Source organism: Acinetobacter sp. ANC 4173, assembly GCF_004331255.1.
Classification (GTDB): domain Bacteria; phylum Pseudomonadota; class Gammaproteobacteria; order Pseudomonadales; family Moraxellaceae; genus Acinetobacter.
In genome coordinates, this window is the sequence record NZ_SJOF01000002.1 from 57,672 (window position 1) to 115,342 (window position 57,671).

General features: G+C 41.4%; 55 protein-coding genes and 1 riboswitch (1 of these 56 only partly in view). Of the genes, 28 read left to right on the forward strand and 27 right to left on the reverse strand.

Translation table 11 applies throughout. The features are described from left to right. Positions 1 to 166: 166 nt before the first annotated feature. The gene (locus E0H94_RS02690; protein WP_131325018.1) at positions 167 to 1,090 is read left to right on the forward strand and encodes an AraC family transcriptional regulator; all 924 of its coding nucleotides are present in this window, start codon (positions 167 to 169) and stop codon (positions 1,088 to 1,090) included. A gap of 17 nt (positions 1,091 to 1,107) precedes the next feature. Here the strand turns inward: E0H94_RS02690 and lpxB are convergent, their stop codons facing one another. Then, positions 1,108 to 2,277 carry a lipid-A-disaccharide synthase gene (lpxB, locus tag E0H94_RS02695; protein WP_131325019.1) on the reverse strand — a complete coding sequence of 390 codons (1,170 nt, stop codon included), beginning with the start codon at positions 2,275 to 2,277 and terminating at the stop codon, positions 1,108 to 1,110. 221 nt (positions 2,278 to 2,498) lie between these two features. On the opposite strand from lpxB, the gene E0H94_RS02700 reads away from it, so the two are divergent. The 6 genes from E0H94_RS02700 to E0H94_RS02730 all read left to right on the forward strand — a co-directional run bounded on the left by E0H94_RS02700 (position 2,499) and on the right by E0H94_RS02730 (position 9,633). Continuing rightward, positions 2,499 to 4,598 carry a TonB-dependent siderophore receptor gene (locus E0H94_RS02700; RefSeq protein WP_131325020.1) on the forward strand — a complete coding sequence of 700 codons (2,100 nt, stop codon included), beginning with the start codon at positions 2,499 to 2,501 and terminating at the stop codon, positions 4,596 to 4,598. 61 nt (positions 4,599 to 4,659) lie between these two features. Continuing rightward, on the forward strand, positions 4,660 to 4,953 hold the full coding sequence (locus E0H94_RS18605) for a hypothetical protein (RefSeq protein WP_131325021.1): 294 nt from the start codon (positions 4,660 to 4,662) through the stop codon (positions 4,951 to 4,953). A 4-nt stretch (positions 4,954 to 4,957) separates the two neighbouring features. Next, positions 4,958 to 6,514, forward strand: a complete 1,557-nt coding sequence (locus tag E0H94_RS02710) for a PepSY-associated TM helix domain-containing protein (RefSeq protein WP_131325022.1) — start codon at positions 4,958 to 4,960, stop codon at positions 6,512 to 6,514. Positions 6,515 to 6,939: 425 nt separating this feature from the next. Further along, positions 6,940 to 7,830, forward strand: a complete 891-nt coding sequence (locus E0H94_RS02720) for a sulfite exporter TauE/SafE family protein (protein WP_131325023.1) — start codon at positions 6,940 to 6,942, stop codon at positions 7,828 to 7,830. A gap of 125 nt (positions 7,831 to 7,955) precedes the next feature. Then, entirely contained in the window at positions 7,956 to 9,047 is a 1,092-nt protein-coding gene (locus E0H94_RS02725) for a 3-deoxy-7-phosphoheptulonate synthase (protein WP_131325024.1), read from the forward strand. A 61-nt stretch (positions 9,048 to 9,108) separates the two neighbouring features. After that, the gene (locus tag E0H94_RS02730) at positions 9,109 to 9,633 is read left to right on the forward strand and encodes a protein tyrosine phosphatase family protein (protein ID WP_131325025.1); all 525 of its coding nucleotides are present in this window, start codon (positions 9,109 to 9,111) and stop codon (positions 9,631 to 9,633) included. Here E0H94_RS02730 and ispF read toward each other — a convergent pair. Next, positions 9,621 to 10,112, reverse strand: coding sequence for a 2-C-methyl-D-erythritol 2,4-cyclodiphosphate synthase (gene ispF / locus E0H94_RS02735; RefSeq protein ID WP_116760701.1), 492 nt, complete (start codon positions 10,110 to 10,112; stop codon positions 9,621 to 9,623). The two genes, E0H94_RS02730 and ispF, sit on opposite strands and share 13 nt — an antisense overlap. Before the next feature lie 101 nt (positions 10,113 to 10,213). On the opposite strand from ispF, the gene E0H94_RS02740 reads away from it, so the two are divergent. Then, complete coding sequence (locus E0H94_RS02740; RefSeq protein WP_131325026.1) at positions 10,214 to 10,864, forward strand: hypothetical protein; 651 nt, start codon at positions 10,214 to 10,216, stop codon at positions 10,862 to 10,864. Positions 10,865 to 10,926: 62 nt separating this feature from the next. Here E0H94_RS02740 and E0H94_RS02745 read toward each other — a convergent pair whose 3' ends face one another. The 7 genes from E0H94_RS02745 to E0H94_RS02775 all read right to left on the reverse strand — a co-directional run bounded on the left by E0H94_RS02745 (position 10,927) and on the right by E0H94_RS02775 (position 18,842). Continuing rightward, entirely contained in the window at positions 10,927 to 12,171 is a 1,245-nt protein-coding gene (locus tag E0H94_RS02745; protein ID WP_131325027.1) for a D-amino acid dehydrogenase, read from the reverse strand. Between the two features lie 141 nt (positions 12,172 to 12,312). Next, positions 12,313 to 12,402, reverse strand: a riboswitch (glycine riboswitch). Positions 12,403 to 12,610: 208 nt separating this feature from the next. Beyond that, positions 12,611 to 13,747, reverse strand: coding sequence for a rod shape-determining protein RodA (gene rodA / locus E0H94_RS02750; protein WP_131325028.1), 1,137 nt, complete (start codon positions 13,745 to 13,747; stop codon positions 12,611 to 12,613). Between the two features lie 126 nt (positions 13,748 to 13,873). Beyond that, on the reverse strand, positions 13,874 to 14,590 hold the full coding sequence (gene ispD, locus E0H94_RS02755; protein WP_131325029.1) for a 2-C-methyl-D-erythritol 4-phosphate cytidylyltransferase: 717 nt from the start codon (positions 14,588 to 14,590) through the stop codon (positions 13,874 to 13,876). Then, entirely contained in the window at positions 14,556 to 14,957 is a 402-nt protein-coding gene (ftsB, locus tag E0H94_RS02760) for a cell division protein FtsB (protein ID WP_131325030.1), read from the reverse strand. The genes ispD and ftsB overlap by 35 nt, the downstream gene beginning before the upstream one ends. Before the next feature lie 17 nt (positions 14,958 to 14,974). Further along, positions 14,975 to 16,264, reverse strand: coding sequence for a phosphopyruvate hydratase (gene eno / locus E0H94_RS02765; protein ID WP_131325031.1), 1,290 nt, complete (start codon positions 16,262 to 16,264; stop codon positions 14,975 to 14,977). Positions 16,265 to 16,308: 44 nt separating this feature from the next. Then, positions 16,309 to 17,166, reverse strand: coding sequence for a 3-deoxy-8-phosphooctulonate synthase (gene kdsA, locus E0H94_RS02770; protein ID WP_131325032.1), 858 nt, complete (start codon positions 17,164 to 17,166; stop codon positions 16,309 to 16,311). A gap of 38 nt (positions 17,167 to 17,204) precedes the next feature. After that, positions 17,205 to 18,842 (reverse strand): CTP synthase, encoded by a 1,638-nt coding sequence (locus tag E0H94_RS02775; protein ID WP_131325033.1) that lies wholly within the window; start codon positions 18,840 to 18,842, stop codon positions 17,205 to 17,207. Positions 18,843 to 19,069: 227 nt separating this feature from the next. On the opposite strand from E0H94_RS02775, the gene E0H94_RS02780 reads away from it, so the two are divergent. Beyond that, the gene (locus tag E0H94_RS02780; RefSeq protein ID WP_131325034.1) at positions 19,070 to 19,477 is read left to right on the forward strand and encodes an internalin; all 408 of its coding nucleotides are present in this window, start codon (positions 19,070 to 19,072) and stop codon (positions 19,475 to 19,477) included. Between the two features lie 71 nt (positions 19,478 to 19,548). On the opposite strand, the gene E0H94_RS02785 is transcribed toward E0H94_RS02780, so the two are convergent. Genes E0H94_RS02785 through E0H94_RS02800 form a run of 4 tightly spaced genes read right to left on the reverse strand, consistent with a single transcriptional unit; the run spans position 19,549 to position 23,901 of the window. After that, positions 19,549 to 20,643, reverse strand: coding sequence for a YheT family hydrolase (locus E0H94_RS02785; protein ID WP_131325035.1), 1,095 nt, complete (start codon positions 20,641 to 20,643; stop codon positions 19,549 to 19,551). A gap of 12 nt (positions 20,644 to 20,655) precedes the next feature. Next, entirely contained in the window at positions 20,656 to 21,378 is a 723-nt protein-coding gene (locus E0H94_RS02790) for an SGNH/GDSL hydrolase family protein (RefSeq protein WP_131325036.1), read from the reverse strand. Between the two features lie 36 nt (positions 21,379 to 21,414). After that, positions 21,415 to 21,822 carry a nuclear transport factor 2 family protein gene (locus tag E0H94_RS02795; protein ID WP_116760726.1) on the reverse strand — a complete coding sequence of 136 codons (408 nt, stop codon included), beginning with the start codon at positions 21,820 to 21,822 and terminating at the stop codon, positions 21,415 to 21,417. 51 nt (positions 21,823 to 21,873) lie between these two features. Next, the gene (locus E0H94_RS02800) at positions 21,874 to 23,901 is read right to left on the reverse strand and encodes an NADPH-dependent 2,4-dienoyl-CoA reductase (protein ID WP_131325037.1); all 2,028 of its coding nucleotides are present in this window, start codon (positions 23,899 to 23,901) and stop codon (positions 21,874 to 21,876) included. A 134-nt stretch (positions 23,902 to 24,035) separates the two neighbouring features. Between E0H94_RS02800 and E0H94_RS02805 the strand changes: the two genes are divergently transcribed. Both E0H94_RS02805 and E0H94_RS02810 read left to right on the forward strand, forming a co-directional pair. Beyond that, positions 24,036 to 24,578 carry a PadR family transcriptional regulator gene (locus E0H94_RS02805; RefSeq protein WP_131325038.1) on the forward strand — a complete coding sequence of 181 codons (543 nt, stop codon included), beginning with the start codon at positions 24,036 to 24,038 and terminating at the stop codon, positions 24,576 to 24,578. A 17-nt stretch (positions 24,579 to 24,595) separates the two neighbouring features. Continuing rightward, complete coding sequence (locus E0H94_RS02810; protein ID WP_131325039.1) at positions 24,596 to 25,507, forward strand: alpha/beta fold hydrolase; 912 nt, start codon at positions 24,596 to 24,598, stop codon at positions 25,505 to 25,507. Positions 25,508 to 25,518: 11 nt separating this feature from the next. On the opposite strand, the gene E0H94_RS02815 is transcribed toward E0H94_RS02810, so the two are convergent. After that, complete coding sequence (locus tag E0H94_RS02815; protein WP_131325040.1) at positions 25,519 to 26,433, reverse strand: LysR family transcriptional regulator; 915 nt, start codon at positions 26,431 to 26,433, stop codon at positions 25,519 to 25,521. Between the two features lie 115 nt (positions 26,434 to 26,548). Between E0H94_RS02815 and E0H94_RS02820 the strand changes: the two genes are divergently transcribed. The 13 genes from E0H94_RS02820 to E0H94_RS02880 all read left to right on the forward strand — a co-directional run bounded on the left by E0H94_RS02820 (position 26,549) and on the right by E0H94_RS02880 (position 39,738). After that, positions 26,549 to 27,658, forward strand: coding sequence for a muconate/chloromuconate family cycloisomerase (locus E0H94_RS02820; RefSeq protein ID WP_131325041.1), 1,110 nt, complete (start codon positions 26,549 to 26,551; stop codon positions 27,656 to 27,658). Positions 27,659 to 27,673: 15 nt separating this feature from the next. After that, positions 27,674 to 27,964: a muconolactone Delta-isomerase gene (gene catC / locus E0H94_RS02825; RefSeq protein WP_131325042.1), complete on the forward strand. Its 291-nt coding sequence runs from the start codon at positions 27,674 to 27,676 to the stop codon at positions 27,962 to 27,964. Between the two features lie 134 nt (positions 27,965 to 28,098). Next, complete coding sequence (gene catA / locus E0H94_RS02830; protein ID WP_131325043.1) at positions 28,099 to 29,019, forward strand: catechol 1,2-dioxygenase; 921 nt, start codon at positions 28,099 to 28,101, stop codon at positions 29,017 to 29,019. A gap of 83 nt (positions 29,020 to 29,102) precedes the next feature. Further along, on the forward strand, positions 29,103 to 30,488 hold the full coding sequence (gene benA / locus E0H94_RS02835; RefSeq protein ID WP_131325044.1) for a benzoate 1,2-dioxygenase large subunit: 1,386 nt from the start codon (positions 29,103 to 29,105) through the stop codon (positions 30,486 to 30,488). Next, positions 30,485 to 30,994, forward strand: a complete 510-nt coding sequence (gene benB / locus E0H94_RS02840; RefSeq protein ID WP_131265308.1) for a benzoate 1,2-dioxygenase small subunit — start codon at positions 30,485 to 30,487, stop codon at positions 30,992 to 30,994. Before benA ends, benB begins: the two co-directional genes overlap by 4 nt. A 76-nt stretch (positions 30,995 to 31,070) precedes the next feature. Continuing rightward, a complete protein-coding gene (gene benC, locus E0H94_RS02845) occupies positions 31,071 to 32,087 on the forward strand; it encodes a benzoate 1,2-dioxygenase electron transfer component BenC (RefSeq protein WP_131325045.1) in 1,017 nt (338 codons plus the stop codon). 280 nt (positions 32,088 to 32,367) lie between these two features. Next, positions 32,368 to 33,153: a benzoate diol dehydrogenase BenD gene (gene benD / locus E0H94_RS02850; RefSeq protein WP_131325046.1), complete on the forward strand. Its 786-nt coding sequence runs from the start codon at positions 32,368 to 32,370 to the stop codon at positions 33,151 to 33,153. A 53-nt stretch (positions 33,154 to 33,206) separates the two neighbouring features. After that, entirely contained in the window at positions 33,207 to 34,427 is a 1,221-nt protein-coding gene (gene benE, locus E0H94_RS02855) for a benzoate/H(+) symporter BenE (RefSeq protein ID WP_131325047.1), read from the forward strand. Positions 34,428 to 34,456: 29 nt separating this feature from the next. Continuing rightward, positions 34,457 to 35,137, forward strand: coding sequence for a 3-oxoacid CoA-transferase subunit A (locus E0H94_RS02860; protein WP_104442200.1), 681 nt, complete (start codon positions 34,457 to 34,459; stop codon positions 35,135 to 35,137). A 13-nt stretch (positions 35,138 to 35,150) separates the two neighbouring features. Further along, on the forward strand, positions 35,151 to 35,801 hold the full coding sequence (locus E0H94_RS02865) for a 3-oxoacid CoA-transferase subunit B (RefSeq protein ID WP_131325048.1): 651 nt from the start codon (positions 35,151 to 35,153) through the stop codon (positions 35,799 to 35,801). Positions 35,802 to 36,254: 453 nt separating this feature from the next. Then, positions 36,255 to 37,460: a 3-oxoadipyl-CoA thiolase gene (pcaF, locus tag E0H94_RS02870; RefSeq protein WP_131325049.1), complete on the forward strand. Its 1,206-nt coding sequence runs from the start codon at positions 36,255 to 36,257 to the stop codon at positions 37,458 to 37,460. 82 nt (positions 37,461 to 37,542) lie between these two features. Beyond that, the gene (gene pcaD, locus E0H94_RS02875) at positions 37,543 to 38,334 is read left to right on the forward strand and encodes a 3-oxoadipate enol-lactonase (protein ID WP_131325050.1); all 792 of its coding nucleotides are present in this window, start codon (positions 37,543 to 37,545) and stop codon (positions 38,332 to 38,334) included. 384 nt (positions 38,335 to 38,718) lie between these two features. Beyond that, a complete protein-coding gene (locus E0H94_RS02880; protein ID WP_131325051.1) occupies positions 38,719 to 39,738 on the forward strand; it encodes a helix-turn-helix domain-containing protein in 1,020 nt (339 codons plus the stop codon). A gap of 82 nt (positions 39,739 to 39,820) precedes the next feature. Here E0H94_RS02880 and E0H94_RS02885 read toward each other — a convergent pair whose 3' ends face one another. The 5 genes from E0H94_RS02885 to E0H94_RS02905 all read right to left on the reverse strand — a co-directional run bounded on the left by E0H94_RS02885 (position 39,821) and on the right by E0H94_RS02905 (position 44,710). Continuing rightward, the gene (locus E0H94_RS02885; RefSeq protein WP_227548543.1) at positions 39,821 to 40,708 is read right to left on the reverse strand and encodes a transporter; all 888 of its coding nucleotides are present in this window, start codon (positions 40,706 to 40,708) and stop codon (positions 39,821 to 39,823) included. Positions 40,709 to 40,817: 109 nt separating this feature from the next. Then, positions 40,818 to 41,348: a flavin reductase family protein gene (locus tag E0H94_RS02890; RefSeq protein ID WP_131325352.1), complete on the reverse strand. Its 531-nt coding sequence runs from the start codon at positions 41,346 to 41,348 to the stop codon at positions 40,818 to 40,820. Positions 41,349 to 41,378: 30 nt separating this feature from the next. Further along, a complete protein-coding gene (locus E0H94_RS02895; RefSeq protein ID WP_205679284.1) occupies positions 41,379 to 42,617 on the reverse strand; it encodes a styrene monooxygenase/indole monooxygenase family protein in 1,239 nt (412 codons plus the stop codon). A 45-nt stretch (positions 42,618 to 42,662) separates the two neighbouring features. Continuing rightward, positions 42,663 to 43,448, reverse strand: coding sequence for an SDR family oxidoreductase (locus tag E0H94_RS02900; RefSeq protein WP_131325054.1), 786 nt, complete (start codon positions 43,446 to 43,448; stop codon positions 42,663 to 42,665). Between the two features lie 2 nt (positions 43,449 to 43,450). Then, positions 43,451 to 44,710, reverse strand: coding sequence for a dienelactone hydrolase family protein (locus tag E0H94_RS02905; protein WP_131325055.1), 1,260 nt, complete (start codon positions 44,708 to 44,710; stop codon positions 43,451 to 43,453). 472 nt (positions 44,711 to 45,182) lie between these two features. Between E0H94_RS02905 and E0H94_RS02910 the strand changes: the two genes are divergently transcribed. Next, positions 45,183 to 46,523 (forward strand): MFS transporter, encoded by a 1,341-nt coding sequence (locus tag E0H94_RS02910; protein WP_131325056.1) that lies wholly within the window; start codon positions 45,183 to 45,185, stop codon positions 46,521 to 46,523. Positions 46,524 to 46,593: 70 nt separating this feature from the next. Here the strand turns inward: E0H94_RS02910 and E0H94_RS02915 are convergent, their stop codons facing one another. The 3 genes from E0H94_RS02915 to E0H94_RS02925 form a co-directional block, all read right to left on the reverse strand. Further along, the gene (locus E0H94_RS02915) at positions 46,594 to 47,583 is read right to left on the reverse strand and encodes an AraC family transcriptional regulator (protein WP_131325057.1); all 990 of its coding nucleotides are present in this window, start codon (positions 47,581 to 47,583) and stop codon (positions 46,594 to 46,596) included. Between the two features lie 298 nt (positions 47,584 to 47,881). Beyond that, positions 47,882 to 48,283, reverse strand: coding sequence for a hydroxyisourate hydrolase (gene uraH / locus E0H94_RS02920; protein WP_131325058.1), 402 nt, complete (start codon positions 48,281 to 48,283; stop codon positions 47,882 to 47,884). Positions 48,284 to 48,293: 10 nt separating this feature from the next. Beyond that, positions 48,294 to 48,782 (reverse strand): GlcG/HbpS family heme-binding protein, encoded by a 489-nt coding sequence (locus E0H94_RS02925; protein ID WP_171462039.1) that lies wholly within the window; start codon positions 48,780 to 48,782, stop codon positions 48,294 to 48,296. 106 nt (positions 48,783 to 48,888) lie between these two features. Here E0H94_RS02925 and E0H94_RS02930 point away from each other — a divergent pair, with 106 nt between their 5' ends. Together E0H94_RS02930 and E0H94_RS02935 are read left to right on the forward strand one after the other, a co-directional pair. Beyond that, positions 48,889 to 49,560 (forward strand): heavy metal response regulator transcription factor, encoded by a 672-nt coding sequence (locus E0H94_RS02930; protein WP_131325060.1) that lies wholly within the window; start codon positions 48,889 to 48,891, stop codon positions 49,558 to 49,560. Further along, positions 49,557 to 50,939, forward strand: a complete 1,383-nt coding sequence (locus E0H94_RS02935; protein ID WP_131325061.1) for a heavy metal sensor histidine kinase — start codon at positions 49,557 to 49,559, stop codon at positions 50,937 to 50,939. The genes E0H94_RS02930 and E0H94_RS02935 overlap by 4 nt, the downstream gene beginning before the upstream one ends. 13 nt (positions 50,940 to 50,952) lie before the next feature. On the opposite strand, the gene E0H94_RS02940 is transcribed toward E0H94_RS02935, so the two are convergent. The 5 genes from E0H94_RS02940 to E0H94_RS02960 all read right to left on the reverse strand — a co-directional run bounded on the left by E0H94_RS02940 (position 50,953) and on the right by E0H94_RS02960 (position 56,458). After that, positions 50,953 to 51,666: an ABC transporter ATP-binding protein gene (locus E0H94_RS02940; RefSeq protein ID WP_131325062.1), complete on the reverse strand. Its 714-nt coding sequence runs from the start codon at positions 51,664 to 51,666 to the stop codon at positions 50,953 to 50,955. Beyond that, positions 51,659 to 52,882 carry an ABC transporter permease gene (locus E0H94_RS02945; RefSeq protein ID WP_131325063.1) on the reverse strand — a complete coding sequence of 408 codons (1,224 nt, stop codon included), beginning with the start codon at positions 52,880 to 52,882 and terminating at the stop codon, positions 51,659 to 51,661. Before E0H94_RS02945 ends, E0H94_RS02940 begins: the two co-directional genes overlap by 8 nt. Then, positions 52,879 to 54,105 carry an efflux RND transporter periplasmic adaptor subunit gene (locus tag E0H94_RS02950; RefSeq protein WP_131325353.1) on the reverse strand — a complete coding sequence of 409 codons (1,227 nt, stop codon included), beginning with the start codon at positions 54,103 to 54,105 and terminating at the stop codon, positions 52,879 to 52,881. The genes E0H94_RS02945 and E0H94_RS02950 overlap by 4 nt, the downstream gene beginning before the upstream one ends. Positions 54,106 to 54,689: 584 nt before the next feature. Then, positions 54,690 to 55,019: a hypothetical protein gene (locus E0H94_RS18980; RefSeq protein WP_413773001.1), complete on the reverse strand. Its 330-nt coding sequence runs from the start codon at positions 55,017 to 55,019 to the stop codon at positions 54,690 to 54,692. Positions 55,020 to 55,429: 410 nt separating this feature from the next. Continuing rightward, entirely contained in the window at positions 55,430 to 56,458 is a 1,029-nt protein-coding gene (locus tag E0H94_RS02960) for a LysR family transcriptional regulator (RefSeq protein WP_131325064.1), read from the reverse strand. A 199-nt stretch (positions 56,459 to 56,657) separates the two neighbouring features. On the opposite strand from E0H94_RS02960, the gene E0H94_RS02965 reads away from it, so the two are divergent. Beyond that, on the forward strand, positions 56,658 to 57,671 hold the 5' portion of the coding sequence (locus E0H94_RS02965; protein WP_131325065.1) for an efflux RND transporter periplasmic adaptor subunit. 201 nt of this gene lie beyond the right edge of the window; 1,014 of the gene's 1,215 nt are visible here — the first part of the coding sequence; it begins with the start codon at positions 56,658 to 56,660; the stop codon falls past the right edge of the window.

Here is a 57,671-nt window from a genome sequence, read left to right on the forward strand (position 1 = left end):
CTTGTTATGTATATATTTTCTTAATTCGTCCTCAAGCTACAGTAGTAACCGTCCATAAAAACTATGTAATCGTCTTTGGCTCAACTTGATAAACAATGACCTATAAACACATATGACAAACTGCTCATCGTTGTATATTTCCGCAGATAAGAAAGAATGAAAAGACATGGATGCTCTAAGTAAAATTTTTGATGATATTCATCTGAACAAATCGGAATACCTTTATTTGAAAGCGCAAGGAGACTGGTGTTTTCAATATCAAGATCAAAGTTCCATGGTCGCTTATGTTATGGTTGCAGGTCATGCCATCATCCAATTAGATGCAAGCACACAAGTTCAAGCCCATGCTGGCGATTTAATTTTAATCCCTTCTGGTCGCAGTCATACTGCCTTTAATACGCCAAGCCCTTTGGTTGATACCTTAAATATTACCCATCGTTTCGATGAAACAGGTGAAAAAAGTATTACGTTTGGCTCAGGCGGAGGAAAACAAACTATCATCTTGGCAATCCGCTGCCATATGGACAGTATTATGGCGCGACCACTGCTCAATGCCTTACCCCACTCTATTCATCTACATCAAATGAACGGACAAACGATTCCTGAATGGCTACAGATTGGCTTGCAGTTTTTAGCGGTAGAAACACTACAAATTCAACCAGGTCGTGACAAGATTTTAGATCATTTGGTGAGTATTTTTTTTATAGAATGCGTTCGCGATTACATTTTACAACTGAGTGATCGCAACAACTGGTTAGCGGCACTCTCTCATCCAGAATTATCCAATGCCTTAGCGGCCATACATGGACAACCGCAACGCGCTTGGACGGTAGAAACACTGGCAGAACAATGCTGTATGTCCCGTTCCAAATTTGCCCAATTATTTAGTCAAATTGTGGGTGAAACGCCTCTCGCGTATTTGCAGCAACATCGGCTACGCATCGCCTCCCAATACCTAAGACAAGGACAATATACGATTCAGCAAATTGCCCACTTGGTGGGCTATGCTTCCGAAACAGCATTCAGTCAAACCTTTAAAAAGCAGTTTGATCTCACACCCACGCAATACCGCCAACAATTTATGAAATAGCGCCCACATGCAAACATTTAGATCAAGCTTAAAATCGCTTTTACAGGGTCTTCACTATTGCCCGAAAGAAGCTGTTTATGCATGGTAATGTGCTGCATAACTTGAATTTGCGCGACTTCAATATTCATGAGTTTTTCGATTTCATGTGCCAAATTTTCTGGTGTTGCATTATTCTGAATCAATTCCTGAATTACTTTTTTACCTGCAATAATGTTAGGCAAAGAATAATAAGGAATCTTAATCAGCAATTTAGCAATAAAATAAGTTAAAGAATTAAGCTTATAAAAAGTCACCATCGGACGGTGTAACAGCATCGCTTCCAAAGTTGCGGTGCCTGAAGCCAGAGCCACGATATTGGCAGCGTTCATCACCTGACGACCAATTTTAGATTCTGTGTCTGTATTTTCCAATAAATGCACTTTAGCGCGGAAAGCATCAGAATAATGTTGCAGTAAATGTTCAATTTGTTGTTTACGTGCATCATTAATCGCTGGAATCAGAAATTCGTAGTCTGGATACTTTTGGCTCAGAATTTCCCCGGCTTTGAGGACCAATGGACCTAAGCGTTCGACTTCACCACGGCGACTGCCTGGCAATAATGCAATATGCTTTTGATTGATTGCTAAACCGAGTTCTTGCTTTGCTTCAATCAAATCATTTTTTAAAGGTAATTCACTCGCTAAAGGATGACCGACAAAGGCAGCGGGCACATCGAACTTTTTAAAGAATGCTTTTTCGAATGGGAATAAGCACAGTACCAAATCAATGTTGGCCTTAATTCCATGTGCACGCCCTTGTCGCCATGCCCAAACCGAAGGACTGACATATTGCACGGTTTTAATTGGCAATTGCTTTTGCTTCAAACTTTTCGATAAGCGCAAATTAAAATCAGGTGCATCAATGCCAATAAAGATATCGACAGGATTTTTTGACCATTTTTCGACAAGCCCATCCCGCACGGCAAATAATTTTTTAATATCTTTTAAGACTTCAACAATCCCCATGACCGATAAAATATCCATCGGGTAGTCACTTTGAAAGCCTTCCGCAATCATTTGAGGACCGCCAATTCCTTCAAACTCAGCATCAATTCCTTGCTCACGAAAACTGCGGATTAATTTAGCACCCAAGGTGTCTCCAGAAACTTCACCTACAACAATACCAATTTTTAGTTTTTTGTTGTTCAAGACTTTATGCTCTGTTCAAAGTTAAACATCTGAATATTCTAGCATAGCTATAACTTTTGAAAAATTTCAACAATATGCCAAAACAACACGACCTGCCTATTTATAAATCTAATTTAGCCATAAGATATTTTTTTTAATCAATATTTACAATAGTTACACAATTGAACATCACCAATAGTAACAATAGAATTAATGATAATTATTTGCATTAATGTTAATCCATGTCGAAATCTCCTATGCTGTTTAAATATTCCCTACTTGCTTTAACTATTGCTCACATCAACCTCAGTTATGCTGAAGATAATGTCGCAACACTCTCCACAATTCAGTTACAAGCAAATTCATCGGGAAATCAAAGCTCTGAACAAAGCAAAGCATATACAGTTAAAAAAAGTAGCAGTGCAACCAAACTGAATATTGATGCACAGGAAACACCTCAGACTGTAAATGTAGTGACACGTCAGCAAATGGATGACTTTAACCTGACTTCAACGCGAGATATTTTAAACAATACTCCTGGCGTAACAGTAACTGGTCTGGAAACCAATCGTACAACTTATACAGCACGTGGTTTTGACATTTCAAATATATTGGTTGATGGCATTGGTATTCCGCAGGTAGATAGCTACAACTACAACAATAGTGATGCCGACAGCTATTTCTATGACCGTATTGAAGTGGTAAAAGGTGCAGATGCCCTCACCAATGCATTAGGAGACCCAGGTGCGACGATTAACTACATTCGTAAACGTCCAACCAAAGAATTCCAAGCCAATGCAGGAATTAGCTATGGTTCTTGGGATACACAGCGTTATGAAGCTGATATTTCAGGAGCACTGACACAAGATGGTCGCCTGCGTGGGCGTTTGGTTGGCTATGAAAAAACAGGGAATTCATACCTAGACCGTTATTCGGAAGAAAAGAATGGCTTTCAAGGGATTCTTGAGGCAGACCTTACTGATTCTACGGTGGCTTCAGCAGGCTATTCTAAAACACGTCAGTATGCCAATGGTTCTCAATGGGGTGCATTACCCTTAGTCAATTCTGAAGGTGAAGCTTTAAGTTATTCACGTAGCTATAACTATGCACCATCGTGGACGTACTACGACTGGGAAATTGACAACTATTTTGCCAATATCGAACAACAACTTGCTGGTGATTGGAAATTAAAACTCGGTTACAACCTGAAAGAATCTGAAGTTCGTGACAAGATGCTCTATTTAAGTGGCTCCCCTTCTGCCACGGACAATACTTCAGGCATTTATCTTTACCCTGAAATTTATAATCAGACATTCAAAGAAACTACGGCGAATGCTGATATTCAAGGGACTTTCCCACTGTTTGGTCAGCGCCACGAAGCCAATATTGGCTATAACTGGTCAAAATATACTGCGCAAAGTGTTTATTCTTATGGCAGCAGTTTAGGTACCTACACGACAGATCAAGCAAGTTGGTCACCTGTAGAACCAACATGGGGCGAGTTCTACACCGCTACGCCAGAAGAACGGGTGATGAAATCGGTTTACACCGCTACCCGCTTACATCTAAATGATGATTTAAAACTGCTTCTAGGAGCAAACTACACTGAAATTGACACGCTTGAATACAAGGAAGATAAAGTTTCACCTTATGCGGGTTTAACCTATAACTTCACACCTGAATATACTGGTTATATGAGCTATACCTCGATCTTTAGACCACAAACCGTAATCGATCTAGCCACTCAAAAAACTGCTGTTCCTGTAGAGGGCGAAAGCTATGAAATCGGGGTTAAAAGTTCATGGCTAAATGGAGCGCTCACAGGTAACCTTGCTGTATTTAGAACCGATGAAGATAATTTTGCCTTAAATCCACTGTGGGATGCAGCATATAACAAGTATTCTTCAGACATTGGTACAGTTCGTTCCCAAGGTGTAGAAGTTGGTTTATCGGGTAAAGTCACCGACAATCTAGATCTAGTCTTCGGTTTCTCTACTTTCAGCCTGAAAAACATGGAATCGGGTGAAAAAGCACGTGCCAATATTCCAACTCAAACCATCAATGCTTTAGCTTCTTATACTGTTCCGCAAATTCCTAAACTTAAACTGGGTGCAAGCGTAAAATGGCAAGATGATATTCAAGACACTTCTTATTCATCTGTTACGCAGGATGCTTATGCCTTATTCAATCTTATGGCAAGCTATGAAGTAAATAAAAATCTATTAGTGCAAGTGAATGGTAATAACCTAACCAATGAAAAATACCTCACGGGTCTTTATGGCGGTCAAGGTTATTATGGGGCTTCTGCAAATTACACAGTTGCTTTAAAATTTAAGTATTAATGACCCCGCCAAGCCTGAAGCATCAGGCTTGGTTTTTTTCATTTCCACAGCGATTGATTTTATGAGTAAAGCACAATCCCTTTCTCTGACCTACCGTATTCAAGTGCTGTATCGTTTTGTTATAGCCTTCATACTCGGTTTTATTTGTAGTGCTTTACTCAGTTTAGCCTTAACCCATCTGTTCCATCTGAGTTTACCCAAAGCAGAATCAATCTTTTTAGCGGCGTTCATCAGTCTTCTTTTTTATGTTGTTTTTGTGATGACCTGTTTCTGCATTCAATCACTGAAGAAGCTCACGCTAATGAGTACAGCATCATGTGCTGTTCTTTTTTTATTATTTTTTGCAATAGGCTAAATTCATGCAGAAAGGTATTCGACAATCAATGGCATGGTTACATTCTTGGACAGGTCTGCTGCTAGGATGGGTCATATTCGCCATATTTCTGATGGGCACGGCGTCGTATTATCGTCATGAAATTAACTTATGGATGCAGCCACAACTGGCAGAATATGAAATTCAACAGCAAACCGCCATTCTCTCTGCAACAGACTATTTGCAAACGCATGCACCCGATGCAAAATCATGGTTTATTGGTATCGCAACAGCCGAATCACCCGTCAATAACATTTATTGGCAAAAAGCAGATGGCAGCTATGAAAGTAAAACTTTAGATGCCAACACAGGAAAAGAACTAAGCCTTTCAGCCACTGAAGGTGGCGACTTTTTCTATCACTTCCATTATCAACTTTTTGGGCTACCCGTTGATATCGGACGACTTGCAGTTTCTATCGCTGCCTTTATTATGTTGATCGCCTTAATCTCGGGCATTATGACCCATAAAAAGATTTTCACAGATTTTTTTACTCTACGTACTTTTAAATCTCAACGTTCTTGGCTCGATTTTCATAATGTATCCTCTGTGATTGCACTACCCTTTTTCTTGATGATTACTTTTACAGGTTTGGCAATTTTCTTTTATCTGTATCTTCCATGGGGAATGAAAGCACTGTACCCAGAGAATCCATACCAGTATTTTACCGAAATTCGCACCAATGTCGTGACGCAAAACACCTTAATAACACCTCAGGCCAATTTGCCAATGTCCGAATTAATGCAAAAGGTGGAACAGCATTGGGGCAAACAAGCATTGCGCTCAATCTCGGTACAAAATCCAAATACCAATCAGGCTTTGTACACGTTTACACAACTCCAAGATCATAGTATTACGGGCAATCAACCGCAAATTACCTTACGTGGGCACGATGCTTTTACTACAGCCGCAACACGCAATAATAGTGCTGTTGCTAATTTAAGTTTTGGGATCTACGGCTTACACATGGCGACCTTTGCTCAGCCCTTATTACGTCTAGCTTTCTTTTTTTCAGGGCTGCTTGGGTGTTGCATGATTGCGTCGGGGCTTTTGTTATGGAGTTTAAAACGACAACTGCAAAATAAAACTCAGCAGTTCCACTTGGGTCATTATCTTGTTGACCGACTAAATGTCGCAACTTTTGTGGGTTTACCCCTCGCCATGATGGGGTATTTCTATACCAATCGTTTGGTCAATATCACCACTGATATGCCCAACTATGAAATCTATAGCTTCTTTACCCTCTGGGGCTTAAGTCTTGCGGCAGCACTTTTCACCCCGAAACAATGGCTGTGGCGTTCTCAACTAGTGTGCTTAATTGTTTTGGCGGCATGTTTATCCATGTTCGACCTATTTTATTTGGTTCAGCATCAGTATATCCATAATCTTGTTAGCTATTGGACTTTCTTCCGGGTAGATCTATTTTTTATTTTACTGGCTGTTTTGGCCTATTTTATTCTTAAAAATATTCATCCAATCCAAACAACGGCTAAGCAAAAAATCATCAAAAAGCTTTCTTCGGCACAACAAGGAAATGCATCTTGATGATTATATTTAGTTTGATATTTATCCTTTTAGGACTTTGGATCTTACACTTACTCAGCAGCAAGCAAATTGCAAAAACCAAGCAATCTTCGTTGCATATTTTGACGCAATTTCCATTCATTAGTCGATGTGTGGCATATCTTCTATTTTTTAGTGCTGCTGTCGTTTTAATTGATCATTACGGAATATCAATTGGTTTTATCAGCTGGTGGATCTTTGCCAGCCCAGTAGCCTTTATTTTAATATTGTATATCAATGATTTAAAAAAGAAGCCTGCGAAGAACTAAATTTGCTATCAGCATAATTTCATACAACACTAAAGATGGCTTTAGCGTTTTTTTGCATAAGCAAATCACTTATCAAGACAAACACTTATCTCAAAAAGTCATAACATATGCATGGTTTATCATATTTGGCTTCTATACATGTTTGGTTCTCTTGAATATATTCTTGCAGGTGTTTTGGTTGGGTTTTGTGTAGGTATTACCGGTGTAGGTGGTGGTTCTTTAATGACCCCTATCCTCATTAGCCTGTTTAAAATTGAGCCACACATCGCCATCGGAACCGACTTATTGTATGCATCGATTTCGAAATTCTGTGGCTCGATGGTTCATGCCAAGAAAATGAATATTGTCTGGCCCATCGTGATTTGGCTTGCTGTCGGCAGCCTTCCAGCATCTTTTGCAACGCATTGGGTACTCGACAATTATTTAAGTCAGTCCACACATTATAAAGCTGTGCTGACCATGGTTTTAGGTTTTATGTTGACCTTAACTGGGGTATCGATCATCTTCCGTGGGCATATTGAACGTTTCTTCAATAAATTCCGTAAAGATGTGCAATTAGACATGACCGAAGACTTGGAAAAAGTAAATTTTCAAGCCAAAGATAAACGGGCTTACATCATTCTCATGGGTGTAATACTTGGTATATTTGTGACCTTATCCTCTGTGGGTGCAGGTGCATTTGGTATTATGGCACTGGTTATTATGTTCCCCAATTTACCGATGATTCGTATCATTGGTTCAGATGTGGTACATGCTGTCCTACTTACCCTTGTGGCTGGTCTTGGTCACATGAGCTCAGGTAATGTCGATTTTGCACTTTTAGGCTGGTTATTGGTTGGCTCAATTCCTGCGATTATTATCGGCACACTGATCAGTTCTCGATTGCCAGAAAAAATTATTCGTAAAATTTTAGGTATTACGCTTTTTGCGTTAGGTGTGAATTTTATAATTCATCCTGTAAAAGCAAAACCTGTTCAAAAACCAACCACTGCAATGGTTTATACTGTGGAAAAATCACACAGCGTTTAAACTATCTATTGAGATAATCTGTTTTTTTCACGGTTTTATTAGTCTTTTGTATAGCAAAAGGCTAATTAAATCGTGTTATATTCAATCAACTAAAAAACTCTTGTATGATCGATCTAGTGACAGCAATGAATACACAACAGCCAACCCCTATTACTCAATCAGACATTGACGACTTAAATGTGAAAAGCATTCAGCCTTTAGTAACTCCAGCAGAACTAAAAAAAGAATTGCCATTAACAGGAAATGCATATCAAACCGTACTTAAAGGTCGCGACACCATTCGCAATATTTTAGATGGTAAAGATAAGCGTCTTTTTGTCGTAATTGGTCCTTGTTCTATTCATGATACAGTTGCTGCACATGATTATGCAGATCGTTTAAAAGTACTCAGTGAACAAGTTAAAGATACTCTCTATATCGTGATGCGCGTTTATTTCGAAAAACCGCGTACCACTGTAGGTTGGAAAGGCTTAATTAACGATCCAGACATGAATGACTCTTTCAATATTGAGAAAGGTTTACGTATTGGTCGTCAATTGTTGTTGGAATTGAATCAAAAAGGTTTACCTTGTGCCACTGAAGCACTTGATCCAAACTCACCACAGTATTATCAAGATTTAATTTCTTGGTCTGCGATTGGTGCACGTACTACTGAAAGCCAAACCCACCGTGAAATGTCTTCTGGGCTTTCATCTCCTGTTGGTTTCAAAAATGGTACAGATGGTGGTTTAACTGTTGCAACTAATGCGATGCAATCAGTTAAACATGGTCATAGCTTCCTAGGTTTAAATGAACTTGGTCAAGTTTCTGTGATTCGCACCAGCGGCAACCCATATGCACATGTGGTATTACGTGGCGGTAATGGCAAACCGAACTATGATGCAGGTTCTGTAGCAGAAGCTGAAAATGCATTAGCGAAAGCCAAGGTCAGCACCAAAATTATGATTGATACCAGTCATGCCAACTCAAATAAAGACCCATTCTTGCAACCGCTTGTTCTAAAAAATATTACTGAACAAATTTTGGATGGGAACAAATCGATTGTCGGCATTATGGTTGAAAGTCACTTAAAAGGTGGTCGTCAAGATATCCCTGAAAACTTATGTGATTTAGAATACGGTAAGTCAGTTACAGATGGCTGTATTGACTGGGATACAACAGAAAAAGCATTGCTAGAAATGCACAATGCTTTGAAAGATGTACTACCAAATCGCTAAGCATCCAAGCGCCATCCCCAAGGATGGCGTTTTGTTTTACTGCCAATGAAAAGTCACCGTTATGAATCAACTTGAAAACGCCTTAAGTCACATTGACCATTTCCAGTTTGTCCATGAACATTTATTTAGTTCTGGGCAACCGACAATTGAACAGTTAAAACACATCAAAGAATATGGCGTCACAACTGTTATTAATCTTGCTTTAAATGATGCAGAAAACCATCTTCTGAATGAAGACCGTATTTGCTTAGAGCTAGGACTCAATTACGTTCATATTCCTATTCTTTGGGACACACCTTCTGATGAACAATGCCTCTTAGTTTTAGACATGTTGCATCATCTGATTCAAGAGCAGATGGTTTGGGTGCATTGCGCCCACAACCTTCGTGTGAGTAGCCTAATCTATCTTTACCGCCAATATTATATGGATATGGATATCGCTAGCGCTCAAGATTTATTACATGCAGTCTGGGAACCAAATGAAACGTGGACAGGACTGATTCATGCTGTAGCCCTACAACTCCAAGGTCGTAAAGCTACTCAAGATCTACAGCAGTCACTGATGGGTGCAGGTCATTTTGCTTGATGGCTAATCAAAACTGTAGCAGTTGCCAAAATACCTTCCTGACGACCAGTAAACCCAAGTTTTTCTGTGGTTGTTGCTTTAATACTAATTTGAGTAACATCCACATCTAACACATCTGCGACAGACTGACGCATCTCTAAATTATACTTCGCTAACTTTGGACGCTCACAGGCTACCGTCATATCTGCATTATTCAAAACATAGCCACGATCTAAAATGAGCTGATAAACATGTTTTAACAGCACTCGACTGTCTGCGCCTTTAAATTCAGGGTCTGTATCTGGAAAATGTTGTCCAATATCGCCTAGTGCAAGTGCACCCAATAATGCATCACAGAGTGCATGCAGTACCACATCACCATCGGAATGTGCTTTTAAACCGTGTGTATGCGGGATTTTAACGCCAGCCAAAGTAACAAATTCGCCTTCCTCAAAAGCGTGTACATCCATTCCTTGACCAATTCGAATATGTGCGACCATTCAGTTACGCTCCTTCAGAAATAAATGTTTGAAATCTTGTATTCAGTGTTTCGACTTCGTTATAGTTACACCAGCACAGTGTTGTGAAAGTATAAGTCATCATGTTGTTGAATACAGACATTAAATTCCTTAAAACTATAGCATCTTTCATTGGTATTGGTTGTATGTACACCAGCCTGACTTACGCTCAGGAAATAGATTGTAGTAAAACTGATACTGCTGCAATAAAAACGATGTGTTCGAGCAGTTTCGAACAGCAACGACAGAAACTCAAAAACCAATATCTCACTGCATTTTTAATCAGTGATGCACCCTTACGATTACTCGATGATACCCATAGCGTATGGCTTAACCGTATACAACAATGCAAAACAGAATCATGTTTTATGCAGCAATTTGAGCTTCGCACTGATGATTTGAATTTTTATACCTCATTGAATCAGAGTTTGACGCAACATTATTTAAAATTTGAAAAGGGTAAACTTGCACAACAACCCATTCACCTACAAGTTCATCAGCTCGGCAAAGACAGTATTAAAATTGAAGGGATTGCCTACCGTAATCCAAACAATAAAAAGGAAACTCAAACAATTCTTTTCTTGGCTTACACCACACCAGAGAAAAAGCAAAATATTGTCGATAATGAACATGACTGTAAATATCAATTTGATTATTACAAAGCCATTTTAACCGTTAAAACCCAGCAAAAAGGCTGTGAGCGATTTACTGGTGTTTATCGCCTTTATGATTAAAGACAGTTTAAAAATAAAAAAAGCACAGATATGCGTCTGTGCTTTTAATACAACATTACCTATTAGGCTGGATAAGCCGATGCAATTTCTTGACTGATCATCACCGCTGTCGCAGCAGATAAAGTCCAACCTAAATGTCCATGCCCTGTGTTGTAAAATACGCGATCACGTCGTCCACGTCGAACTATCGGCATCATGTCTGGCATCATTGGACGTAAGCCCGCCCAAGGGACGACACTCTGAGTGGAAATATCAAAATTTTTATTCGCCCAATCGACCAAAGGCTGAATCCGATCGAAACGAATATCACGGTTATACCCATTAAACTCTGCGGTACCTGCAATTCTTAAGCGGCTAGCCCCTAAACGTGATGTGACAATCTTGGCACTTTCATCCAGCAAACTCACCCATGGTGCATGTTGTACACTCTGCTCATCATCCAAGTTAATGGTAATTGAATAGCCTTTTACAGGATAAACATTCACTTTATCACCCAGTAAATGTGCCAATTGATAGCTACCTACACCACCACAGACCACCACAGCATCGGCGTCAAAATATTCAGATGTATGCTCTACCGAATGCATATTTTCAGTGCTGGCTTTACAAATGACTATCACGCCTTTTTCATGATGTTGCACATTGGTGACGTCTAAACCAAAACGATATTTCACCCCATATTTTTCTGTTACCTTAGCAAGACCATTGGTAAACTTATGAATATCTCCTGTAGCATCACCTGGACAGTAAAAACCGCCATAATAGTCACCTATTAAACTCGGCTCAATTTGCTTAATTTCTTCAGATGTTACGGCATAACGCTCTAGCCCACCTGTGCAAAGCAATTCATTGACACGGGTTGCGACTTGATAATCCGTTTGGTTGTGGTAAAAATGTAGAATACCTCTTTTTTCTAAATCAAACTGAATCTGTTCCTGTTCCGCAATATCAAATAAGCGTTTACGCGCCATGAGTGCTAATTTCACCGTATCACGGGTATTTTCTTCATAATGTTTAATATTGCCCAAAAATTCGACTAGCCATGCATATTTATGCAGATCAAACGATGGATTGAGCAACAATGGTGCATCTTTACGGGACATCCATTTAATGCCTTTCAATACAGTGGATTTTTGATTCCAGACTTCTGCATTGCATGCTGAAAGCTGACCACCATTGGCAAAAGAGGTTTCCATTGCAGGATAAAGATGTCTATCGATGACTGTCACATCATAGCCCAATTGCGATAATTCATAGGCTGAAGTTACCCCAGTAATTCCAGAGCCAATAACAATAATATGTGGCATAAAGCACTCCTACGAAATGCATGCATTCCTTGTGTTATGCCCCATCTGTCATTGGTACCTGAGAGCTTCGATTATATACAATATATAACCATCCCCTTCGGTGAGTACTTTTTTATCTTTATGCACTTCTCTCCAGATTTTGAAATTATTACAGTCCTTTTGCCTGAAAGTTTCCGGGGTCGTTGCTCCTTCGGCGAGCACATAACTGTGCTTCTCTCCTGCAATAATTGCTTCTTATAATATGAGCAATATATATACCATTTGCGAGTGCTAAATATACAAATTTAGTAATTATTTATAAGAAGTATTTAATTTTTTTTTATTCCAATAAAATTCATATACTTGAAAAAACAATATGTGATTCTGTTTTATCTAAATGATGTAATAAAATGAATTTCAATCTATCTATAAAAAAAGCCCCAAGTGGGGCTTACGCATTTTAACGGTGCGTATGAATGGACATCACAATTCCCATACCAGCAAGCAGTGCAATCACCGCCGTACCACCATAACTCATTAGAGGCAATGGATCTCCCGTCACAGGAAGAATCCCACTAATCATGCCCGAGTTGAGAAATACAAAGAAAAAGAACGTTAAACCAATGGCACTTGCCAGCAAACGACCATAGTTATGAAAGGAATTCAGTCCAATCATCATGCAACGGAAAATAATTGCCGCATATAGTGCAAACAAAAAAATGACGCCAAAGAATCCAAACTCTTCCGAATAGGTCGATAAAATAAAGTCTGTATGGTGTTCGGGTAAATAGCCCAAATGCGACTGCGTTCCCCCCAAATAGCCCTTACCCATTAAGCCACCAGAACCAATCGCAATCTTAGACTGGATAATATTCCAACCCGCGCCTAAGGCATCGGATTCTGGATCAAACAGGGTTAATACACGCTTCTTTTGATAAGCCTGCAATACATACATCCATAACACAGGCGCAGCAACAGCAAATGCCATAAAGGCTCCCAAAATGAGCCTCCAAGACATCCCACTCAAAAAGAGTACGAAAATTCCGGGGATAATTAAGCCAATAGATAAATCGGGTTGTAAAGCCACCAATACAAAAGGCACAAACATGATGACCAATGCACCCAAAATATGTACGAGTTTGGGTGGAAAAGGTTTTCTTGAGAAGTACCATGCCATCATAAGTGGCATAGCAAACTTCATAAACTCACTGGGTTGTACACTGCCAATACCCGGTACAGTCAACCAACGTTTAGCCCCTAAGCGGGTATCGCCTATGACAAGCACCAAAACCAACAATACAATTGAAATCAGATAGAAATATGGGCTGGTTGCCTGATAAACCTTCGGCGGAATTTGGGCACAAATAAACAATAGAATAAAGCCGACACCAAAACTGGTGGCCTGACGCAGTACCATCCCCATATCTTCAGCTGTGGCACTATAAACCGCCATTAAACCAATAATAGAATTTACGACCAATAATCCTAATAACCAAGGATCAAGATGTAAACGGTGCCATTTGGAGGAATCGTCTTTAATACTTCGACCATCCCGTAAGGATTGGCGTAAGAAACGATACTGTTGAGAAGGTATCATCTGATGAGGCAATACAGCTAAAAGTGAGCAGAGTATAAATTTAAACTGCGGTAGAGTGAATGCTTAATTCAACGTTCAGGATAATTATTTCGTAAACAATCACAGCTACCGCATAAAATGTTTAAATTAGTTTTGCGATTGGGTAATCAAACGTGCCAACTGTAAGTCATCTGGATAGGTAATTTTAATATTATCCGAGCGCCCATGAACCACATGAACAGGATGTCCCGCGTATTCCAAGGCACTCGCTTCATCGGTAATGACTTGTTGGTCTCGCAAAGCCAGCTCAATTGCTTGTTTTAATACACCCAATTTTGCCATCTGCGGCGTTTGAGCTTGCCATAATAGATCACGGCTCACGGTCTTACTGATGACCGCTTCAGTTTCGACCCGCTTTAAAGTATCGCGGACTGGAATGGCAAGAATAGCTGCTTGATCTGTTTCAATCGCTTTATGAACCAATGTATTTAACACAGGCAAAGTGACACAAGGACGCGCTGCATCATGCACCAATACCCAGTCATCTTTATCAGCAATTTGCGTGAGATAAGTTAAGGCATTTAATACAGAGTCAACTCGCTCGTTACCACCCGCACAAAAATGTGATTTTTCTGGAGCAGCCAAAGCCAAGCTTGGAATCACATTATCATCTTGCGCAACCGCAAGCACATAACCTGCTAAATCCAAGCCGTTTAATCGCTCTACCGTATGTTCCAATACAGTTTTATCATCAAGCAATTGATATTGTTTTAATTCAGATTGAGAAAAACGACGTCCAGAACCCGCAGCAGGAATCACCACCCAAAGCTTATTGTGCATTGGCTGGCTCTGGTGGGATGGCATTGTCGTCTTCATTGGTACGTAAATCTGTTTTCGCGTTTGGATCAATATAAATAGGTTTATATTGAGTACTGATGGTACTCATTTGAACAAAAGTTTCGCGTGGTTTAATTAACCCTAAATCTAAACGTGCATGTTCTTCTATGGCTTCAACACCATTTTTTAAATCATAAACTTCTGCTGCAAGAACACGATTACGCTCTTTTAGCTCATCATTAATTTCTGTCTGTTGTTGGATTTTTTGGGTCAGTTGCTGATGATCATGATAACCACCCTCACCGAACCAAAATAAATACTGAAACCCTGCGATCAGTACGATCGCAAGGCCCAATAGTAATTTACTCGCAAAAGAGTCAAATACATTTAACATAGATAGCATTCAATCGCTTAGTTCAAACCTTTGAACTCAGCTTTACCGCGATAGATCGCATTAGTCAACTCTTCAATACGAAGCAATTGGTTATATTTTGCAACACGGTCAGAACGACAAAGTGAACCCGTCTTGATTTGGCCCGCTGCTGTACCCACTGCAAGATCCGCAATTGTAGAATCTTCAGTTTCACCAGAACGGTGTGAAATCACAGTAGAGTAACCATTTTCTTTCGCAAGATAGATTGCATCTAAAGTTTCAGTCAACGTACCGATTTGGTTGTATTTGATTAAGATAGAATTACCTACTTTCTCATTAATACCACGTTGAAGGATTTTCGGGTTTGTAACGAACAAGTCATCACCCACCAACTGGATTTTGTCACCAAGGATAGAGGTCAAGTAAGACCAACCTTCCCAATCCGACTCATCTAAACCATCTTCAATTGAGATAATTGGATATTGGTTTACAAGACCTGCTAAATAGTCAGAGAACTGGTTGCTTGTGAATGCTTTATTGCCTTCACCTGCAAGGATATATTGACCATTTTTGTAGAATTCTGAAGATGCACAGTCAAGCGCAAGCATAATATCAGAACCAGCTTTGTAACCAGTTTGACCAATTGCTTCAAGAATAACAGTGATTGCTTCTTCGTTTGAACGCAAGTTCGGAGCAAAACCACCTTCATCACCTACAGCAGTATTTAAACCTTTTTTGTTTAAAACTGATTTTAGAGAATGGAAGATTTCAGCACCTGCACGTAATGCTTCAGAGAATGAAGTGAAGCCTACAGGCTCAATCATAAACTCTTGAATATCTACATTGTTGTCTGCATGCGAACCACCGTTGATGATGTTCATCATTGGTACAGGCATGCTTAAAGTCGTTTGGCCACGTAAGTCTGCGATGTATTGAAAAAGAGGAATTTTCTTTTCAGTAGCAGCAGCACGTGCAGCAGCTAAAGAAACAGCTAGAGTTGCGTTAGCACCTAGTTTTTCTTTATTTTCAGTGCCATCAAGTGCAATCATCGTATTATCGATGTCTTTTTGCTCAAATACTGATTTACCCACTAAAGCGTCACGGATTAAAGTGTTTACGTTGTTTACAGCAGTTTTAACGCCTTTACCTAAATAACGCGCTTTATCGCCGTCACGAAGTTCTAAAGCTTCACGAGAGCCAGTTGAAGCACCAGATGGTGCACATGCACGACCTACAACACCAGATTCTAGGATAACGTCTGCTTCGATGGTTGGGTTACCACGAGAGTCCAAAATTTCACGTGCACGAATGTCAACGATTTGGCTCATGAATAATTCCTCAGTTGATTAATAACGAGATGCTTTAGAAGGCATCAATGAGTATCTAATTTTGCGAAACCTTTTACCAAGGTATCTAATTCTTTCAGCTGCGCTAAGAACGGCTCAAGTTGAGACATACGCAAGGCACATGGACCATCACATTTGGCTTTTTCAGGATCTGGATGTGCTTCCAAGAACAAACCAGCCAAGCCTGTTGCCATACCTGCACGAGCAAGTGTTGTGATTTGTGCACGGCGACCGCCCGCTGAATCTGTACGACCACCAGGCGTTTGCAATGCATGCGTCACATCAAAGAACACAGGCACATTCATTTCTTTCATGATGTCGAAGCCCAACATGTCTACAACCAAATTGTTGTAACCAAATGCCGAACCACGTTCACAAATAATGAGCTTGTCATTTCCAGCTTCTAAACACTTATGCAAAATATGGCGCATTTCGTGCGGAGCAAGGAACTGTGCTTTCTTGATGTTAATAATGGCATCTGTTTTAGCCATTGCTTCAACCAAGTCAGTTTGACGACTTAAAAAAGCTGGCAACTGAATGATGTCTGCAACTTCAGCCACTGGTGCAGCTTGATACGGCTCATGCACATCAGTAATGATTGGTACATTAAAGTGCTTTTTAATGTCCGCCAACCATTCAATTCCTTTTTCCAAACCAGGACCACGGAATGAATTTAAGCTCGAACGATTCGCTTTATCGAAACTTGCCTTAAACACATAGGGAATGTCTAAGCGCTTGCAAATATCAACATAAGTTTCTGCAATTTCAAAAGCTAAATCTTTTGACTCTAATACGTTCATGCCGCCGAATAGTACAAATGGCAAGTGGTTTGCCATTTGTATATCGCCTAAACGTACAATTTCTTGTGGTTTTAATTGTGACATTTAAACTTTCCTAGTTTAGTCCTAGACATACCTTATTCTTAAGCTTTTTGATGTTTTGCTTTCGCTGCACCAATAAAACCTGCAAATAATGGATGGCCATCACGTGGTGAACTTGTAAATTCCGGGTGGAATTGTACAGCAATAAACCAAGGATGTTGAGGAATTTCAACTGTTTCTACTAAGTGCTGTACAGGTGAATAGCCCGAAATTTTCATCCCTGCCTCTTCAAGTGCTGGAATGAAACGATTGTTCATTTCATAACGATGACGATGACGCTCTACAATTTCAGCTTTGCCATACACTTCACGTGTTTTGGTGCCTTCAACCAATTCAGACTTTTGCGCACCTAAACGCATGGTGCCACCAAGGTCAGACTCAAGGCTACGCTGTTGTACTTCACCACGTTCATCTAACCATTCAGTAATCAAACCAATCAATGGTGATTTAGTTGAACGGTTGAATTCAGTAGAAGTCGCATCTGCAATACCCGCAACGTTACGAGCAAATTCAATTACAGCCAACTGCATACCCAAACAAATACCAAGGAATGGCACATTGTTTTCACGTGCATACTGAATCGCTTTCATTTTGCCTTCAGTACCGCGCTCACCAAAACCACCCGGCACAAGAATCGCATCTGCATCTTTTAATGCTGTCGCAACATCTTGGCTTTCAAGATCTTCCGCATTGACATAATCAATTTGAACTTTAACGCGATTTTGAATACCAGCGTGCAATAACGCTTCGTTTACAGATTTATACGCATCTGGAAGTTCAACATACTTACCTACCATTGCAACACGTACTGTGTATTCAGGGTTTAACAATGCTTCTACCACATTGTCCCAATCTGAAAGATCAGCTTCAGGTAAATCATTAAAACCAAAACGCTCACAGATTAAATCATCAACGTCTTGCTCATAGAATGTACGAGGAATTTGGTAAATTGTTTTCGCATCTTTACATACCACAACCGCACGCGCTTCCACGTTGGTGAATAATGCAATTTTGCGTGTCGTATCCGCATCAACATCGTATTCAGTACGGCAGATTAAGATATCTGGTTGAATACCAATAGATAGCAACTCTTTCACAGAGTGTTGAGTCGGTTTGGTTTTTAACTCGGCCGCTGACTTGATATATGGCAACAACGTTAAATGCATCAGCATGGTACGTTTGTGACCTAATTCAACCATCAACTGACGTACAGATTCCATGAATGGGAGAGATTCAATGTCACCGACTGTTCCACCAATTTCTACGATGGCAACGTCATAACCTTCGCCAGCGCGAAGAACACGTTCTTTAATATTGTCTGTAATGTGTGGAATTACTTGAACAGTACCACCTAAGTAATCACCACGACGCTCTTTATTGAGTACGTCTTGATAAACACGACCAGAAGTAAAGTTGTTGAGTTTGGTCATTTTCGCACGACGTAAGAAACGTTCGTAATAACCCAAATCCAAGTCAGTCTCAGCACCATCCTCTGTGACAAAAACTTCACCATGCTGGAATGGGCTCATCGTCCCTGGATCGACATTAATGTATGGATCCATTTTGACCATGGTGACTTTTAAACCACGGGCTTCTAAAAGTGCAGCAACTGAAGCAGCTGAAATACCTTTACCTAGTGATGAAACTACACCACCAGTAACGAAAATAAAATGGGTCATTAAGTTTCTCGTACAATGGAGCCTAAATCGGCCTACAATGTTGTGCGATTTTACTTTACTATGTACCTAGAAAGCAAAGTCAATTAGCAGCAATTCATAGATCAATAAACAATTGGCTATTCTATCAGCATTTCCGATAAAAATTTAGTAGGGAATCTCAGGATTTTTCATCTGTAATTTTACTGCTATACTATGCGCACTCTATTTATGCTTTATTTTGTGCGATTATGAATAAGAAATTTTTAATTTGTGGTGCCCTTGCATTGGGTCTATTACTTACCGCATGTGTTAAAAAAGAAGAACCTAAAGATGAGCAAACTGAAACAACCCAAGCTGCATCTGAACCGACTGAACAAGTACAGTTCCAACCTTTAGAAGCATCTAAACCTGAAGCTGAGGTTGTTATTCCAACTCAAGTTGAAGTTGTGCGTGAGCAAACCGCAAATACTACGACTGAAATTCGTCGTGAAGAAGCACCAAAACCAGCTACAACTCAAGCAGTTGAAGCACCTAAAGCTGAAGACAAACCTGCTCAAGTCGTACAACAGCCGAAACCAAATACAACTGCTCAGTCTGAAGATGATGCTGTCGCTGCTGCAATTGCCGCTGCAACCCCTGCATTAGACAATAAATAATTTAAGATCTATTTTAAAAAACCAGTTCAAATGAACTGGTTTTTTATGGTCTATAACAAGACTTTAAAACATTAATCTGCATGTAACTTTAGATAATCTGCGATTAATTTTGCAGCCCATGATCGGGTTTGAGTAACCCCCTCATAAAAACCACAATGACTGCCCTTTTTGGTCGTCACAACAATAATATTTTCCATTCTTTCAATAACTGATTTATAAGGATAAAAGTTCTTGATATGACAAACGGGGTCATCCTCAGAATTTAAAACCATCAATGGAACTTTAATATTCTCAAATACATGAATAGGGTTAATGGCTTGGGTATAACTGGCATAGTCGCGATAACCTGCTAATTCAAAATAACTTTTCTCAAATTCTGCCAGTGTTTTGACCGCCAAGACCTGTGACAATGAAGTCACAGGTTTCCAAGTCGGCAAATAAGGATGAATAAAAGTCTTGAATAGTTTTTTGGTCATGACTTTACTATAAAACGGATGAATGTTCACAAAGCCCAGTTCAGTGTTATAGCCAGGGCATAATGCGAAAGCGGCTTTAAACGGTGTGTCTTCACCTTGCTCGCCCAAATAACGAACCAATAAACCCGTACCCGCGGATGAACCTACGGCATATAAAGATGAAGCTGAAAACTGTTGCTGAATATAGGTGACTTGCTCACGTAAATCTGAAGTAAAACCAAATAAGCTCATTTTCGGTACAGGTAAAGGTAAACCTGCATGCCCACGGCGCAAACACAAAGCAATACGCCAACCCGTATATTGATGCAGATCTCGAACCAACTCCCTCATACTGGTTAAATTACCCGTAATCGTATGCAGAAGAATGATCGTCGGAGTTTCTGGGGGTAATGCCAGACCATACCAAGCTACCGCAGTCACGCCGCCATCTTGCATGGTCAACTGATCCATTCGATCATACTCAAGTTGAATGGTTCGCTTCTTAATCACATCAAAATATAATAAATGTGCATGTGTGTTTGATAACCACGGGGTTGGACGATATTTCTGTTGAAGTTGAGGTAACTTTTCTAGCACCTTTTTACTTTGCCCTTGTGAGCTATAGTACAGTTTTGGTTGTTCAGCACCGATAACCGAATCAATCCATTCCGAACCTAGAACTTTAATTTTATTTAAAGTAGATATTCTCATATTGATTTACCATTATTGATGATGAGTAAAAGATTGCTGTACTAATGTGGCGATCTGCTGACCCCAAATGGCATAAATTTCTTTACTTGGATGAAAACCATCGCTTGCCATCGGCAAATTCATTGTTTGAAAGGCATGAATGTCAAAATGTAGAAACTTAAACTGACTGTTCTGCGCTAAATATTGCTGTAATCGCTGATTCATTGCAGTTGCATATTGCCCCAATAACCATGCCAATGGATTCGGCAAGGCTGGAAAATGCTGCATCGGTGGGACACCTGTGACAATAATCAATTTCGGCTGAAACCGATTCTGTACTTCTTCAAATAAATGCTGTTGTTGCTTCAACCAAGATTTGACTGAAGTTAATTTGGTAACATCATTCACACCGACTGATGTCACCACTACATCGTACTGCTGTGGTGCTAAATGTTGTGTTGCTCGAATGACTTGCTCCGTCGTATCGCCAGTCTTTGCATGTAGTTTCCAGAGAATCTGATATTCATCTTGTAATGCTTGAAGAATCGCGCCAGACAAAGCCTCACTTTGTGATTCTACTCCAACTCCTGCTGCAGCCGAATCCCCTAAAATTAATAAGGATAATGACTGCCCTTGACCGATTATTCCCTCACGATCACCACTGGCTTCTAAAAGACGTGGTGTATTCTTGCGAACTTTTACCCCCTGAAATACCAACACAGGCAATAAAGCTAAAGTCGAAAGTTTTAACCACATTTGTTTAATCTCAGTAATTGTGTAAAGAAATATAAATTAAGCGGGCTGAAACTGCTTAATACGCTGCCCCATCTCAGTAGCCAATGCCTCCAAACCACTTTTTGGTCGAATCATCACTTCAAAATCAACAATTTGACCTTGTTCATTGAATTGAATCATATCGATCCCTTTCAACTTTTTGTCCCCGATATTTGCTGAAAACTCCAAAACAACAGATTGAGCATTTTCCGTCAGAAATTCACGATGATAGGTGAAGTTTTCGAATACCTGAATAACATTGCTCAGAATAAACTGCACCACGGCTTTACCTTCATAAGGATGAAAAGCAACAGGAGATCTGAAAACCACATTATCTGCTAACAATTCATTTAAGTAATCCATGTCACGCGTTGCAACCATGTGGTGCCATTTATGTAATGCATCTTGGGTTTGTTTTAATTGCATTGTTGTATTCTCTTTAATTGATGAAAAGAGGACCCGCAGGTCCCCTTGGTTTTAAATTACTGCTGCAAGCTCAGCACCTTGACGAATTGCACGTTTCGCATCTAATTCACCTGCTTCTTTTGCGCCACCAATTAAGTGTACTGCTTTACCATCAGCTTTTAATTGATCAAACATTGCTGTAAAAGGCTCTTGCCCCGCACAAATCACCACATTGTCTACATCTAGAATCATTGATTTATCATTAACAATGATGTGGAGACCTTGGTCATCAACTTTTTCATAGTTTGCGCCCGCAATCATCTGCACATCACGGTTTTTCAAACCTGTACGGTGAATCCAGCCTGTTGTTTTACCCAAACCAGCACCCACAGATGTAGGTTTACGCTGTAATAAAAAGATTTCACGCTCAGATGCTTCTACTTGTGGTTGTTTTAAACCGCCAACATCGTTGTAATGCGTATCAATCCCCCATTCATTATAGAATTTCTGTGGGTTTAAACTGCCACTTTCACCTTCGTGGCTCAAGTATTCAGCCGTATCAAAACCAATACCCCCCGCACCAATCACCGCGACGCGTTTACCCACAGGCTTACGCTCTCTTAATACTTCGATGTAGCTCAATACTTTTGGATGATCGATTCCTTCAAAGCTCAGCTCACGTGGCGTTACACCTGTAGCGACCACAATGTCATCAAAATTGGCTTGGCTGAGTTCTTCATACGTCGCTTTATGATTCAATTGCAGCTTAATCTTCGGTTGTAATAATTCAATTTTACGCTTGAAGTAACGTAAGGTTTCATAAAACTCTTCTTTACCTGGGACTGTTTTCGCAATATTGAACTGACCACCAATTTGGTGCGCAGCTTCAAAAATAGTGACATTATGACCGCGCTCTGCTGCATAAGTTGCAAAACTTAAACCCGCAGGACCAGCACCAATTACAGCAATATTTTTCGCTTGAACTGCTTCTTTGAAAATTAACTCTGTTTCATAACATGCACGTGGGTTCACTAAGCAAGTTGCAATTTTCATCGAGAAAATATGGTCTAAACAGGCTTGGTTACAGCCAATACAAGTATTAATTTCATCACTACGACCTTGTTCAGCTTTAAGTACAAACTCGGGGTCGGCCAACATTGGTCGCGCCATAGAGACGATATCAGCGTCACCTGTTGCCAAGACATGCTCTGCCATTTCAGGTGTATTGATACGGTTAGAAGTAACCAAAGGTATGTTTACACTACCTTTTAATTTTTTGGTGACCCAAGTAAATGCCGCACGTGGCACTTTGGTCGCAATAGTCGGAATACGCGCTTCATGCCAGCCAATACCCGTATTGATAATGGTTGCACCCGCTTTTTCAATTTCTTTGGCTAAGTGAATCACTTCATCTAAGCTCGAACCACCTTCAACCAAATCCAACATAGATAAACGGTAAATAATAATGAAGTTTTCACCGACTGCTTCGCGGGTACGTTTGACAATTTCAATTGGGAAACGAATACGGTTTTCATAGCTACCGCCCCATTCATCCTCACGATGGTTGGTGCGTGCCGCAATAAATTCATTGATTAAATAACCTTCTGAACCCATGATTTCTACACCATCGTAACCTGCGTATTGCGAAAGCTTGGCACAGTTTACAAAATCATCGATGGTTTGCTGAACTTCAGCAGAACTCAATTCTTTAGGACGACTTGGATTAATCGGTGCTTGAATTGCAGATGGTGCAACAATATCTTTTTGGTATGAATAACGACCAGTATGTAGAATTTGCAAAGCAATTTTACCACCCGCTTCATGAACTGCCTGTGTAATTACTTTATGGTGTTCTGCTTCTTCACGGGTATCGAGCTTAGAACCACCTTTAAAAGTCAAACCATGATCATTGGGTGAAATACCGCCCGTCACAATCAGCCCAACACCGCCTTTTGCCCGCTCAGCATAAAATGCCGCCATACGGTCATAACCACTTGGCGCTTCTTCAAGACCAACGTGCATAGAGCCCATAAGTACACGGTTTTTAAGCGTAGTAAATCCTAAATCTAATGGGGCGAGTAAGTGTGGATAATTGGACATGAGACCTCCATGGCTTGCAATGTGCTGGCTAAATTTTGCTTTTATGCAACTTGTTGCACTAATTTATAATCCAATTTTGAAATCTATGCAACATGTTGCATAATATCTGTACCTTATTTTTTTGATGCTAACTTATGTCTTTAGCACATGTTCTTCTGACCAGCTTAATTGAAAAACCCAGTACAGGGATTGAACTGGCACGGCGTTTTGACCGTTCTATGGGTTTCTTTTGGAATGCAACACATCAACAAATTTACCGTGAACTCAGCACCATGCAGCAAAAAGGCTGGATTTCAACCATGGAAGACGAGAGTTCCAATAGCAGAAAAAAAACCTATCAAGTGGAACAATTGGGGCGCACTGAGTTGGCTGACTGGATGGTCAAACAAGGCCCACCCGCTCAACTGCGTGAAGAACTGATGGTTCGTTTAAGAGCAGAAGCACAAGTCGGTGGTGCAACCGTACTGCCCGAATTAGAAAGACACCTCATTTTGCATCAAGAAAAGTTGAAAATTTATCAACAGATTTTTAATAAAGACTTTCCATCTACAGAAAATGAAAATCGGACTTTATATATTCATAAAATGATTTTACAGTTAGGCATTAACTTAGAAGTTGGCTGGATTGAATGGCTTGAAGCCATGATTACAGGTCTGAAAAAATTTGAAAAAACCTAAAAAATAGAGAAATGACAATGCCTTATTATCAAATGCCCGACCAAGAACAATTGTATGTTCGTGAGTTTGGTCAGGGGGAGCCTGTTTTAGTATTATCAGGTCTAGGCATGCAAAGTTGGCAATGGATGCCTTTTTTAATTCAAAACAGTAAACAATTTAAATTTATTATTCCAGATTGGCGTGGGTTTGGTCGATCAAAATACTGCCGTATACCTGAAATAGATGCTATTTCTAGCCATTGGCGTGATTTGGAGGCATTAATCCAACAATTAAAGTATCCAGATTTTACCGTAATTGCTTTCTCAATGGGGGCAACAACTGCCATGCATGGCATGAAATATGGAAATTTTAAACAATATATCAATCGTTATTTACATATTGATCAAGCACCCAAAATTACGGTAGATACTCATTGGCCATATGGTCTACTTAGTCAGCAACACTCAAATTTTAAAAATCTCTTGGCTGAAATTTCATTGTTTTTTTCTGCCTTGCCGCCTGTGAATAGGCTAGAAGATCTTAAACCAGCTTCACGCCATGAATTTATTAAAATATGGAGTAAATTCATATTATTACAAAATGGTCATCGCCTAAGCCCGATCTTATGGAACACCGCATTAAAATACGATAAATTGCAAAAACATCTCTTACCCTTACACCGCCTCGACTATCTGGCATGGTATATCAATAACTATCTCTATCATGATGAAGATTATCGAGAATGTTTAGCACAATTGGGCTGTCCAACAACTTTTTTTATTGGGGAAAATTCGATACTTTACCCATCTCAAGGACAAAAAATTATCGCGAATAGTGTCAAAAATGCCAAGCAAGTCATCTTTGAACGGTCAGGTCATGCCATTTTAATTAATGAACCCTTCAAATTTCAGCGAGAAATTTCCCGCTTCCTTTTGAATCGTTACGAATAGCAGCAGTTTAGTTAAAGCACCGCTCGATCGTATTTAATGGCTTCAAGATCATAGACTTGATAAATGCAATCAAATAGCGAGCGGATATCTTCGCTTTCATCCATACTTCGAATAGCAAGGAAGATTGGGCTAACTGCGGCATCATCTAACAACGGAATATAGTTTAGGTGAGGAAACTGAATGCTACAGGCACTTTCAGGCACAATACAAATCCCTTCACCCGCAGCCACCAAACCTAGCGCCAACTGAATTTCACGCACTTCACGTAAACTGCGCGGCTCTAAACCATACTCTGAAAATAAGCTGCGAACTTGAGTCGAGAAATTGGGTTTAGGGTGACTTGGGTATAAAAACAGACTTTCTTCGACCAAATCTGCAAGGTATACCCCTTGTTTTTGCGATGCTAAAGGGTGACTACTGTGTGCGGCAACCATCAAGGGTTCTTCACGTAATAAAACACGACGAATTGCAGGATCAGAAATTCTTAAGCGTCCAAATCCAACATCAATACGCCCTTCTTTAAGCGCCTGAATCTGATCTTTGGTGCTCATTTCAATCAGTTCAATTTTAAGCTGTGATTGCTGCTGACGGAATAAATACACAATTCGTGGCAACAAACCATAAAGCAATGACCCAACAAATCCCATGGTTACCGTGCGTTCGACCATCCCCACACGCTTAGTCATCGACTTCACTTCTTCAGCATTAGACAAAAGTTTAACCGCATGCTGATAGAAAAATTGGCCTGCTGGTGTGGTCTGCAAAGGTCGACTACCGCGCTCAAACAGTTGAACGCCCAACTCAGCTTCAAGGTTTTGAATCTGCCGACTCAATGGAGGTTGAGCAATAAACAGTTTTTCTGCTGCTTTGGTAAAACTTTGTTCCTCTACAACCGCTACAAAATAGCGTAGGTGTCTAAGTTCCATAAGACCTCATACCTTTTAAATATAAAAAAATGCAAAAATGATCTTCGACAGTCTTAAATCATTCTTTTAAGGTATATCACATGACTTAGACAAATCAAGATAGCGAAGCCGAAAGATGTATAAATCGATTGAAACGTTGCTTGTAGAGATACCGACAATCCGCCCACATAAAATGGCGGTTGCAACAATGCAAACTCAAACCTTAGTTCTGGTGAAAATCAGCACTGAAGATGGCTTTACCGGTTGGGGTGAAGCAACCACGATTGGTGGCTTAGGCTACGGTGAAGAAAGCCCTGAAAGCGTCAAAACCAATATCGAAACTTATTTTACTCCATTACTCAAATCATTATCAGGTTTGAATGTGGCTCAAACCATACAAACAATTAAACGTAATATCAATGGCAACCGTTTCGCGAAAAATGCCATTCAAACCGCGCTATTTGATATTCAAGCACAACGCTTAGGTTTACCGATCAGTGAAGTACTTGGTGGTCGTTTAAGACATAGTGTGCCTGTACTGTGGGTACTGGCTTCTGGGGATACCGAAAAAGATATCGCTGAAGCGCAGAAAATGATTGCCTGCAAACGTCACAACACCTTCAAGTTAAAAATTGGTTCGCGTCGCGTGGAAGAAGATGTGGAACACGTTTTGGCCATTAAACAGGCTTTGGGTCCCGATGTTTCTATTCGTGTCGACGTAAACCGTGCTTGGTCAGAACTGGAAGCAATTAAAGGGATTCAACACTTGCAAGATGGCGGTGTCGATTTAATTGAACAACCCTGCGCGATTGACAATATTGATGCGATGCAACGCCTCACTCACCGTTTCGATATTGCCATTATGGCAGATGAATCATTAATGGGTCCTGACAGTGCGTATCGCTTAGCAAAACATAACGGTGCATCTGTCTTTGCCGTAAAAATTGCACAATCGGGCGGTTTAGTCGAAGCCAGTGAAGTTGGAAAAATTGCGAAACTGGCAGGCATTGATCTGTATGGCGGCACCATGCTTGAGGGTCCTGTGGGCACTATGGCATCTGCACAAGTCTTTTCTACCTTTCACAATTTAGCGTATGGCACCGAACTGTTTGGTCCACTGTTGCTAACCGAAGATATTTTAAAACAACCGTTGCAATATCAAAACTTCGAGCTGGTGTTACCGACCACAGCTGGACTAGGTATTGAACTTGATGAAGACAAAATTGACGGTATGCGTCGCCAGTAATTGAAGGAATTCTACATGCTTTACCACGTACGAATGGATGTAAACCTGCCAAAGGATATGCCCGTAGAACAGGCAAATGAAATTAAAGCGGTTGAAAAGGCATATTCGCAAGAATTGCAACAGCAAGGTAAATGGCGCCATATTTGGCGTATTACAGGTCAATACTCAAACATCAGTATTTTTGATGTCGAGAGCAATGAAGAATTGCACAACCTGTTACAAGGTCTTCCACTTTATCCTTATATGAATATTGAAGTAATGCCGCTGAACCGACATCCCTCTTCTATTCGTGAAGATGATCGTTAAGAAGTAAAAGTTTAAGGAAAGTACGCTTTCCGAATTGTAAGAAACTACCTGTATTCACAAGGAATGTGGCCAGCCAGTGTATTGATGAAATCAAACATGTGCCAGCCACCAAAACATACTTAAGGAGTTATAGTATGAACCGTCAACAAATTGATGCCCTCGTAAAAGAAATGAACGTCGACACTGCGACTGGTCCTGTCGATGCACGTGTACAACAAATTGTTGTACGTTTATTGGGTGATCTGTTCCAAGCGATTGAAGACCTTGACATCAGTCAATCTGAACTGTGGAAAGGTCTGGAATATTTCACCGATGCAGGTCAAGCCAATGAACTTGGTTTACTTGCAGCAGGTTTGGGCTTGGAACATTATTTAGACCTTCGTGCCGATGAAGCAGATGCTAAAGCAGGCATTACAGGTGGCACACCACGTACCATTGAAGGTCCACTCTATGTTGCAGGTGCACCTGAATCTACAGGTTTTGCCCGCATGGATGATGGTTCTGAAACAGGCAAAATTCCAACTTTATTTATTGAAGGTACAGTGACTGATACCGATGGCAACATTATTGAAGGTGCCAAAGTTGAAGTTTGGCATGCTAACAGCTTAGGCAACTACTCTTTCTTCGATAAGTCTCAATCTGAGTTTAACTTACGTCGCAGCATTTTGAGCGATGCCAATGGTCATTATGTCGCACAGACCACCATGCCTGTAGGCTATGGCTGCCCACCTGAAGGCACCACTCAAGCAGTACTGAATAAATTAGGTCGTCATGGCAACCGCCCTTCACACGTGCATTATTTTGTCTCGGCTCCGGGTTATCGCAAACTCACGACGCAATTCAACATTGAAGGTGACCAATACCTTTGGGACGACTTTGCCTTTGCAACACGTGATGGTTTGGTTGCAACTGCGGTAGATATTACAGATGAAGCTGAAATTTCCCGTCGCGGTTTAAATCAACCATTCAAGCACATCTCATTCAATATTGAATTAGTTAAAGAGCAACAAGGCGCTCCATCAACTGAAGTTGATCGTCGTCGCGCTAGCGCTTAACCCACATTTTAGGAACCGAAATGACATCTAAATCTAATGTCATTTCGGAGAGTTCCCCACATTTGGAACCTCGGAGAACGGACATGCCTCGTATTCCTGTAATTAACACCAGCCACCTTGACCGTATTGATGAATTGCTTGTCGATGACTTTGAAACGGGTGAATTTAAACTGCATCGCTCAGTATTTACTGATCAAGCCTTATTTGACCTTGAAATGAAATACATTTTTGAAGGCAACTGGGTTTACTTGGCACACGAAAGCCAAATTCCAAATAATAACGATTTCTACACCACATATATGGGACGCCAACCGATCATTATTGCGCGTAACCGTAATGGTGAACTGAATGCCATGATCAATGCCTGTTCACACCGTGGTGCGCAACTTTGCCGTCATAAACGTGGCAACAAGGCAACCTATACCTGCCCTTTCCACGGTTGGACGTTTAACAACTCAGGTAAACTCCTGAAAGTAAAAGATCCAAGTGAAGCTGGTTATTCAGATTGCTTTAATCAAGAAGGTTCACATGACCTGAAAAAAGTAGCACGTTTTGAAAACTACAAAGGCTTCTTGTTTGGTAGTTTGAATCCTGACGTTCCTTCACTGGAAGAATTTTTAGGTGAAACCACCAAAATTATTGACATGATTGTCGATCAGTCTGAGCAAGGTCTAGAAGTTTTACGTGGTGCATCGACCTACACTTACGAAGGCAACTGGAAACTGACCGCTGAAAATGGCGCCGATGGTTATCACGTTTCTGCGGTTCACTGGAACTATGCCGCAACGACTCAACACCGTAAAGAAACTCAAGCTGCCGATAATATTCGTGCCATGAGCGCTGGCTCTTGGGGTAAACAAGGCGGTGGCTCTTACGGTTTTGACAATGGTCACATGTTGCTCTGGACACAATGGGCAAACCCAGAAGACCGTCCAAACTTCCCTAAAGCCGATGAATACACTGAGAAATTCGGTGCGCCAATGTCGAAATGGATGATTGAGCGTTCACGTAACCTATGCCTCTATCCAAATGTGTATTTGATGGATCAGTTCGGTTCACAAATTCGTGTACTTCGCCCTCTTTCTGTTAATAAAACCGAAGTCACCATTTACTGTATCGCTCCTAAAGGAGAAGCACCAGAAGCGCGCGCACGCCGTATCCGTCAATATGAAGATTTCTTTAACGCTTCAGGTATGGCAACACCCGATGACCTTGAAGAATTCCGTGCTTGCCAAGCAGGTTATGCAGGGATTGAGCTGGAATGGAATGACATGTGCCGTGGCTCGAAACACTGGATTCAAGGCCCTGACGATGCTGCCAATGAAATTGGTCTAAAACCAAAACTTAGTGGTATTAAAACCGAAGATGAAGGACTGTACCTCGCCCAACATCAATATTGGCTAGAAAGCATGAAACATGCGATTGCCTCAGAAAAAGCACTCGTGAATGAACAAGGAGAGATCGCATGAATGCCACTGCTACTTTAGAACGCAGCTCACTCGAGCAGATCTCGCAATTTCTATATCAAGAAGCACGTTTTCTGGATGATGAGCAATGGGATGACTGGTTAAATTGTTATGCCCCATCGGCTTCTTTCTGGATGCCGGCTTGGGATGATGATGACCGTTTAACTGAAGACCCTCAGTCTGAAATTTCGCTGATTTATTACCCAGACCGTCAAGGTTTAGAAGATCGTGTGTTCCGTATTAAAACTGAACGCTCTTCTGCAACCATGCCCGACACACGCACCAGCCATAACATCAGCAACATTGAAGTGATGGCACGTGATGGTGACAAAGTGACAGTTCGTTTTAACTGGAACACCTTAAGTTTCCGTTACAAAACCAACTACAGCTATTTCGGCATGTCGCGTTACGAAATCGACTTTTCAGGCGCGCAACCACAAATTTTAAGCAAATACGTGGTACTGAAAAATGACTATATCAATCAAGTGATTGATATTTACCACCTCTGATTCAAGCGTAATCCCTTCAGTCAGATGGAATGTTGACTGAAGGTCAAGTTTCAAAGTTTTTAGTAGGATTCTAGCCATGTCAAACCACAATATTGCACTTCAATTTGAAGATGGTGTTACCCGTTTTATTAGCGTCACTCAAGGTGAAACTTTATCTGATGCTGCTTACCGTCAAAAAATTAATATTCCTTTAGATTGCCGTGATGGTGCTTGTGGAACGTGCCGAGCTTTCTGTGAATCAGGAAGTTATGACATGCCTGAAGAAACCTACATTGAAGATGCGTTAACACCAGAAGAAGCAGAGCAAGGCTATATTTTGGCGTGTCAATGCCGCCCTACTTCGGATGCAGTGTTCCAAATTCAAGCGTCATCTGAAGTCTGTAAAACCGAAATTCATCAGTATCAAGGTACTTTAGTTGCTGTCGAAAACTTATCAGAATCGACCATTACTTTTGATATTCAGCTCGATGAAGGTCAACCTGATATTCACTTCCTTGCGGGTCAATATGTCAACGTTGGCATTCCAGACACTACAGAAACCCGTTCATATTCATTTAGCTCTAAACCAGGCAACCGTTTAACAAGCTTTGTAGTACGCAATGTGCCGAATGGCAAAATGAGCAGCTTTTTAAGTAGCACGGCCAAAGCGGGCGACAAAATGACTTTTACCGGTCCATTTGGTAGCTTCTATTTGCGTAATGTGGTTCGTCCTGTCGTTATGCTCGCAGGTGGTACAGGTATTGCCCCATTTATGTCCATGCTACAGGTCTTAGAAGAAAAAGGCTCTGAACACCCTGTCCGTTTAGTCTTTGGTGTGACCAATGATTTTGACTTAGTGGCTTTAGAACAACTGGATGCACTTCAAGCCAAACTCCCATGGTTTGAGTACCGTACTGTAGTTGCAAGCCCAGAATCTGCACATGAGCGTAAAGGTTATGTGACGGGTCACATCGACAATGAATGGCTCAATGGCGGTGATGTCGATGTCTACCTCTGTGGCCCTGTTCCTATGGTTGATGCCGTTCGTGGTTGGTTAGATAGCGAAGGCGTAAAACCTGCAAACTTCTTGTTTGAAAAATTCTCTGCAAACTAATACACCACCCAATATTTAAGTTATAGAAAAGTTGATACGCGAAAATGTCATTCGCAATTGTTCGAGGCCAGACCGCTTGATAAAAATGCTTTTCCGTGAAGAAGATATCAGGTAATAGGTTTTGCGAATGACAATGGTTTTGCTTACTTTTCCCAAGAGAAAAGTAAGTCTAACCGAAGGTTAATCCTGTCACTGATGCTCAATTATTGGGATGCCGGCGTGCCAAATTGTATAAATTTAAAAATTCATCTTTATATTGGATGATAAGTGAGTTCAAAAAATGGCGTCAAATCAAAGATTCTTAAACAAAGTCGTGATTGTGACTGGTGCCGCTCAAGGCATTGGTCGTGGGGTTGCACTCCAAGTGGCTGAAGAAGGTGCGCAAGTTGTCTTAGCTGATTTATCTGACTATGTCGATGAAACATTAGCAGAGATTGAAGCACATCAAGGCGACGCTATAACCGTCAAAGCCAATCTTGAAACCTTTGCAGGCGCACAAGCCGTTGTTGAAAAAGCACTTGAAGTCTATGGCCGTGTTGATGTACTCATCAATAATGTCGGTGGTGCGATTTGGATGAAACCCTTTGACGAATTTTCTGAAGAAGAAATCATCAAAGAAGTGAATCGCTCATTATTTCCAACGCTGTGGTGTTGTCGCGCAGTTTTACCTGAAATGATTAAAAATCAGCAAGGTACGATTGTAAATGTATCCTCTATTGCGACTCGCGGGATTAACCGCGTGCCGTACTCAGCATCCAAAGGCGGAGTGAATGCCCTTACTGCATCACTGGCTTTTGAGCATGCCAAAGATGGCATTCGTGTGAATGCAGTTGCTACGGGTGGAACCGAAGCACCGCCACGCAAAGTGCCACGCAATGCAAATCCACTGTCTGAAAATGAAAAAACGTGGATGCAACAAGTGGTCGATCAAACCATTGATCGTAGTTTTATGAACCGCTATGGCACGATTCAGGAACAAGTCAATGCGATTGTATTTCTTGCTTCAGATGATTCGTCATATATGACAGGTACAGTGGTTCCTGTAGGCGGTGGCGATCAAGGCTAATTGATCGTCACAAAACTTTATATACAGGATCATGTCTGCATGGAGGCAAATGAATGGCTACCCTGTTTAAAACTTTGAAAGAAGATTGGTCTATTTCAGCCACTGTCGCAGGATTTTTGGCGGTGCTGATTTCCTATTCAGGACCACTCATTATCTTCTTTCAGGCTGCGCAACAAGCTCAAGTTTCCCCGACCATGATGATTTCATGGATTTGGGGTATTTCTATTGGGGCAGCCGTGGCAGGGATATTCCTTTCCATAAAGTTTAAAGTCCCTGTGATTACCGCATGGTCTGCACCGGGTACAGCTTTATTGGTCACCCTGTTCCCGAATATTAGCCTGAATGAAGCTGTAGCTGCTTATATCACCTCAGCTGTGGTGATTTTCCTTATTGGGATCAGTGGTTACTTCGATAAATTGCTGAAATGGATTCCGCAGTCGGTTGCAGCAGGCATGATGGCAGGGATCTTATTCCAATTTGGTTTGGGGCTGTTTAGCGCAACCAACAGTATGCCGATTATTGTGTTTAGCATGCTGTTTGTCTTTTTAGTCGCAAAACGAATTTCCCCACGCTATAGCATGCTTTGGGTGCTGCTTTCAGGTGTGGCCTTGAGCTTTGGGCTTGGTGAAATGAATGCGGTGAGTTTAGATTTCCAACTTGCTATTCCTCAGTTCATCAGTCCCGAGTGGACTTGGCATTCCACCTTGAACCTTGCCCTACCTTTGATTTTAGTCAGTCTGACGGGACAGTTTTTACCGGGCATGGCCATCATGAAACTGAGCGGTTATGACATGCCTGCCAAGCCGATTATCACCACCACCAGTATTGCTTCTTTAGCTGTTGCTTGTGTGGGGGGCATCACCATCGTTTTAGCATCCATTACCGCTGCACTTTGCATGGGCAAAGATGCGCATGAGTTAAAGGAAAAACGTTATATCGCTGGGGTTGCCAACGGCATTTTCTATATTTTAGGTGGTTTGTTTGCAGGCAGTATCGTTCTGTTATTCAGCCTACTACCCAAAGAGCTTGTTGCCGCTTTAGCTGGATTGGCCTTATTGGGTGCCATTTCAACCAATATCGCTGTCGCTATGAGGGATGAGCCTCAACGGGATTCCGCACTCATTACCTTTTTAGCCACGGCTTCAGGAATGCATTTTTTAGGCCTAAGTTCCGTTTTTTGGGGCATTGTGATTGGTTTATTCGCACATGTCATTTTAACCAAACGCCCTACTGAACCTACCACTATTTCATCCACTCAATCGAGTAAAAGTTAGTCCGACCTATATAAGGTCTAGGAAATATTATGATAGATAAAAGTGCAGCGACCTTAACGGAAGCGCTCTCCCAGATACAAGACGGCTCAACCATCATGATCGGTGGTTTTGGTACAGCAGGCCAACCCGCTGAACTCATTGACGGGCTGATCAAGCTTGGACGTAAAGACCTGACCATTGTCAGCAACAACGCAGGCAATGGCGACTATGGTCTGGCGAAACTGTTGAAAGCCGGTGCCGTCAAAAAAGTCATCTGCTCATTCCCACGTCAGTCTGACTCTTGGGTCTTCGATGAACTCTATCGTGCAGGCAAAATCGAACTGGAATTAGTACCTCAAGGCAATTTGGCCTGTCGTATTCAAGCCGCAGGCATGGGACTCGGCGCAGTCTTCACCCCTACAGGCTTTGGTACCTTATTGGCCGAAGGCAAAGAAACCCGTCACATCGACGGTAAAGATTATGTACTGGAATACCCGATCAAAGCTGACTTCGCTTTGATTAAAGCCCAGCAAGGCGATCGTTGGGGTAATTTGGTCTACCGTAAATCGGCACGTAACTTTGGCCCAATCATGGCCATGGCAGCCAATGTGACCATTGCCCAGGTGTCTGAAGTGGTGGAACTCGGGGCGCTTGATCCAGAACACATCATCACCCCAGGTATCTTTGTTCAACATGTGGTACAGGTTCAGCCTGAACCTGTGGCTGTGTAATCGGGAGAACATCATGAGCTATCAAAAACTTAACCGTAACCAAATTGCGGAACGTGTGGCACAAGATATTCCTGATGGGGCTTATGTCAATTTAGGCATTGGCTTACCGACCAAGATTGCCAGCTACTTACCGAATGACAAAGAGATCTTCCTGCATTCTGAAAATGGTTTATTGGCTTTTGGTCCACCGCCTGAAAAAGGTCAAGAAGACCCAGAACTGATCAACGCGGGTAAAGAATACGTAACCATGTTACAAGGCGGCAGCTTTTTCCATCATGGGGATTCGTTTGCCATGATGCGTGGTGGTCACTTGGATATTGCGGTTCTCGGTGCCTTTCAAGTCGCAGCCAATGGTGACTTGGCCAATTGGCATACTGGTGCACCCGATGCGATTCCATCAGTAGGTGGAGCGATGGATTTAGCCGTTGGTGCAAAAAAAGTGTTTATTACCACTGATCATGTCACCAAAAACGGTGAACCGAAGATTGTGGCAGAGCTGACTTACCCAGCCACAGGACAAAAGTGTGTTGACCGCATTTATACCGACCTGTGTGTGATTGATGTCACTGCTGAAGGCTTAAAAGTGATTGAGAAAGTCGACGGTCTAAGCTTTGCAGAATTGCAGGCCATGACCGGTGCTCCGTTGGTGGATGCGACACATTAACTGATTAGTTTGAAAGTTCAATTGTTTTAATAAGGTCATTGCCTCGAATACTGGTTCAAACAGAAACGTTCCGTGTAGGCGATACCCTTACTTTTCAGAGATGAAAAGTAACAAAAATCTTTGTTGGGCTGATGGTATATCCATATACCACAGTCCAACGGGCGGCATCCATGCCGCCATCGAGAAATACTGAATGGAACGCTTTGAATACGGTTCTTGCTTATTAAGATTTGGATTTTCCCCGTAATTCACTATCGTGACAGGCGACATGGATGTCGTTAAGTTGAACAGGGAGGCAAGGAAGCCTCCTCTGTTCAACAAAGGTTTTTGGTCACTTTTTTAAAAAGTGATAAGAACGAGCTACTGGCATTTAACTGAATACGGTAAGACTCCGTCGTGAGTAGATACAGTTTATCTATCAGCAGAGTCCCGTTTCAAAGGACAAGATTAAAAATGAAAGACGCTTATATCATCGATGCCATCCGTACCCCATTCGGCCGTTATGCGGGTGGTTTAGCCCCAGTCCGTGCCGATGACTTGGGTGCGGTGCCGATTCAAGCCTTGATGCAACGTAATCCTAGTGTTGATTGGAAACAGGTCGATGATGTGATTTACGGCTGTGCCAACCAAGCCGGTGAAGACAACCGCAATGTGGGGCGCATGTCGGCATTACTGGCGGGTTTACCTGTCGAAGTCCCAGCAACAACAGTCAACCGTTTATGTGGTTCATCGTTGGATGCGATTGCCATGGCAGCACGTGCGATTAAAGCAGGTGAAGCCAACCTGATCATTGCAGGTGGTGTGGAAAGCATGTCACGTGCACCCTTTGTGATGGGCAAATCAGAAACGGCTTATGGCCGTAGCCAGAAGATTGAAGACACCACCATGGGATGGCGTTTTATCAATTCAAAGCTCAAAGCCATGTATGGTGTAGAGACCATGCCGCAGACCGCAGAGAATGTGGCACAACAATTTCATATTGATCGTGCAGATCAAGACCAGTTTGCCTTGACGAGTCAACAGCGCACAACAGCCGCGCAAGCTCAAGGCTTTTTTAAACACGAGATCATCCCTGTGAGCATTGCTCAGCGTAAGGGTGATCCGATTGTGATCGATACCGATGAACATCCTCGTGCATCGACCACACTAGAAGGTTTGGCTAAACTGAAGCCAGTCGTCACAGCAGAAGGCACCGTCACAGCGGGAAACGCGTCAGGCATTAATGACGGTGCGGCTGCTGTACTGATTGCTTCAGAACAAGCGATTCAGCAATACAACCTTAAACCACGTGCCAAGATTATTGCATCTACGGCTGTGGGGGTTGAACCTCGCATTATGGGCTTCGCCCCAGCCCCTGCGATTAAGAAGCTTCTCAAACAAGCCAATCTCAGCATTGAACAGATGGATGTGATTGAGTTGAATGAAGCCTTTGCGGCACAAGCACTGGCCGTTACCCGTGATTTAGGTTTGGCAGACGATACGACACAAGTGAATCCAAATGGTGGGGCGATTGCGATTGGTCATCCACTCGGTGCTTCGGGCGCACGTTTAGTCACCACAGCACTGAATCAATTAGAACAAACTGGTGGAACCTATGCGCTATGTTCGATGTGTATTGGGGTGGGTCAAGGCATTGCAATGATTATTCAGCGGGTTTAACCCTCATTCTGATCTAGCGTGATGTTTCTACGTATAACTAGCGTGGAAACACTCATTTTTTAATGAATTAAGGAAGAACAGTATGCCTATTTTAACCACGCCTGATGTGCAACTGCATTATCAAACCTTTGGTGATGCTGCCAATCCTGCTTTGGTATTTTCTAATTCTTTGGGTACCAATTATGGCATGTGGCAACAGCAGTTTAATGCTTTAAAAGAGCAGTTCTTTGTGGTGTGTTATGACACGCGTGGTCATGGTGCTTCGTCTACCCCGCAAGGTCCTTACAGCCTGCAACAATTGGGTGAGGATGTGATTCATTTGCTGGATCATTTAAACATTCAACAGGCTGCATTTTGTGGGATTTCTATGGGGGGCTTAACCGGTCAATGGTTGGCCATTCATTATCCTGAGCGTTTTAGCCATGTGGTGGTGTGTAATACGGCGGCTAAAATTGGTCAGGAGCAGGCGTGGCTGGATCGGGCAGCTTTGGTCAGATCTCAAGGTTTACAATCTATCGCGGACACGGCAGCTTCGCGATGGTTTACAGATCCCTTTATCCAAAGCAACGCAGCAACGGTTGCAACGCTTTCAAACGACTTAGGTGCTGGCAGCCCAGAAGGTTATGTGAGTTGTTGTGAGGCTTTGGCTAAAGCGGATGTTCGGGAACAATTAAAGACAATTACCGTACCTGTATTGATTATTGCAGGACGGCAAGATCCTGTGACAACGGTAGCGGATGCTGAGTTTATGCAGAGTCAGATTCCCAAGAGTCAATTGGTAGAAATTAATGCGTCACATATTTCTAATGTGGAACAGCCAACGGCGTTTAATCAGAACCTTATGAATTTCCTACAAGTGAATGCATGTCTATAAGCATACATTCATTTAAATACATCATATTGCAATAAGATCAGCATAATCCAAGTGATCATAAAATTGACCAGATCACTTGGATTTGCTATAAAATTGTATAGATCTTAAGGACTAAGATCTGAATAAGAAAACCAAGCGCATGGAATGGAATCTTCAAGTATATGCCTGTTATTAAACACTTAAAATAAGGATATTGTTTCCTTCACTGAATACTTGTTGAAAACAGCATTTTTTGGCAATTCTGGTCTGTATCTTGCATTGATCTTTATATATTTTGCGCACAACTGAATCATCTAAGTGCAGTATTTACACCTCTTCAAAATTCTTCCAAGCAGGGCTTTCAAAGGTGAAATACAAGCAGGAGTTAGCCAAAGGAATAATGATATGTATCAAGCCAACTCTTCTGAATTAAATGGACGGAATTTCCAGCAGGAATCTATTTTTTCTCCCCATAATTTACTCTTCAACCATCAAGATATAAATGAAACCTGTAAAAATGTAGGGCAAGTTTTTAAGCCTCATCTGTTAAAAATCTCCAAGCCTCAGAAAAATTTTAGTGCAACCATGCACCATGTTAAAACAGGTGCCCTGTCCATTAGCCGTCTAGTCTACGGTGCGGATGTGATTATAGAACCCGACCATTTAGACAAATTTTATTTAATCCAAATTCCAACCCATGGTTATGCTGAAATTGAGTTTGGACATCAAAAATTTATGTCCTATTCGCAAGTCGCATCCATCATCTCACCGCAACAATCTTTACGGATGCGCTGGCATGCCAACTCTCCGCAACTCATTTTAAAAATTTCTAAAGATGATTTTCTGCATCATTGTCGCCAACATATTCCTGACACTGACAACACCCCGCTTATTTTTGATCCTAAGCTCGATTTTACTAGCCAAAATGGCAGCTACTTTTTGCAATTACTTCGCACTTTAATGGATGCTCTAGCATGCGACAAACATCCACTGCACCATCCATTGGCTTTTAAACAGTTTGAATCGAATCTATTAAACGCGCTGATTTATGGGCAGCCCAATAATGGCTTAGATAAAATTGACTCTCATAAAGATAAAACGATTTCGCCACATTTTATTAAACGGACTGAAGCCTATATCCAACAACATTTACATGAGCCGTTAAGTGTGGAAACGCTGGCGGAACAAGCGGGTGTAAGTGTACGTACTCTATTTACGGGCTTTAAAAACTATTTGGGCACGACCCCAATGGCATATCTGAGAGAATTACGTTTTGAGCAGGCACACTTAGAACTTGTACGAAATGAACATTTAACCGTTACAGACGTGGCATTTAAATGGGGATTTACGCATTTAGGTCGATTTTCTCAAGAATATAAAAGACGCTTTGGAACTTTGCCGTCATCTACCCGTCGTTGTAGCTAACCCAATTTAAATACACTCTACAATTCAGCTCTCAAAGAAAGAAATCGCCTTTTATCCTGCATGGATAAAAGGCTAAGTTGAATTAGAAATGATGAATATAACGAACTTGCATCCGCGTCCCTTCAGGACGGTTTTCTGCATCTTGTTCGAAATAGGCATTGGCAACGACATGGTTGTTTGGTGAAAAACTGTACATTGCACCCGGACCAATTGCCCAAACTTTTTCTTTACGTCCTTTTACTTTCTCGCCATCCACTTCGGTATCGGTGATTTGCTTTAACCAGTAGCCATTTAGCCCCAAGCGAAATTGTGGCGTAACGGCATAATCTGTAGCAAAGTTTGCATGTAATGCCTGCCCTGCTTGAATCTCATCTGCACCTGAAAAGGCATAACTTGGATCATCATTTTTAAAATTATACAGATAATGAATACGTGTCGAAGCCGTCCACTTTGGATTAAACCAGTATGTTGCAGCCCAATACGGATTCAACGAAACTGCATGATTACTTGGATTGATATCTTTTTGTGAACTGTAATCCCCTGTTGGCAGGTTCACTTGAAACTCAATCCGATGTACAAATTTGGGACCCGCTGCGCCCATAATTGGATCGAATTGTACAAAAGGACCAATCATCACATCACCAAAACCACTTTGTGACTTGATTGCCAGATTATTCAAGCCATCATCCATCTCCATTTTGCTCACAAAGGGAATCAGAAAGTTAATCCCTAAACTGGCATGCTCGCCTAATTTAACATTAGATAAGTAGCTAATTTGCTCCACGATCACTTGATAGTTGAGGTCTGTTTTCGGTAAAGGGAGTTTGTTTCCATGTGCATCGACCAATTCATCACTTTCATAGTTTTGAAAATAGGTCTGTGCATACCAACCTGTCCCCGCTGGTAAGCCACCATCTAAAAAACTGGTCATACCTAAATTTACAGTCGGCAAATCATAGGCTTGTGCCATGACAGAAATACAACTCAAACTACAGAGCAAAACACTTTTTTGTATTACATGAAACTTCATTGTTTTTTCCTAAATAAAAAAGTCACGATGAAACATCGTGACTAAATCTTTAATTGCTTAGCTCTGGATGAGCAGCCGCGACTCGGTATTTCCCCGCATGGAAAACCAATGGCTCTCCCTGCCGTTGTTGATATTGCTCAATCTGACCAATAAAAATAAGATGATCGCCCCCTTCATATTGGGTCACATTTCGACAGACAAGGGTTGCCAGTACATCCTCCAGAATAGGGACACCTACATCACATTCGCGATGTGCAATGCCTGCGAATTTGTCCGTAGAAGCTTTGGCAAAATGTCCTGAAAGTAAATGATGTTCCTGTGCCAACATATGAATCGCAAAATGTTCGGCATCAACAAAATCTGACAGGCTTGGGGCAGTTTTAGACAAACTCCATAAAATTAATGGCGGGTCGAGTGACAAAGAAGAAAAAGAGTTCGCAGTCATGCCTACTTTTCGTCCCTGCTTACTGCGTGTCGTGATGACCGTTACGCCTGTTGCAAACTGCCCGAGTAAATTCCGTATTTCTCTTGGGTTTTCCACGTTTACTGGCTGTAATGCCATATCTTCAATGCTATCAATCATGAGTAAGATCCTTTTTACAAAGCCTGATTAGGCAACTTTTTGAGCTGTTTTCATGGCAAGAAAATGCTGAGCCTGTTCCGCATCAAACCACCACGGTGCAAAGTCTCGTGGGTCATCAAAATTATTTGCCATCACTGATGCAATCGCTTGGTTCTGGCTGGCTGCTGCAAGTAATTCCACAACATGCGGTTGCGGTGGTAACAGCAGACTATTGGTCCATGCCACAACGTTTTCGGCATAGGTCCAATAACGCTCAAAGGTTTGTTGCATCCATACCTCACTAAAGACCTGATCATCATTAGACAAAATGGCATCGAAATAAATCTTGCTGCATTTGGCAGCATTATTTGAACCCTGACCTGTAATTGGATCATTTACGACTAGCGCATCTGCCATACCAAAGATTTTTTTACCTGAAGGCAGTGTCAATACAGGTTTGCGCACTGTTGGTGGGAATCGACCTGCCAAATAGCCGCCTGCATCGGTAAGTTCAACATCGCTGCAACGCTCAAATTCCCATGGCACGTATTTTTTAAGCAGTTCAAGACTGCGCTGTAAATGCTGTTCAGGCGTTTGTACATCCTGCCAACAGTCCATAGGGCCGTTGGGAATGCCTTCAAAAACCATAATGTCGCATGGTCCATTAATGGTCAGTGCTGGGAAAGAGAAATATTCCCCCACTTCTGGAATAATGTTGAAAGTGACGCGTGAATATGGCGAGACCGGTTTCATGCCTTTAACATAGGTCAGTGCCAAGGCACGTTGCGGTCGATCAAAGGTGCTTCGTTCCGCATCACGTTCAAACTGTTTGACGACCTCACCCTTTCCAGCGGCTAGCAAGACCAATTCATATTCATTGGCCAATTGCTCTAGTTCTTCAATACCCACATCCTGAATGATTAATCGCCCACCACGTTTTTCAAATTCCTGCATCCAAAAAGGCATTTTTACGCGCTGATCGACCGATTGTGCATAGCGTTCCAGACGAGCACTCCATTCAAAGGCTTTGCCACCATGTTCAGGATTGACCAAAGCCAAGCCAATTCCTTCGACTGCAGGACATTGTTCTTCCCAAAAGTTCAGCCCTAAGTCTCGTTCCGTTTGTAAAGCAGTATGAAACATACATTGACTAGACATGACTTTGCCCTGACGGATTTCATCGGCAGTACGATTGGTAATTAAGGTCACGTCATAGCCTGTATCTAACAGACCTAATCCAAGTTGCAGGCCTGATTGTCCTGCTCCAACAATTGCAATACGGCGCATGTGTTTCTCCAAATTTCTGAATGTTCTAAATAATGAATGTCTGTTTTAGCTGGCTAAGCGTGGAATGGCAGGTTGTGCCCCTTCTGGTCCCATCACTGAATATCCACCATCAACGGCATAATCTGCCCCAGTTACAAAACTCGCGGCAGGTGACAGTAAAAACTGCACCACATTGGCCACTTCTTCTGGATGTCCCAAGCGACCCAATAAGTGATAATCCGCGGCAACGCCATCTGCTTTTTCACGGTTGTTGCCGCTGACTTCGGCAATCACCCGCGACCATGTCCAACCTGGGGAAATCGAATTGACCCGAATGCCATCAGCGGCAAAATCCATGGCCATACTTTGAGTTAATTGGCGAATAGCCGCTTTGGATACGGGATATAACCAGCGTCCTGTTTGCGCATACTTGGCAGAAATCGAAGTAAAATTCACAATCGAACCACGATGCTCTTTTAAGTCTGGATAAAAGGCACGTGTTAACTCCACTACAGACAACACATTGACATCCAATGCCTTTAGCCAGTCCTGACGAGAGGACTGAAAGCCATCATCTAAGTAAGTACATGCCAAGTTCACCAAACAACTGACTTCACCCAAATGCTGATGAATGTTCTTGACTGCCTGCTGAATCGCAACATCACTGGTCAAATCCACTTGTATGAACATCACGTCATAAGGAAAACTTTCTGCAACTTTCTTTCCGTTGGCATCAATATCCAGAATGGCAACGCGTGCACCGGCATTCACCAAAGCCTGAACCACGGCTTTGCCAATGAGAGTTGCACCGCCACTGACCACGGCAACCTTGCCTTTTAAATCAATATTCATAATCACACTCCCTCACCAATCGGTTTGCCTTCACTGCTGTTCCATGACGGCATCAGCGTATTGGAAGGTAGATCTTCATTCAGGAGTTTTTTAGCTGTCTCAACACCGGCCACAGGCAATCCCTCAGGGTTGAGTAAACCAATTTGCACCAGTACCGATGCCTGATCCCAATAAATATGTTCATGACACAGTTTAGAACCGCGAAATTGAATAACACCCAGCATTGGAATTTCGACGTATTTGCCTGTTGGTTTCACCCCGGGGAGTAGCCAATCAATTTCAGTATCGTGAGTAAAACTCATGATAAATTCATCGACCACCTGTGTTGATCCCACCGTGCGTGATATAGAAGTAATCTTCATGTCTTCAGGGTTTTGATGGACAAAATGGTAACGATAGAAACGCGCTAACTGACTTTGCCCCACACCCCCTGTCAACGTTGGAATATGATTGACATAAGGTTCAGCCACCATGGTTGCCATCGTCGCAGGGACATCTCGAGTATCAAACTCATGCCGAATATGCTCTTCCCATAACGCCACCAAGTCATAATGTGGTCCAATCGTGTCATGCAGTGCAGTCACCGTTCGCTCATGGGCAAATCGGGCTGATGGTTTGTGGTAATGCTGACTTTTCGGTCGAGCAAAGGCATGATCGACATCTTCATAGACATAGGCTTTGACATTGCTATATTGACTCGTGGTTTGCAAAATCGCTTGTCGTGCATCTGGTGGGGTAAATTGATCTAACTCTGCAATATGCAGTACCAAACGTCCTTTCAAGTTTGCCAGCTCATCCAGTACATTTTCTAAACCAACCCCGTAGTATCCAACGGCGCAAGCAACTTCTGGCAAACGACAGGCAGCTAAATATGCCAGTTTTCCGCCCAAGCAATACCCAACAACACCCAGCCCTGTCGAGGTATCACATTCAGGTCGTGTTTGCAGATAAGCCAGACTGTCCTGAATATCTTCTACGCCTAAGTTTTCATCGTATTGCTGATAAAGTGCATAAGCTTTTTGAAAATCTTCTGGGGTATAACCCAATTCAATATTGGCCGCACTACGCCAAAATAAATCAGGAACAAGCACGGTGTATCCTTCTTCGGCAAGAAAATTTGCTTTTTCCCGCATTGCAGCATTGACCCCAAAGATTTCCTGACACAACACAATGCCCGGACCTTTACCTGAAGATGGGGCGACCAAGTAAGCACTAAATTGTTTACCAGTCTCGGTTTTTATCTGAATCGTTTGACCAGCCATAATCGTCAACTCCTGACTTTGTTATGGCTTTATCTTCTATCCAAATTTTTAAGATGACTGTCCAAAAGCTGCGAGCACTATCCAATCCATGCGCAATTCTAAATCGCGTTTCTAAATATGGATGCTTCTTTTGCTTGCACAGGTGACACAAAATAATCTGTTAAAAAAAACAATCCAGCACCAATGGAAAAAATGGATGAAGTTCAGGAGTTAATGGATAGTCCTCTAAGTATAAAAATAGTTCAATCAAGATATGTTCATACCTCGCGATATCACAACTTTCTCTACCGTTTAAAGAGTCCCTCTGCCGATCAAAACAAGGCGATGACTCTGGTGTAAATCGAACACCTTTCACTCATGCGCATGGCATAAGAACATTGCTCACGCAAAATTCATCCATCCATGCCATGAGTAAATTTGTACAAAAAGGGTCAATCCAACCGAGCTAAAACATACCTTCAAAGGAAGAATTATGAGAACAATTGAAGTAAATCAGATTATTAATCGGGAGAAACTCTCCCCCCTACAATGGCTCGTTTTTATACTGGGTTTTTTGGTCTTTTTCTGCGATGGCCTAGATACAGGAATTATTGGCTTTATTGCACCTGCTTTACTGGATGATTGGGGGATTAGCAAACCACAATTAGCACCCGTACTCAGTGCCGCATTGGTTGGTATGTCAATTGGTGCGATTATCTCAGGCCCCCTATCCGATAAGTTTGGTCGTAAAGGCATTATTGTCACAACCACACTTCTGTTTTCAGTGTTTACCATTCTTTGTGGCTTTGCCAACTCTACCCAAGAACTGATGATTTACCGTTTTATTACGGGGGTTGGATTAGGTGCAGCCATGCCAAACATCAGTACCATGGTGTCTGAATATATGCCCGTTAAGCGCAAAGCCTTTCTCACAGGACTCGCAGGTTGTGGTTTTATGTTAGGCATTTCTTGTGGTGGAGTATTGTCCGCCTATTTACTTGAAGGATTTGGTTGGTCGAAAGTCATTATTCTGGGCGGTAGTATTCCTTTGCTATTGGTCATTGCATTACTGCTTGCTTTACCTGAATCGACACAATCGCTGATTGCACGCAACCGCCAAGATAAAGCACTCGCCATCTTAGAAAAAATTCAAGGACATCCGTTTAGCGAACCTGTGAAACTGGTGTTGCCACAAACCGAAACCACCAATGAAAATCCTGTAAAAATTGTATTGGGTAAATATTTGTGGGGTTCTAGCATGTTGTGGTTGTGCTGTTTTACCAGCCTCTTGGTGTTTTATCTTTTAACCAGTTGGATGCCAACCATTTTAAAAACGGCGGGCTTTAGTACACAACAATTTAGCTTAATTGCCGCAATTTTCCCTTTTGGTGGTGTGATTGGCGCAACCATCATGGGTTGGTATATGGATAAGGTGAATCCAACCACCGTAATCAAATATGCTTATCTCATCGCATTCGGCTTATTCCTTGTTGCGGGTGTAGTCAGCTCAAATATTTTATTGCTCGGCATCACCATTTTCTTGATTGGCGCATTACTTGCTGGCGCGCAATCTTCACTCCTACCATTGGCAACCCTGTTCTATCCAGCCGTTTGTCGCGCAGTTGGCGTGTCTTGGATGCATGGCATCGGACGGATTGGTGCAATCTTAGGGGCATTCTTTGGTTCACTTATATTCACCTTTAACTTAAGTTTAGGTGGCATCTTCTTTATACTGGCCATCCCCACTTTTATTTCATTTATGGCTTTAACCTTAAAAGTCATCTATGAAAAATCCAAATCTAAAGCAATCTATAACTTAGAAAATTCGGTCTAACCCATTTATATATTGCATTAAAAAACCCCTGATGAAATTTCTCAATCAGGGGTTTCTTATATCTCATCATTTATTCACGTGACTTATTTTTAGTTTCACTTGGCTTTTCACCAAACTCCTCTTTATAGTCTTGGGAAAAACGACTGAGGTGGGTAAAACCCCAATCATAAGCCAATTTTGAAATCGATAACTTAGCATTCATATTGGCATGACTTAAAATTTTATAAATTTGCTGCAAGCGATATTTGCGCAGAAAGGACATCGGGCTAGTACCATAATATTGCTGAAACTCATCGTACAGTTTTGACTTTGAAACACCTGCCAAACGTTGTAAATCATCAGCACGAATATCTTCATGTGCATGTTCAATAATGAAATTTCTAACTTTGCGAATATAAACAGGCTCTTGTTGCTGTGCCTGTACTTTTAATGCCGCAGAATAATTATGCTCCTGAGAAAGCAATAACGCTTTAATCACAAAATTTTCATAATCATCGGACAGCATTTGCAAGCCAAAAAAACCATTATTCTGTGCATTAAACTGCAAGAAATTTTGGATGTTTTTCCACCATACATGAATTAATTGAGTCGAATCGATGTGCATTTCTGGATTAAAAATAATGGGCTGATCAATGGACTGATTCAATAAATCTGCTAAAACCATATGCATACTTCGCTCAGGAATCACGACCTGTAATTTCTGGCAATCACGGTTAATAACCAATTCCTGACAATCATTATTCGAGACAATTAACCCTCTATTCTCATCTGAAACATAATTTTCACCACGAATAGTTAGGGCCTGTTTCCCCTGTAAAGGCAAGCTAATACTATAGGCTTTTAAATTGGAAATATTGATGGCGACATTTGCACCATAACGAATCGTGCCAATCGCCATTTTTCGATTGGGCAAACGCATACCATCGTAATGAAAATCTAAGGTATCGCGTGCACTTGTATCCAAACGATGTTCGCCACAAATGCTCGACATTAAATTCTGAGCAAAATCTGCTTGCCGAGAATAGTGGTTCACATTCATCTGTTGGCTGAGTGATGTCATATCCTTTTCACCTAGCTAAGACCCTGTTACTTAAAACAGCAACTTTTATGCCAATCAAAATCCTTCGATTGGTCATTCTTCTATCCTTTCATTGAAACTATATATCAAGACAGAATCTTTTTCTTTTTTTAAATGAAAAAGTTAATTTTGTGAAATACTTCTAGAGTATATTTTTATATCAAACTGATTCAGCCCGTTTGTTTTTGTTATATTTTTTCAGGGATTGATGAACAAATACATTTCTTTGTATTAAATTATAGGCAGATAAAAGGGCTAGTTTTACCAGCCCTTTAGATTATTAATTACCTCGATAGGTCGAGTATCCATAGGGACTTAATAACAAGGGAATGTGGTAGTGACTGACACTGCCATCAACTTTGAAGATAACTGGGACCTCTGGGAAAAAAGTGCTCTGATTATTCTTTTTGAACCAGTCTCCTGTTTTGAACGTAACCTTATAAATTCCTTGTGCCAACGGCTGATTTTCAGGAAAAAGCGCCGTAATACGACCATTTGGTCCTGTAACTTGCTGATTCAGCTTCACCCAGTGATTACCCGAACTCTTTTCCAGTACCACCTCAACATCAGCTGAAGGTAAACCGTTTTCTAGATTTAACACATGCACACTTAATGGGTTATTTTGTGCAAACGCCATTGATGCCAATAACAGTGTTGAGAGTGGTAAAAATTGCTTAAACATAATGGAATCCTTAACGATTAAAACTAGACTGAATGGCTGCCTCAGCACAATACTGATCATTTTTGGCGCCTCCTGCACCCGCAACCCCAATTGCACCGACCACCTGATTTTCATAACGCACTGGTAAACCGCCTCCTAACAACAGCAAATTAGGTAAAGTGGTTAAATTTTTTGCATCACTGTTTTCATGGGCATTTTGACTTAATAACAAGGTCGCTGTTTTGGTCGATAACGCGGTATAGGCTTTCTTTTCGGCCGCGCCCAAATTATGGGGGCCGACATTTTCATGCCTACTCGCCATCAAGGTATTTCCACCCCGATCAACCACGACCACTGCAATGTTGTGCTGTATTTTTTGACAAGCAGCTACTGCGGCATCAACAAGGGCGTGTGCAGCTTTGGAATCGAGTGAATAAACTTGATTCAATTGAACGGTTTGTGCAAAAGTACTGCTACTCATCAGCATTACTGTTAAAACAAGCCCTTTGAGATCGTTCATCATGATTGCCCCGAATTAAGTTTTACAAAATCTTATACAACCTGAATGATTTGAAGCATGACAATCACATTACAAAGTTGTCATCTTCAAAATGAGTCTGAGCAAAATGTGTATTCTAATTATCGAAGATGAAGTGAAGATCGCCTCATATCTGGTGAAGGGCTTAAATGAATCTGGCTATGCCGCTGAATGTGTTCATTCCGGGCTAGAAGGCTTGGAAAAACTAAAAATGCAACCTTATACCTTGGTCATATTAGATGTGATGCTGCCCGATATTAATGGCTGGGCAGTCTTAAAAGTATTGCGTCAATTTTCCCATATACCCGTGATTTTTCTCACCGCCAAAGACCAGATTATTGATAGGGTCAAAGGTCTGGAACTAGGTGCCGATGACTATCTGGCCAAACCTTTTTCATATATTGAATTACTCGCGCGCATTAAAAGCTTGCTGAGACGGCAACAGTATGTTCAGGAAAACGAGCTATGGATGGGCAACTTAAAAATGGACTTAATCCATCATAAAGTTTGGCGTCATGAGCAGTTAATTGAACTCAGTAAAAAGGAGTTTAATTTATTGCACTTTATGCTACGGCACCCAAATGAAATTATTACGCGCAGGCAAATTGCTTCCGAGGTTTGGCATATCAATTTTGATACCGATACAAATTTTATTGATGTCGCAGTACGACGCTTACGCAGTAAAATTGACGAGGGACATGAGATAAAATTAATTCATACTGTCCGTGGCTTGGGCTATAAAATTTCGGTTGAAGCATAATGTTTAAGCCCATTCGCTCTTTAGAACTCCGATTAACGCTATTGGTTACAGGGTGTGCTGCAATGGTCTTGTGCGCTGTAGCATTTATGACCTATCTGGGTATTAACCAGATTTTAATTGCTCAGCAAGATAGGGCTTTGGTTGAACGAATTGAGCGACTGGAAATTTTGCTGCAAGACAGCAGCAATATTGAACAGATTATCGCTCGCCCGAAGCTGTATCAAAACATGTTGGGAAATCAGGATAATTTGTTTTTATTGATTCAGGGCAATCAGATTCTCATCAACATCAATCCTCTTGGCATTCCGCTGCCTGAATTTACCCATCAGCCCCAAATTCAATTCCAAGATTTATCGGCTCATACTTACCCCACCCGTATTGCTTGGAAAACCATTCAAATCAATCAGCAGCCCTATGTGTTAATTGCAGGCAAACAGTGGTCTGAACGTTTAGCTATCATCTCGCCTTTTCAAAAACGTCTTTTCATTTATGTATTTACAGGCATCTTAGCCATTTTCATACTCTGTACGATTGCTAGCCGTCTGGGATTGAACGCATTAAGAACTCTGCGAGAACAGACTCATGCCATTAATATTCACAAACTTGAGCAGCGACTCAATCTGATTCATCCCCCTCAAGAGATTGAACAACTAGCATCCGATATCAACGCCATGCTTGATCGTATTGAAATGGGATATAGCCAACTGAATCGCTTCTCTGAAGACATTGCGCATGAATTTAGAACCCCATTGAATAATTTAATTGGGCAAACCGAAATTTTACTCATGAGTGAACGTAGTCCTGCACAGTATCAGGAACTCTTGATTTCCAACTTGGAGGACTATCAACGTTTAAAACGAATGATTGACAGCATGTTATTTCTCGCCCGCGCAGATGCACACAAAGTTTGCTTAAACAAACAGAAAATTCAGCTTCAATCATTTATAGAAGATATATTCAGTATTTTCGAGTATCAAGCTGAAGAGCAACACTGCAATTTTGTTTTAAGGCTTGAAGCGACTGAGCTATCGGCAGATCCAGAACTGTTACAACAAGCGCTATATAATCTGATATCAAATGCACTCATTCACGGCGGCAATTACCGAACTATTTATGTGCTTAGCCACCGAAAGAACATTAATAATATGCAGATGATTACATTATCTGTGATCACCAGTGGTTTAGAAGTTGCCCCTGAACATTTGCCTCATCTCTTTGAGCGTTTTTATCAGTGCAGCTCCAGCAGACAAAGCCCTCATCAAACGGGTGGTTTAGGCCTATCGATTGTGGCATCCATTTTGACGCTTCATCAGGGAATGTATCAGGCAATCAATAGCGCAGAAGGTATCTGTTTTGAACTGCTATTCCCAGAGGTGTGATCCATATTTGTCCTTATTTCATCTCGTGTTTGGAATCACTCTGAATTCTCCCATCCACCAGATTAATGGTCCGATCACAGGTTGCCGATAATCTAGGATCATGAGTCACCAATAAGACTGCACAGTCATGTTCGCGATGTACTTTACGAAATAATTCAAACATTTCCGCAGCAGTTTGAGTATCCAGATTACCTGTCGGTTCATCGGCCAACAATAGTGCAGGCTGAGTAATCAGTGCACGTGCAATCGCCACGCGCTGCTGCTGCCCTCCAGAAAGCTCATTCGGTTTACGGTCAGCGAACTTACCTAACCCTACGGCGGCCAATAATTCATGGGCATATTGCAACGCAGATTGATCTGGTTTTCCTTGCTTCAGCATTAATGGCATGAGCACATTATTTAAGGCAGTAAAAGCCTGTATAAGATGATGGAACTGAAACACAAAACCTATACTATTGCCACGTAACGCTGTCCGAGCCGTGTCATCCATACGGCTTGTCGCCTGCCCCAACAAGTACAACTCACCACGACTAGGCTGATCTAATAAGCCGAGAATATTCAGTAAAGTACTTTTGCCTGAACCAGAAGGACCAATTAATGCAGCAAAGTCATTCCGTTGAATACACAGGTCAATCCCATGTAATACCTCCACTTCATTAGGCTGCCCAACGTTGTAGGACTTTCGCAATGCTTCTAAACGCAGTACTTCCTGAGATGGATCAAACATGACGAATTGCCTCCACAGGATCAAGTGCAGCAGCCCGACGGGATGGTATTGCAGCAGCCAAAACCCCTGTCAAAGTCGCCAAAAATAATGCCGACAAGATAAGCTTGATTGAAATCGAAATATAAAACAAACCAGGACCAAACTGGTTAAATCCCCAGATCAAAGCATAACTGACTACACTACCAAGTATCGAACCAAGCAGACCAAAAATTGCCCCCTGAAACAAGAAAACTCTTAAAATTTGCGCTTGCGTCGCCCCCGTCGCACGTAAAATACCGATTTCCCGAGTCCGTTGCACCACACTCACCGACATCACACTGGCAATACCAAAAGCGACTGAAATCCCCACAAAAACAATAATCATGTTGGTCGAAAGGCTCTGAGCGGTAATCGCATTCATTAATTGAGCATTGGTTTCAATCCAGCTTTCTGCTTTTAATCCTGTCAGGCGTCCGACTTGCGAGGCAATTTGATCCGCCTGAAAAATATTCTGAATCGTCAGATCAATCACGGTCACGCCACCCGGCAAATTAAGTAAAGATTGTGCCTGTTTCAAATCCAGATAGACATAGCGCGCATCCAATTCACGCACGCCCAGTTCAAATATTCCAGAGATGTTCACCACTGCATTTTTCTGCTGTCCAGTGTCTAACCTTAATTTGCTCCCGACTTGCACACCCAAATCTTTGGCCAATTGACGCCCAATTAATACATTATCCGCACTGACTCGTAATTCACCACTCACCATATATTGCTTTAACGGAATAATCTGTTGATAACGTTCAAGATTGATACCAACCAATGCAACCGATTGAATCGCATCTCCGCGCTGTACAAATGCAGGACCAGAGACCACAGGAGAAACCGCCGTCAACACTGGCAACTGATCTAAGGTCTCAGTAATCTGCTGCCAATTATTAATAGAGCGTAAGCGCTGCGCACGCTTATCTTCTTGTAACAACTGAAGTGTTCCTGCTGCTGGCGGCACAATGTGATTCACCTCATCTGGTGAGAGCAAACGAATATGCGCCTGCGTCCCTAAAGTCCTTTCTACAATATTCGATTGTAAGCCCTGAATTAAGGCGCTAATGAACACAATGACTGCTACCCCCACCGCGACGCCAATGGTAATCATCATCGACTGTGTGCGACCCTCTCGCAAAAAACTGATTGCGATGGTCCACTCTGTCCAAAGTCGCCCAAAAAAGTTTTTCAATCGAATTTCACCGGTAATTCATTTTTGCTATTTGTCTGATCCGTTTGACTCTGCAAAACACGTTTAGTTTGCTCTATTCGGACACGAGTTCCATCTTTAAGCACTGATTCTGCATCGGTAAGGACGTGATCACCTTCTTTCAATCCAGCTACAACTTCCGACATGACCAAACCACGTAAACCCAGTGTGATAGGATGACGTTGAGTTTTTCTATCTCTTACTAAAATAACCATAGCCTTGTTGCCACTTATACTGCTTAAAGCATCATTTGGAATGACCAAGGTTCGCTCGCGCTTGTTGGTTTCAACATTTACCGATACCGTCATGTCTTGACGCAAAAAATCTGGGACTGGGTCAACTGTTAATCGGACGTCTACTGTGCCACGTTGAGCATCAATACTTGGGGCAATAAAATTAATATGGGCAGGAAAAGGTTGATCTGGATAAGCATCCGCAATCACTGCTGCTTTTTGTTGTAAAGCCAGCAGTGGTAAATTTCGTTCATCAAATGGCACTCGTATTTCAGTCGCACCATCCAGTGCAATAGTGAAGAGAGTCTGACTCGGTTGTACCAGATCCCCTGGCTCAACATTACGGGTTAAAATAATGCCTGAAACTTCTGCATGAATTTTGGTCTTGGCGAGTTGCGCTTGTAGTGCAGCGAGTCGTTCACGTAATTTTGTCTCTTCAACTTTATCTGGGGCAAGTGAAGCAACTTTTAATCGAGCTGATTCCAAATTATTACGGGCGAGCCTTTCTGCTTCTATCGATTTCTCCCTTTCCTCTGCTGATAACATTCCTAATTCGGTATTTCGTCTGCGTACCGCCTCTCTTTGAGCTTGCTCTAATTGCACTTTGGCATTCGCTAAATCGACTTCTGCTTGCGGACGTGTAGTGGTTGTGAGTTCCTTTAATTCAGCTTCTGCCTGCCGCACTTGCGCTGAAATTTCATCAGATTTCAGTACTAAAAGAACATCCCCTCGAAAGACCCGATCTCCCTCTTGAACCAAGCGCTCAAGAACAACCCCTGTAATTTCACTACCAATCTGAGTCCGAGATACTTTCTCTACCCGTCCTGAAGCAACAACTGTCTGAATCAATGGACTAGATACGACTTCATAACTAGGTAGCAATGGTCCTTGCCACCAGCGATATGTAGCAAAACTGACGACCAAAACCAGTAGTATGATCATGATCCAAGGCTTATAGCGGGTAACAAACAATTCCATTCTCCAAGCCAGATTAAAGGAAATTTTTTAAATCAAATCATTAGTCTTTACTTGAACGTGTAATTTTTTTCATAGATACAAATACTGAGTATAGTGAATTTTTGTCAGCTCAAAAATGTTAGGTTTATTAAAAGCCAATTTACTTTACATATTATATATGATGGTTTTTATACATCTAGATGCAAATTAAATCTGTTATCAATAATATAAATATCTTAAAAAATAACGTATAGACTTCTTTCATAAATCATTTTCACTCAGTTCCGAGTTGTAAATTCCAGCAATCAAACTGAATCTCAAATCGAGTCTTTTACCTCTATTGCGATAACGCTCAGCAAGGATTTTTGAATATTTTCAGACTACCGAATACATACTCAACTCCGATTCTTCTTATATTGCTTTCCTGATTTTAGATTTTTAGTTTAGGACCCAATTTAGAGTGTCTTTTAGCTTCTAATGACAGTAGGCTATTCGGATACGGCGCATAAATTCCCTCATAGCCTTTAAGGGGTATACCCTAGCCTCAGCCAAAGATAGTGCTGGATAGTGGCTAAGAGTGATCATTTTAAGCGAATTATCTATAGGGCTACGATATCTATATTTAAAACTTTTAACCCCCCTGTCTTACCACAACAGCTTACCCTCAAACCTGAATATTCACCTAGATCAGTTTTATCTTTATCACCCACTTTCATTTTGTCGATTGCAGGTACAGAGAACGTATTGTTTATTTTCAACCTTTTCCAACATTTCATTCCTCTTTTGTTCATTGACCTGAATTTGCGACCATACACCCTTGAGTCGATTGTAAACTGACTCAATCCTCTAAGATCTTGTACATTTTTATACACGGTCTTTTTTCTACTTAAATAGAACCACCACATCATCATTTTTGTAGACTCAATCATGCAAATCACATCCTATATTATTGAAAATTAATAATTTTATATAAATGAGCTTGTAAGACATCATAGCCAATATTGATTCACACACCCCCTATGATGCAATAGTGTAAATAATATTATTTATCAAATACATATTAAATTTTAAAATATAAATGTATACCGAAACCCACACTAAAACATCAGACTAAATTGTACTCGTTTAGACTCTATTAGAATTTTGTTTTCCAAATTTAGAACTCTGTTTTGATAAATGGTTTATCTCTTTTATAAGTTTAAAACCACTTAGCCCAAGTTTAATATTGCAAGATTAGGCAATAAATACATATAAACAGGTCAATATTTTCCCATCTTTCTCCCTAAGATATTCATTATTCTTTTTGGTCTTATGGAGAAATTACTTACTCGCCTAATAATCAAACATTTAAAGCCAAGGCTTCAGCAGTATTTTGCTGCTCAACCAAAGTTTGAATTGTAAAATGTTGATCTTTTTTCTGCTCACATGTGAATTCACATTTTTGCTCTAATTGGAATGTGCAACCACTTAATAATGGACAACTCGCAAATAATTCTGCAACCCAATCAACAAATACTCTCACCTTCGGTGATAAATGTCGGTTTTGTAGATACACCACGGATATAGGTAAAGGTTCAGGTAGGTATTCAGTTAATACCTGTTTAAGTGCACCGGACTCTAAGTGTTTTGCAACCATAAAATATGGACACTGAATTAATCCAAAACCTTGAAGGGCTAAATCAATATATGAATCCCCATCATTTACAGATACCCGTCCAATTACACTCGAACTCTGCACTTCACCATCTACCACAAAACTCCAATCAATATTGCGCCCAGTACGACTATTAAAATAATGGACAGCTTGGTGTTTTTGTAAATCATCAATTGTTTTAGGCGCATCATGTTCTGCCAAATAACTTGGCGCCGCAACCGTAACCAACTGGAGTGTACCAATACGGCGAGCCACTAAACTAGAATCTTTGAGTTGACCAATACGAATCACACAATCTACTGCATCTTGCACTAAATCTACGGGGCGGTCATGCATACCAACCACCAAATCGATATCTGGATATTTTGCATGAAAATCGCACAACATTGGTATGAGAATGATACGCCCTATTGAGGCTTTGACATCAATCCGCAAACGCCCCCGTGGTCCACGCTCAGCATCATGAAAGTTCGATTCAACCTCTTCTACATCCGCTAAAATTTGCACACTGCGTTCATAGTAGACGGCGCCATCGGGGGTCAAATTTAGTTTACGAGTAGTCCGATTTAATAAGCGAATTTGTAAATGCTTTTCTAATGCCTGAATGGTTGTCGTTACTGAAGCACGGGGTAATCCTAAACTATCAGCTGCCAAACTAAAACTGTTGGTTTCAACCACTTTATTAAATACTTTCATGGCATGAAATAGATCCACACATAAACTCCTATTAAAGCATTTTGAAAATTCAATGCTTCAATTGTTATAAAAATACGAATAGTGTTATCAAATTTAATATATTTATTCGTAATTGACAAATATTTATGCTCCGTCCATTCCGTAAACCCTATTCCACTCCCTATAGATTAAAACCAAAAGTCTAGAGAACAGGTGTCCAAATAAACAGGAGCTATTCATGTCAATTTCCCGCAAACAGTTCTCTCTGTCTGCTGTCGTTGTCTCTATTGTGGTTGCAGGTGGCAGTTTTATGTTTTTACATGAAAATGCCGATGCTAAAAATATGCCAAGTACCAGTCAACAAGCCGCTACAACTGTCGATGTTGCCAGTGTTGTGAGTCAAACCATTACCGATTGGCAGGAATATTCAGGCCGATTAGAAGCCATTGATCAAGTTGATATTCGCCCCCAAGTATCGGGTAAATTAATCGCGGTGCATTTTAAAGATGGTAGCCTTGTCAACAAAGGGGCACTTCTCTTTACGATTGACCCTCGTCCTTTTGAAGCAGAACTTAATCGCGCCAAAGCACAACTTGCTGCGGCCGAAGCCCAAGTGACCTATTCCACGAGTAATTTATCTCGCAATCAACGTTTGATTGAAAGCAATGCTGTCGCTCACCAAGAGCTTGAACAAGCTGAAAATGAAGCACGCACAGCAAGAGCCAATGTTCAAGCCGCTAGAGCTGCTGTCGAATCAGCACGTTTAAATCTTGAATATACCCGCATTACCGCACCTGTCAGTGGTCGTATTTCTCGTGCCGAAGTAACGGCTGGAAACGTGGTATCTGCGGGTAATGGTGCACAGGTTTTAACCAGTATTGTGTCAGTCGCTCGTTTATATGCATCTTTTGATGTCGATGAACAAACTTATCTGAAATATCTAAGTGATCAAGATAATGCTGCTCAGATTCCTGTATCTATGGGACTTGCTAATGAAGAAGGTTTTTCACATGAAGGCGTCATTAGTTCATTTGACAATAATTTAAATGCTACATCGGGAACGATTCGTGTCCGAGCTACTTTTAACAACCCGAATGGCACACTCCTTCCCGGTTTATATTCACGTATTCGTCTTGGTGGAGGTCAACCTCGTTCAGCAATTCTCATTAGCCAAACAGCCATTGGTGTCGATCAAGATAAGCGTTTTGTCATCGTTGTGAATGCGAACAATCAAACCAGTTACCGAGAAGTG

Excerpts from the sequence above, each read along its gene's own strand:
- E0H94_RS02690 (WP_131325018.1), top strand. The coding sequence starts at position 167 with ATGGATGCTCTAAGTAAAATTTTTGATGATATTCATCTGAACAAATCG.
- E0H94_RS02700 (WP_131325020.1), top strand. The coding sequence starts at position 2,499 with ATGTCGAAATCTCCTATGCTGTTTAAATATTCCCTACTTGCTTTAACT.
- E0H94_RS18605 (WP_131325021.1), top strand. The coding sequence starts at position 4,660 with ATGAGTAAAGCACAATCCCTTTCTCTGACCTACCGTATTCAAGTGCTG.
- E0H94_RS02710 (WP_131325022.1), top strand. The coding sequence starts at position 4,958 with ATGCAGAAAGGTATTCGACAATCAATGGCATGGTTACATTCTTGGACA.
- E0H94_RS02720 (WP_131325023.1), top strand. The coding sequence starts at position 6,940 with ATGTTTGGTTCTCTTGAATATATTCTTGCAGGTGTTTTGGTTGGGTTT.
- E0H94_RS02725 (WP_131325024.1), top strand. The coding sequence starts at position 7,956 with ATGAATACACAACAGCCAACCCCTATTACTCAATCAGACATTGACGAC.
- E0H94_RS02730 (WP_131325025.1), top strand. The coding sequence starts at position 9,109 with ATGAATCAACTTGAAAACGCCTTAAGTCACATTGACCATTTCCAGTTT.
- ispF (WP_116760701.1), bottom strand. The coding sequence starts at position 10,112 with ATGGTCGCACATATTCGAATTGGTCAAGGAATGGATGTACACGCTTTT.
- E0H94_RS02740 (WP_131325026.1), top strand. The coding sequence starts at position 10,214 with ATGTTGTTGAATACAGACATTAAATTCCTTAAAACTATAGCATCTTTC.
- E0H94_RS02745 (WP_131325027.1), bottom strand. The coding sequence starts at position 12,171 with ATGCCACATATTATTGTTATTGGCTCTGGAATTACTGGGGTAACTTCA.
- rodA (WP_131325028.1), bottom strand. The coding sequence starts at position 13,747 with ATGATACCTTCTCAACAGTATCGTTTCTTACGCCAATCCTTACGGGAT.
- ispD (WP_131325029.1), bottom strand. The coding sequence starts at position 14,590 with ATGCCATCCCACCAGAGCCAGCCAATGCACAATAAGCTTTGGGTGGTG.
- ftsB (WP_131325030.1), bottom strand. The coding sequence starts at position 14,957 with ATGTTAAATGTATTTGACTCTTTTGCGAGTAAATTACTATTGGGCCTT.
- eno (WP_131325031.1), bottom strand. The coding sequence starts at position 16,264 with ATGAGCCAAATCGTTGACATTCGTGCACGTGAAATTTTGGACTCTCGT.
- kdsA (WP_131325032.1), bottom strand. The coding sequence starts at position 17,166 with ATGTCACAATTAAAACCACAAGAAATTGTACGTTTAGGCGATATACAA.
- E0H94_RS02775 (WP_131325033.1), bottom strand. The coding sequence starts at position 18,842 with ATGACCCATTTTATTTTCGTTACTGGTGGTGTAGTTTCATCACTAGGT.
- E0H94_RS02780 (WP_131325034.1), top strand. The coding sequence starts at position 19,070 with ATGAATAAGAAATTTTTAATTTGTGGTGCCCTTGCATTGGGTCTATTA.
- E0H94_RS02785 (WP_131325035.1), bottom strand. The coding sequence starts at position 20,643 with ATGAGAATATCTACTTTAAATAAAATTAAAGTTCTAGGTTCGGAATGG.
- E0H94_RS02790 (WP_131325036.1), bottom strand. The coding sequence starts at position 21,378 with ATGTGGTTAAAACTTTCGACTTTAGCTTTATTGCCTGTGTTGGTATTT.
- E0H94_RS02795 (WP_116760726.1), bottom strand. The coding sequence starts at position 21,822 with ATGCAATTAAAACAAACCCAAGATGCATTACATAAATGGCACCACATG.
- E0H94_RS02800 (WP_131325037.1), bottom strand. The coding sequence starts at position 23,901 with ATGTCCAATTATCCACACTTACTCGCCCCATTAGATTTAGGATTTACT.
- E0H94_RS02805 (WP_131325038.1), top strand. The coding sequence starts at position 24,036 with ATGTCTTTAGCACATGTTCTTCTGACCAGCTTAATTGAAAAACCCAGT.
- E0H94_RS02810 (WP_131325039.1), top strand. The coding sequence starts at position 24,596 with ATGCCTTATTATCAAATGCCCGACCAAGAACAATTGTATGTTCGTGAG.
- E0H94_RS02815 (WP_131325040.1), bottom strand. The coding sequence starts at position 26,433 with ATGGAACTTAGACACCTACGCTATTTTGTAGCGGTTGTAGAGGAACAA.
- E0H94_RS02820 (WP_131325041.1), top strand. The coding sequence starts at position 26,549 with ATGTATAAATCGATTGAAACGTTGCTTGTAGAGATACCGACAATCCGC.
- catC (WP_131325042.1), top strand. The coding sequence starts at position 27,674 with ATGCTTTACCACGTACGAATGGATGTAAACCTGCCAAAGGATATGCCC.
- catA (WP_131325043.1), top strand. The coding sequence starts at position 28,099 with ATGAACCGTCAACAAATTGATGCCCTCGTAAAAGAAATGAACGTCGAC.
- benA (WP_131325044.1), top strand. The coding sequence starts at position 29,103 with ATGCCTCGTATTCCTGTAATTAACACCAGCCACCTTGACCGTATTGAT.
- benB (WP_131265308.1), top strand. The coding sequence starts at position 30,485 with ATGAATGCCACTGCTACTTTAGAACGCAGCTCACTCGAGCAGATCTCG.
- benC (WP_131325045.1), top strand. The coding sequence starts at position 31,071 with ATGTCAAACCACAATATTGCACTTCAATTTGAAGATGGTGTTACCCGT.
- benD (WP_131325046.1), top strand. The coding sequence starts at position 32,368 with ATGGCGTCAAATCAAAGATTCTTAAACAAAGTCGTGATTGTGACTGGT.
- benE (WP_131325047.1), top strand. The coding sequence starts at position 33,207 with ATGGCTACCCTGTTTAAAACTTTGAAAGAAGATTGGTCTATTTCAGCC.
- E0H94_RS02860 (WP_104442200.1), top strand. The coding sequence starts at position 34,457 with ATGATAGATAAAAGTGCAGCGACCTTAACGGAAGCGCTCTCCCAGATA.
- E0H94_RS02865 (WP_131325048.1), top strand. The coding sequence starts at position 35,151 with ATGAGCTATCAAAAACTTAACCGTAACCAAATTGCGGAACGTGTGGCA.
- pcaF (WP_131325049.1), top strand. The coding sequence starts at position 36,255 with ATGAAAGACGCTTATATCATCGATGCCATCCGTACCCCATTCGGCCGT.
- pcaD (WP_131325050.1), top strand. The coding sequence starts at position 37,543 with ATGCCTATTTTAACCACGCCTGATGTGCAACTGCATTATCAAACCTTT.
- E0H94_RS02880 (WP_131325051.1), top strand. The coding sequence starts at position 38,719 with ATGTATCAAGCCAACTCTTCTGAATTAAATGGACGGAATTTCCAGCAG.
- E0H94_RS02885 (WP_227548543.1), bottom strand. The coding sequence starts at position 40,708 with ATGGCACAAGCCTATGATTTGCCGACTGTAAATTTAGGTATGACCAGT.
- E0H94_RS02895 (WP_205679284.1), bottom strand. The coding sequence starts at position 42,617 with ATGCGCCGTATTGCAATTGTTGGAGCAGGACAATCAGGCCTGCAACTT.
- E0H94_RS02900 (WP_131325054.1), bottom strand. The coding sequence starts at position 43,448 with ATGAATATTGATTTAAAAGGCAAGGTTGCCGTGGTCAGTGGCGGTGCA.
- E0H94_RS02905 (WP_131325055.1), bottom strand. The coding sequence starts at position 44,710 with ATGGCTGGTCAAACGATTCAGATAAAAACCGAGACTGGTAAACAATTT.
- E0H94_RS02910 (WP_131325056.1), top strand. The coding sequence starts at position 45,183 with ATGAGAACAATTGAAGTAAATCAGATTATTAATCGGGAGAAACTCTCC.
- E0H94_RS02915 (WP_131325057.1), bottom strand. The coding sequence starts at position 47,583 with ATGACATCACTCAGCCAACAGATGAATGTGAACCACTATTCTCGGCAA.
- uraH (WP_131325058.1), bottom strand. The coding sequence starts at position 48,283 with ATGTTTAAGCAATTTTTACCACTCTCAACACTGTTATTGGCATCAATG.
- E0H94_RS02925 (WP_171462039.1), bottom strand. The coding sequence starts at position 48,782 with ATGAACGATCTCAAAGGGCTTGTTTTAACAGTAATGCTGATGAGTAGC.
- E0H94_RS02930 (WP_131325060.1), top strand. The coding sequence starts at position 48,889 with ATGTGTATTCTAATTATCGAAGATGAAGTGAAGATCGCCTCATATCTG.
- E0H94_RS02940 (WP_131325062.1), bottom strand. The coding sequence starts at position 51,666 with ATGTTTGATCCATCTCAGGAAGTACTGCGTTTAGAAGCATTGCGAAAG.
- E0H94_RS18980 (WP_413773001.1), bottom strand. The coding sequence starts at position 55,019 with ATGATTGAGTCTACAAAAATGATGATGTGGTGGTTCTATTTAAGTAGA.